We start from the raw sequence: 57,671 nt of genomic DNA, 5'->3' as shown, positions 1-57,671 counted from the left end.
CAGGTGAAGAAGTGAAAGACTTCAGTATCTATTATGAAGGCGACCAGCTGGGTTCAGTACCGACAACTTATCCGTCATCACAGGATGCTCCGACAGATGCCGGTGTATATACTGTAACGGTGAAGGCTACACTCGGTTCTGTCACTTATGCTTACACCGCTAAGAATAAAATGGTGATTGCTCCGAAAGCCGTGGTGGTAACAGCCCGTAGCTTCGACATCAAGTACGGCAATGAATTGCCTTCTTATGCGAATGCTTACGATTACAATAAGAATGACTTCCTGAATGGCGAAGACTTCAAGGTGGGACAGGCTCCGGTTGTACGTATTGAAGCATACAACGGCAAGGCCGGTTCTTATAAACTGACTCCGTATTCGGCACAGGACTTCGGTCACAATTATGTGGTTACTTATGTTTCCGGATTCCTGAAAGTCAGCAAAGCTGCTTTGACGATCCTGGCAGATAATAAGGAATCGGTTTACGGCAAGGAGCTGGAAGAACTGACTTATACAGCTACAGGTTTCGTGAAAAGTGAGACGTTGAAAGATCTTGGTTTCGCTCCGCGTATCAGCTCGACTGTTACAAGAACATCAGATGCAGGAGTTTATCCGATCACATTCTCTGATAACTATACTTCAGACAACTACGAAGTTTCTTACGTGGACGGTAAATATTCTGTTATCGCCGCTTCGCAGAAGATTACATGGAATCCGGAAAGCGTGATCGACGTAGAAGGTGGAGATGTTATTCTGACCGCTTCTGCTTCAAGTAAACTTCCTGTAACATTCAATTCGTCTAACGATGCAGTAGCCTATGTGAACCAGATTGGAGATGCATGGATTCTGACTCCGGTTACTTCCGGAACCGTAACGGTTACAGCTATGCAGCATGGTAACAAGAACTATAACGCAGCTGAACCTGTAGTGGTAACATTCCTTGTAGACGACGAATATCTGTCTGTCGATAACGAAAAGATCACAGTAACAGACTACATCGAAGTATATCCGAGACTGTTTACCCATTCTGTAACAGTGGCCGCTCCTTCTGAAATCAAGCAAGTTGAATTGCTGTTGATGAACGGTACGTTACAGAAAGTAATTCGCAAACCGGGATCTGTTATTGATCTGTCATCGTTTGGATCAGGTATCTATCTGCTCAATGTAACATTGGAAGACGGAACCTTCAAATCAGTGAAGATCATTAAGAAGTAACCTGTAAAACTAATTTAGTATGAAGAAATATATTAAATCAATATTAACATCGAGGAAGCAGCTTATGCTGCTTCCCCTGATGCTTGTTTCAGGCGGTATCATGCAGGCGCAAACGGCTGTTCCCGATACCATATATGTAAGTTTCAGTTCCGCAGATCCTGTAACGATGACTTATGGACAGGACATGAATACGGTTGTTTCCGATGCCGGCTTGACAGGTAGTAGTTTTAGTTATCTGTATGTGAAAGCAGAGGACGGTACGGCCAGCGGTTTGAATGGAACCGTATCTTTCAAGGACGGTGCTACCGTAGCCAGTGTATTGAAATTTTCTGCGACGCCGACAGTCGGGGGCGGACAGGCTCTTGGGTTTGTAGCCGATAATCTTTCGGATTATTTTAGCTATACGGCAAATGGTGAGAATGTAGTTTTCTTTACCAGTAATCGGAATGATGCTACTATAACTCGAACATTGACAGTGAATAAGGCTACATTGAGCATTGCAGCCAAAGACACCAGCCGTTTCTACGGAGACGAAAACCCGGCGACTCCCTGGTCTGCCAAAGACTTTGTGTTCAGCGGGTTCGTAAATGATGAAACGGAGGCTATTTTTACTAATTCACAAGTGAATGTATTGCCGAATGTATCTTTCCCGACTGCAACTAAAACGGCAGCAGCAAATACCTTGCATGTCATTCAGTTGGAAGGTGGACAAGCTCAGAATTATGAGTTGAATCTACAGATATCTACCGGTGGAGCTTCTCTCGGAGGTGTTCTGACGATAAAACAATCTCCGCTGACACTGGCTGTTCCCGACAGCGCACGTTTGTATGACGATGCGAATGTGAAGAACATCTTCGGAAAAGAACTCCTAATCACAGAAGGTACTTTGAAGAACGACCAGACGCTGGAGGCATTATTCGGTACAACCAAACTGCAGGTAGTTCATACGGCTACTTCGGCTGCATTAGGTCAATCAAAAAGTGATGTTGGAACATATAGTTATGAGTTAAATGCTGCAGCAACAACTACAGTGTCGACTACTCTTTCTAACTACGATATCCAGGCAATCGCTGCAGGAAAGTACGAAGTTAAGCAGGATACCATTACAATCACCGTATTCCCGGCTGATGCTGAAGTTATTATCAATGATAAACCGGTCAAGGTAATGCAAAAGATTTACGGTGAACCTAATCCTGACGGTTATTTCTATCTGGCTAAACGTCTGGAAACTGGTAGTGCTCCTTCTTATGCATTCTCGAAAACAGCTGAGGCTGTAAATTATATTTCTGCGACAGCTGAAGGCGACAAAGGCTTCAAAGTCGCTCCGCTTGCCGGATACTTCGATTATGAAGGCAAGAAAGCAACTGAAAAGACTGAAGTAAACCTGAAGCGTGAGAAACCGAATCAGAAAGAAGACAGCCTGTATGCTGCCAAAGTGGATAACATCGACAAAGTATCTTCATTGAACTACGCATTCAAAACCGTTGACGGTTCGTTCCTTATCAACCAGCGTCCGCTGGCTATATGGAAAGTAATTGTTGACCGTGTATATGGTGAAGCCGATAAGGATACGACCTGGACGTTCGAACCGAATGACGCTGACAAAAAGCGTGGCTTAGCCATCTTCGATGCGAAATATCAGACAACAACAACTCCTGACGATATCATCGACTTCATGCCGAAAGTTGTCGTTAAGCCAGTTGCTGCCGATAATACGTTGCATGCAGGTTCTTACAACGACACACTGCATATCAAGGTGGTTACTGAAGATAAGTCCATCCAGCCTCCGTTCCAGGCAAAGGACCGTAACTATAAGTTGATTATGAACACTCTGGTTCCCGGAACAATGACCAACGACAGTGTCCGCCTGGAAGTGATGAAAGCTCCGTTGATCATCCGTCTGGATACAATCAAGAGAGCATACGGTTCAGCCGATCCTGAATTTAATAAGGCGGAAGTTCAGAAAGAGTTTATCTCTTACGAAGGCTTCAAGCTCGACGAATCGGCTAACAGCCTGGATTCGACTGCTACCGTAGCTGTCGGAAACCGTATCAAGAATCTGGTTCTAAATAACCGTCCGGCGGGTATCTTACCGGTAGGCACCTATGAACTGACCGGTATCACTGATATCAACAAGGAAAATCCGAACTACGAAATTACAATTGTAGGAAAGGCGCGCTATCAGGTGTATCCGGATAACAGTTATGTCATGGTTTGGACTCCGATACAGAATGAACTGATCGTGGGTGACCTGGTTCGTCTGAATGCAGTTGTAAAACAAGGATCGACCGTGATTGCCGAAGGTTCACAGATTATTTACGAATCATCCGATCCGGCTTTGATCCAGGTAGAGAAGGTGGAAAGCATCTGGTATCTGCGTGCAAAAGCGCTGACAGAAAACGACGGTGTTACCATTACCGCCCGTTACAATGCAGAATCCGGACAGGAAGAAGCGTTGAAGTCGGAAGTATTTAAAGTAGTACGCCTGAAAAACGAAGCAGATTACAATGTTGTATTGGGTAATATGGTCTTTGATTACGATGGTAAAGGTAAAGCTGCCGATGTAAAACTGACCGATCTGAAGGGTATTACCGAATACACTCCGATTGTCACTTATAACGGTGATTACGATCTGCCGGTCGATGCGGGAACCTATAACATCTCCATTTTTGTGAAACATAACGGTTCCGAACTGCTTGTCCGCAAGGAAAAGATGCAGATCAATCCGCGTGAAGTATATGTGAAACCGAAGGATGCACTGATTGCTTATGGCGAGGCTTTGCCGTCTACATTCGAATATACTTATTCCGGCTTTATCGGTAGCGATGACTTCAAGGCGGCTTCTGCTCCTTCTGTAAAAGTTTCCGGCGACATAACCGGTGCCGGTAGTTATACATTGTATGTAGAAGGTGGCGATCCGGGTGCGAACTATACAATCGTAGGAGGTACGGGAACACTTTCTGTATCGAAGGCTTTATTGAAGATCAGTGCCGGAACCGTCAACATCGTTTACGGTGATGAAATACCGGAATTTAAACCCGTATATGAAGGCTTCGTCGGTAACGATAATCCGGATGCCCTGAATTTCCTTTACACGGTGAAGACGAATGTGAAACCGGTCAATGCCGGCACTTACGATCTGGTTATCGACTGTCTGAGTTCGGATGAAGATAACTATGCCGTGACACTGGTTCCTGGCAAGTTGAATATAGCGAAAGCAGCAGCCGGATTACAGTATTCAGTCGAATCGACAACGATTACAGTTGGTGATTCCGTTCTGCTATATGCGAACTGCGAATCTCCGGCGAAGATATCTTTCGCTGCTGAGCATATTGATGTTGCCGGCCTGCGTAACCATGTAGAAGGCGTACACGTTATCGGTAAATCCGAAGGTGTAACCAAGGTATATATCACTATACCGGAATCTACAAACCACTTGTCACATCGTGATTCTGTGACTTTCAATGTGAAGATGGGCGCAGTAGGCAATGAGTCGATCACTTTACAAGGTGTCGGTTTGTATCCTACAATCGTAGAATACAATGCGACAGTAGTTTCCGAAATGCCGGTAGAAGCAATCTACGTGATTGATGCATCCGGTAAACTTCAGAAATTGTTCAGGAAACCTGAGCAGGTTATCGACCTGAGCCAGTTGCGTAGCGGTTACTATCTGGTACGGATCGTCCTGACGAATGGTGAAGCGAAGACTGTGAAGATTGTTAAGAAGTAATATTTCCTGTTTCCCTTTCGGGAAGTGGATAAAAAATCGGAGCCCCTCGGATATTATTCCGGGGGGCTTTTGTATATTTGTCATGTAAACCACTATAAAGTAATGTATTATGAGTAAATTTCTACTAAGGATTTTGTGCTGTGTCCTGATTATTAACGGAACGGCTTTTTTTAGTTATGTGAGTGCCCAGTCTGTTCCCAATGGCGATTTCTCTGCTGAATGGGAGACCGGCTATAATGGAGTCGGCAAGCAACCGGCTTTCTGGAAGGCATCGAATGTCAGTCAGATGGGTGTGAAGAAAGAGTTGGTAACCCGCAATTCGGATGGCTCCGTGCAGTTGACCAACCAGTTTGTCGGTTTGTTTGGAATCGGGTCGAATGCTCCGGCTTATATCTCTTTGGGAACTCCCTGGGTATATGCCAATATTTCGGATATATCCAAGAGTGACGGAGGAACAACCGGAGGAATAGAATTTACCCATCGTCCGGATTCTATTGTCGGCGTATTCAAACGTAAAGTCGTTGCGGAAGAAACAGCCTGGATGGTCCTTTATCTCTGGAAAGGAACAGTCGTTTCCCAAAGTCCGGATGACAAAGAATTGATAGATAATGAGAAAGACGTGCTGGCGGAGAATGGTTCTGTTACCCTGATCGGTAAAGCTGAATTTGAAATAAAAGGCGAGTTATCCGACTGGACGCGTATCTCGGTACCTGTCGACTACCTGTCGGAAGAAGCCCCGGAGAAGATGAATATAACCATATCCAGTGCCGATTACCGTAATCGCAGCCTGATAAAGGAGAATAATACCTTATCGGTGCAAAGTGTGGAACTGATCTATAAAGACCCGGTTTCAACAGAAAAAGTACAATTGCCATCCGATTTGATTTCCGTCGTTGACAATATCCTGTATCTGAATGGTAATTACAAAAACCTGACAGTCTATGCAATGAGTGGAAAACAGGTCTACTATTCTGCCCGTCCGGGAGAAACCGTTTCCCTGTCCTCCCTTCCTGCTGGAATTTATTCCTTGAGAGTCGAAGGAGAACAAGGCGTACAGACGATGAAGTTCCGGGTTCGTTAAAAGATATTATTATTCGGAGGATGAAGGAGATTCTGACTAGAATGGCGTATATTTGCCCTATATCCAACAAACACTTTAATTTATCAATTTGAAATGAAAAGACTATGTATGGCTGTTATGGCAATGTGTTTATTGCTGTCATGCGGCGAAAAAAGAGAAGAGGCTACACTCTCCGGATTAATGAAGTCTGATTTTGTATCGGAAGTGGAAGGTAAGCCGACCGCCTTGTATGTGTTGAAGAATAAAAATGGGGCAGAGGCTTGTATTACAAACTATGGTGGACGCCTGGTTTCTGTAATGGTTCCGGATAAGAATGGCAAAATGACCGATGTCGTGCTGGGTTATGACAATATCGGGCAGTATGTGCAGTCGGACGGAAACTACGGTGCTTTGATCGGACGTTACGGAAACCGTATCAATCAGGGTAAGTTTACTTTGGATGATGTTGAATATACGCTTCCTCAAAATAACGGTGCGCATTGCCTGCATGGTGGTCCGCAGGGGTATCATGCCCGCATGTGGGATGCTAAGCAGCTGAACGACCAGGCGCTGGAGTTGACTTATCTTTCAAAAGACGGTGAAGCCGGTTTCCCCGGAAATCTGGATATCAAGGTTACTTATACGCTGACGGATGACAATGCTGTCGGTATCAAATATGAAGCAACAACCGACAAGAAGACGGTTGTGAACCTGACAAACCATAGTTACTTCAATCTCTCCGGTGTTCCCGGTTCCGATGTGTTGGACCAGTTGGTTATGATTAATGCGGACAACTATACTCCGGTAGACAGCACCCTGATTCCCGTAGGCATAAGTCCTGTTGATGGTACTCCGTTGGATTTGCGTACTCCGGTAGCTATCGGCAAACAGATTAACGACCCGTTCCAGCAATTGCAGTTCGGGCGTGGATATGACCTGAACTGGGTGCTGAATACAAACGGCGATAAGAATGTTTTGGCAGCCAAGGCGTATTCTCCGACCAGCGGTATCGCTCTGGAAGTATATACCAATGAACCGGGTATCCAGTTCTATACCGGAAACTTCATGGATGGAAAAGATACCGGAAAACATGGTGTCTTATATCCGCATCGTGGTGCTTTGTGTCTTGAAACACAGCATTATCCGGATTCACCCAACCATCCGGATTTCCCGAGTGTAGTGCTTAATCCGGGAGAAAAGTACCTCAGTGAATGTATCTATAAGTTTACGGTGGAGTAAGTCGTTCCAGTTTGTAGTAAGGAATGCGGACGACGCAGACGGAGCGCAGAATAACGCAGATAATATTTTAATTAATAAGTCTGCGTTATTCTGCGCTTTTTGCGTTGTCTGCGTCCGGTAATATCCTTTTGGTATATCTTTTTTTCTTGTTAATAATTCTTTGCAAAGAATATATATTCTTGCTTTTAGCTATCTTTGCTTCGTTCAATGGGGAAGCCGTCCTTTGAGTTTCGGTTGTTCTCCTTGGGAACGATATGTAAGCGTTTAAGATATTATCTTTGGAACTGAAAATCGCCAAGTTTCTAGTCGGACAAAGATGATAGACAACTGAACGCTCACGCTTGTTATATATACTCCTGTATGTAGAATAGAGCGTGGGCTGTTGTCTTATTATTTGTTCGATGGGTGTTTGGCGATACCTCAGTTCCGAATAATGGATTAACAGTTTCCACGCTTCTTTATGATATAAAAATGCCAAACGAGGGAAACGGGGCGGCTTGATTGACGTATGAACCCAAAAGAAAGAGAACGGATTGCTGTTTGCCGTGTTTTACTGGATATCGCCGAAGGAACGGATGGCTATGCCTCCGTATCTGATTGTCCCCATTATCAACAGTTGCAGAATAAAATCCTTTTGACGGAGCAGGATTTTGAGAAGGCACGGGATACTTCGGTCCTGGAAAGCCTGGTAGTCCTGAAAGGGGCGCATTACAACATCAAGATGATGCTGGCACTGACCGTATGTGACCTGTATTCAGAGTATATGGTTATTCCGCTTAATTACCGCCTGGTTTTCGAAACATTGATGAGCGCGATTGACTGGCCCATCTCTTTTTCCGAAGTGCTGGCGAAGAGTAAAACGGAATAACGACTTTTAGAACAGGTTATAGTTTGTTCTTAGTACTTTAAATTCTGTGCGGCGGTTTATCTGGTCTGCTATTTCCTGTTGTTCGGGAGTCAGCGTCAGGATAAACTCTTCCGTCAATACATCTCCTTCATTCAGGAAATCGTAGTTCTTTGCCATCTTCTTATTGATAACTTTCGGTACGCTTTCGCCATAGCCTTTGGCCTCCAGGCGTTCTTTTTCGATACCTCCTGCTATCAGGTAATCCACTACTGATTGGGCACGACGTTGTGCCAGGCGTTCGTTATACTGGTCGCTTCCTTTACGGTCGGTATGCGCTCCCAATTCGATTGTTACGTTCGGGTTGTCGTTCAGCATCTTAATCATTTCATCCAGTGCCTTCTGTGATTCGGGGCGCAGGGTTGCTTTGTCGAAGTCATAGAAGATGTTTTCGATAACTACCGGTTTGCTTATCGGGGAGAGGTAGAAGTCTACGATATACGTCTCGTTCTTTTCTTCCGGTCCGGTTTTCAGTTCGAAATTCTGGTTGAGGTAACCGCGGGCGCTTGCCATCATTACGTAACGGATATCACGTTCCAGTTCTACGCGGTAGGTACCGTCTTTTTTTGCCAGTACTTTTTCGTTCAGCCCGTCTTTTCCGACGATGCGGACTGTTGCGTCTTCAATCGGATTCTCGTCCACATCAGACACGATACCTTCGATAAAGATGGTTATGACAGGAAGCTCGAATGAGTACAGGTGGTCGTAGCCGCGGGCGTCATTGCGGTTGGAGCTGAAAAAGCCTTTCTCCTTATCTCCTTCGAAGGTGATGCCGAAATCGTCACCCATCGAGTTGATGGGTGCTTTCAGATTCTCGACATGCCATTTGCCGGTGCTGTCCTGGGTTGCTTTGAACAGGTCCAGTCCGCCCATGCCCGGATGGCCGTTGGAGGCGAAATAGAGTGTGACGGAGTCGCGTACGTACGGAAACATTTCGTCGCCGGGTGTATTGATGTCCGGCCCTAGGTTTTCCATGGGGCCGAAATCATTACCTACGAGCCGGGAGCGGAAAATATCTTTTCCTCCGAAACCGCCGACAGCGTCCGATACATAATACAGGTATTTTCCGTCGGGCGAGACTGCCGGGTGTCCCAGGGCGGTAACCGAGTCTTTCACGATGCTGGCACGTGTCCCTTTTCCCCATTTGGCGCTGCTGCGGGTGGATACATATATTTCTGACGTCCGCGGTCCTTCCGGGTCCTGTGCGCAATAGGTGTAATACATGGTGTTGCCGTCTTTCGAGAAAGAAGGGGTTCCTTCATCAAATTCGGTATTTACTTCATCTTCCAGTTCGACGGGGGCGAGCCAGTTGCCCTGTTCATCCTGTTTGACCAGGAAGAAATCGTTGTTTCGCTGGCCGGTGATGGCACTGATCGTTTCGTCTTTGTCCTTGTTGGCACCTTTCGGTGTACGGGAAGAGGTGAAGTAGAGCTGGTCGTATTTGTCGCCGTAAAGCATCGGGCTGAATTCGCCTCGGCGGGAGTTGAATTTCTCCATCCGCTTAACGATATAACGGCTCGGGTTTTGTTTCCATTGCGGGGCCAGTTCGCTTCCTTTGATACCGTTGAGGGCCAGTTGGCTTTCCGGGTTTAATAACAGGAAGTCGTTGTAATGGCGTATGGCGTCCATATATTTCCCGCTTTTCTGGTACATCTGTCCCAGGCGCAGGCTCACGATACTGTCGGGATAATCATAGCGCAGCGCATTCATATAGGCACTGGTCGCCCTCGGAGTGTTATTGATAAGTCGGTTACATTCAGCCATCCGGTAGGCGATATACCCGCGTAGATCCCGTTTCTGCGGAGACGTTTTCGTATACACTTTCCGATAAATAGCCGCCGCCTCAAAGTATTCACCAATCCGCTGCTTCTCTTCTGCATCGCTCAGCTTCGCCGATTTGCAGGAAAACAGCAGTAATGCGGTTAAAAACAGTAGTATATAGGGAGTAATCTTCTTATTCATCACCGGATAATCTTTATATTATGTAATAACGAACGGATTGATAGGATATTGCCCGGACCGGGATTCATTATTATAATAGCAACGAACTATCCCCATAACTCAAAAAGCGGAAATCATGTCCCAGGGCATAATCATAGATGTTCTTCCAATCGCCTTTTACGAATGCTGAGATTAACAGCAGCAAAGTGCTTTTCGGCTGGTGGAAGTTGGTGACGATTCCCTTTACAATCTTGAATTCATATCCCGGGGCAATGATAATCTGCGTGGCTGTAATCAGCGTATTCAGCTGGTGTTTGTCCAGATAATCGAGTATGTTTTGCAAAGCCTCGGTCGGTGTCAGGCGGTTATTGGCGTCTTCATACGGCATCCATTGTCTGACAACCAGCTCTTCGGAAGTCGCATCCGGATGGGTGGCAAGCGTGACGCCGATATAATACAGGCTTTCGAGCGTGCGGACGGAAGTTGTGCCGACTGCAATGATCTTGCCGAAATTCTGCATCACCCGTTCGATGGTGCTGCGGCGTACGGAGATATATTCGGTATGCATCTCGTGCCCTTCTATCGTTTCGCTCTTGACCGGTTTGAATGTCCCGGCCCCGACATGCAACGTCAGCTCTTCACGGCCGAAACCTTTGGCATCCAGGTCGGCCAGTACTTCCGGTGTGAAATGAAGTCCGGCTGTTGGTGCGGCAACCGAACCTTTTATTTTGGAGTAAACAGTCTGATAAGTCTTTAGATCACTTTCTTCCGTTTTCCGGTGAAGATACGGAGGTATTGGAAGTTCTCCCGCAGCATCCAGTACTTCGGCAAAGCTGAAACCGCCATCCCAACTGAAACGTACCTGGTGCGTCTCTCCGTAACTCTGTACTTTTTCGGCAGATAGTCTGACCGTCTGGCCAGCGACGGTAATTTCCCGGGAAAGAACCGGCTCTTTCCATTTTTTCGCATTCCCTATCAGGCAAATCCAGTTACATGCTTCTGTCTGCTGAAAGATAAGTTCATAATCGTGCGGGGCGGCTGGGTCGAGGCAGAACACTTCGATTTGTGCCCCTGTTGCACGTTGGAATAACAACCGTGCCTGGATTACGCGGGTATTGTTGAATACCATCAGTGAGCCTTCCGGCAGATAATCCGTAATATGCTTGAAGACGCTTTCGCTGACCTTTCCGTCACGGTAAAGTAACAATTTGGACTCGTCCCGCTTGGGTAGGGGAAACTTGGCGATTCGTTCATCAGGCAACGAATAATTATAATCTTCAATACTTATCTGTTGAGTTTTTGTAACCATTGCTATCTCTGTTTATCAGGCACATTCTTGTTGAACCCGGGTGCAAAAGTACAAATTTGTATGATATTATGGTATAATGAAGTATCTTTGTCGATACGAAATATAAACGACAAAAGCTATGAGTAATATAAAGGTAGGTGATAAAGTCCGCTTCCTGAATACAACGGGAGGCGGTATCGTGCGTGGTTTTAAAGGAAAAGACCAGGTACTGGTGGAAGATGAAGACGGATTCGACATTCCGGCGCTGATTCGTGAATGCGTTGTGGTTGGCGGAGAGAATGAGATGCAGGTGCATAGTTCGAACCGTCCGAAAGTACAGCCGCAACCGCAGGTGCAACAGTCGGCTCCTAAACCGCAGCCGAAACAGGAGGAAGTGAAAATTGAAGAAACAGCCGAGGGGGAACGGATGAATATCTATCTGGCTTATCTTCCGCTCGAACCGACAAAGGTCATGCAGCAAAGCGGTTATGAAGCCTATTTCATCAACGACAGTAACTACTATCTGTTCTTCAACTATATGAACCGCCATAACAACAGCTGGGTCAGCCGTTACAATGGCCTGATAGAACCGAATACAAAAATCTTCCTGGAAGAATTCGGCAAGGAAGACCTGAACGACCTCGAACGGATATGCGTGCAGCTGATTGCTTTCAAAAAGGACAAACCTTATTCCCTGAAGAACTCCATCTCCGTAGAGTTGCATCTCGATACGGTCAAGTTCTATAAGCAGCATTGTTTTATGGAAAACGATTTCTTTGAGGAAGACGCAATGGTATATCCCATCGTTCGTAACGACGTGCCGGAAAGGGAATTGCTTGTTTCTGCGGCTGACCTGAAAGAGGCGATGTATCAGAAAGTACAGGAAGACCGCCGTGCTCCCCAGACTATCGTGAAGAAGAAATCGGACAGCGCCGTATTGGAAGTCGACTTGCATATCACGGAACTGCTGGACAATACAAACGGATTGAGCAACGCGGATATGCTGACCTACCAGTTGGATAAATTTCATGAAATACTGGGTAAGTACGCAAATCATAAAGGACAAAAGATTGTCTTTATCCATGGCAAAGGGGATGGCGTTCTGCGTAAAGCGATAGAAAAGGAACTGAAAACAAGATACAAACAATACTATTATCAGGATGCATCTTTCCGTGAATACGGTTTTGGTGCCACTATGGTGACTATCAAATAAGAATTACCTCTTGATAAATAGGCTAAAACAACCGGGTAAATCTTATTTACCTTTGCAGGAAATCTGTTGCCGACAGTGTCGAAAGCTTTGCCGACAGCGTCGACAATTTTGCTGACAGTGTCGACAATATTGCCGACGTCGTCGGCAACAACTTCCCTGCTGAGGAAAAAGGTATTAGCTCCGGTTTATAACAGCAACAAGCTATGGCAACCGAAATAGAAAGGAAATTCATTGTAAAGGGAGACTTCTCTAAAGAAGTCTGCGATTCCCAGCGTATCGTGCAAGGCTACATTTGTTCGCAGCCCGGTCGTACGGTGCGTATCCGTATAAGAGGTGAGAAAGGTTTTCTTACCATTAAAGGCCCTTCCGATGATAAAGGCCTGAGCCGTTACGAGTTTGAGCAGGAGATTCCTTTGCCGGATGCCGAACAGCTTCTGACCCTCTGTGAACCGGGAGCTATCGACAAAGTGCGCCATCTGGTTCGCGTCGGCAAACATACCTGGGAGGTCGATGTCTTCCACGGAGCCAACGAAGGCCTGGTTATGGCCGAAATAGAACTGGCTTCCGAAGATGAACCGTTTGAGAAACCCGACTGGATAGGGGAAGAGGTCAGTGGAGACCGTAGATATTACAACTCGATGCTGACTAAGGAACCCTATTCCCAATGGACAAAGAAATAATAATAATTTAAACAATAAAACACCATGAAGAAAATCTTATTATCCGTTCTGGCCGCTGCCCTGTCATTGCCCGCTGTTGCGGACGAAGGCATGTGGTTGCTTCCGTTACTCCAGCAGCAGAAGTTTCCGGAAATGCAGGCGCTGGGACTTAAATTGCAGGATTACGATATCTACAGTCCTGATTCCGCATCCCTGAAAGATGCAGTCGTTATCTTTGGCGGAGGCTGTACAGGTGAAATCGTTTCGCCGGACGGCCTGTTGCTGACAAACCATCATTGCGGATACGGCCAGATACAACAACACAGTACGCTGGAGCATGATTATCTGACCGATGGCTTTTGGGCGACAACCCGTGAGCAGGAATTACCGAACCCCGGACTGACCGTCACCTTCATCGACAAGATAGAAGATGTAACCGATTATGTAAAGAAAGAACTGGAGAAAGATACAGACCCGCAAAGCATGAACTTCCTTTCCCCGAAATACCTGAACGGGTTGGCGAAAGCCAAAGTCGGAGAAAAGTTCCTGCAGGATAATCCCGGTACGGAAGTAGAGATTAAGGCTTTCTACGGAGGTAACGTATATTATATGTTCACGAAGAAAATCTATTCCGACATCCGCCTGGTCGGTGCTCCTCCTTCATCTGTCGGTAAGTTCGGTGCGGATACCGACAACTGGATGTGGCCGCGTCATACCGGCGACTTCTCCGTCTTCCGTGTCTATGCCGATGCGAACGGTAATCCGGCGGAATATTCCGAATCGAATGTCCCGCTGCGTCCGAAGCGTTGGTTTAAAATATCCGTCAAAGGTGTTGAAGAAGACGATTATGCCATGATGATGGGATTTCCCGGCCGCACAAACAAGTACTATACCTCCTGGGAGGTGGCCGAACGTCGCGACATAGACAATACAGTTCGTATCAATATCCGTAACCTTCGCCAGGAAGTCATGTTGGACGAGATGCTGAAAGACCCATCTGTCCGTATTCAGTACGCCAGCAAATATGCCGGTTCGACCAATGCCTATAAGAATGCTATCGGAAGCAACTGGGCAATAAAGAAACGTAACTTCGAGCAGGTAAAAAAAGAAGAACAAGACCGTCTGATTGCCTGGGCGCAAAAGAATAACGAATCAAGCTACCCGGAAGCCTTATCGACCCTCGAACAGATAGTTTCCGACCGGAAAGACCTCCGTTTCCGTAGCTGGATGCTGGATGAGGCCATCCTGCGTGGGATTGAATTTGCAAAAGTACCGACAGAGGTGCAGTCCGTCAGTGATGCCCTGAGAGGAAAAGACCGCAACGAGCAACAGAAACAAATCCGTCTGCTGGATATGGCTTACCATCGTTTCGCCGATAAGGATTATGCCCCGGAAGTAGACAAGAAGATTGCAAAGGTCATGCTGAAGGAATACCGCCGCCTGGTTCCTGCAAAGTCCCAGCCTGCTTATTTCTCTTTGATTGACAAGAAATTCAAGGGTGATGTAGACCGTTTTGTCGATTACCTGTTCGATAAATCTATCTACGGAAGCGAAGAGAACTTCGACAAGTTTAAAACGCGTCCTTCTGTGAAAGCTCTGGAGCAGGACCCGATGATCTTGTTTGCCAAATCCGTGCAGGAGGAAAAAGCGAATCTGAATGCCGCCCTGGCCGATTTCGACTCCGGATATGCGTTGGCTCATAAAGAATATGTAAAAGGATTGCTGGCAATGTATCAGGATAAAGCCAATTTCCCCGATGCCAATTTCTCTCTGCGCCTGACCTATGGACAGGTGAAAGGCTATCGTCCGAAGGATGCCGTTTATTATAACTGCCAGACCACTCTGGACGGTGTGATGGAAAAGGAAGATTCAACGAATTGGGAGTTTGTTGTACCGTCCCGCCTGAAAGCGCTTTATGAAGCCAAAGACTTCGGCCGCTATCAGATGCCCGACGGACGAATGCCGGTAGCCTTCAGTGCAACTACCCATACTACCGGAGGTAATTCCGGCAGTCCTGTCCTGAATGCGAACGGCGAACTGATCGGTATCAACTTCGACCGTAACTGGGAAGGTGTAGGCGGCGATATCCAGTACTTACCGGACTATCAGCGCAGTATCATCGTCGATATCCGTTATGTCTTATTCCTGATCGACAAATATGCCGGAGCCGGCTATCTGCTGGAGGAGATGGATTTGGTAGAATAATAGGAAAGAAATCTGAATTCCAGATAGCTGGATGTGAACGTCTGGCTATCCGGGATGGGATTAAAGCCATAAAAAAAGCGAATGATTGATACAATCACTCGCTTTTTTTATATTCTGATATAATTAAAACATGCCTTTTTCAAGTTCAGCTGCTTTTACGCGGAAAATATATCCGTTACGTGAGAATACTAGTTCTCCGTCTTCTTTCTTTTTCTGGTTAACTAAGCGTTGAAAAGCTATATTGGCTCCTTTAACTATATTCTCTTCAAATTCTCTTACTTCTTGTTCACTCATGATGTTCAAGTTTAGTGTAAATATCCGAATTATATATCTCTTTTTTTTCATTCTTGAATCCTTTGGCGATTACTTCCATCGGAGACATAGAATTGTCTGTTACCATCCAATAATCACTAATGGGGATATATAGTTCAAAAAGATTGTGAATACCCGCCTCGTATCTGCGACGGATAGTACTTTCCGGTATGTTATGACCACCGGCAGCCACTCTCATTTTTACCCGTTCCACTGCCAAATCCGGCGTATTCAACCAGAAATATAACAATGTCACATAATATCCTTCCCTTTGTGCTTCCCTGATCAGGTTTGCGACTGATCGGGTGGCGAGCGTAGTTTCCATTGCAAAAGTCTCACCGGCTGCGATGAGTTCTTTGATGCGCTTATACATAATACGGCTTGCTTCTACAGCTACGGCGATACTATCTGCATTAAAAGGGGAAAGCCCCTTGGCTATCTCGTCGGAATTCACGAACTCCTTACACTTCAACATTTCTGGAAGTATTGTAAAGGAAGCCGTTGTTTTCCCTGCTCCGTTGCAACCTGATATTATATATAAATATGGCACTATTTGCTGCTTTTGACAGGGCAAATATAGATAATAGTTTTATATGTTGTACAATTTATTTCTCAAAAATCGTGAAAATGTGCAGAATTTGTACGAATAACCCCGCATTTCGTTGTTTCGGAGGGCTGTTTTGTTAAAATTAGACCCATAAAAGGTCGCTCATGATACCATCGGAGATAAAAATCCCTTCCCTGGAAAGGAGTAAAGTTTCGCCCTTTTGAATAAGCAGGCCCTGTTTAAGGTAAGGGGCTGCCTGCTTTTGACAGTAGGCAAGTTTCTCTTTTCCGAACTGTCTTTGAATTTCAACTAAGCTAATGCCCCACATGGTGCGAAGTCCGGTGATAATGAAGTCGTTGTAGCGGGTGTTTAAATCCAGTTCCTCTACTTCTATGTCGGGTGAACCGCTATCGATTCCCCGGAGATAGGCCGGGAGTGAGGATATATTCCATTGTCGACTTATTCCGTTATAGGAATGGGCGGACGGACCTATCCCCAGGTATTTCCTGCCGGTCCAGTACGAACTGTTATGGCGGGAGAGCATTCCGGGACGTGCAAAGTTGGATATTTCATACTGCTGATATCCGTTTGCCGTCAGCCGTTCTATCAGTGAGGTGAAAAGGGTTACGCTGACCTCTTCTTCTACGGGAGAAATCTTTCCGGCTTCCTTTAGTTTATATAAAGCCGTACCTTCTTCATATATTAAATGGTAAGCGGAGATATGTGGAATGTCGAGCCGGATAGTGGTGTCGAGATTGGCTTCCCATTCTTTTACATTCTGTCCGGGCAGGCCGTATATCAGGTCGATGCTGATATTCGATAAACCATTCTCCTTGCATAACTCGACTGCTCGCAAGGCCTGTTCCCGGTTGTGGCGACGGTTCAGGAAGCGGAGGTCCTCTTCCTTGAAACTTTGTACTCCCATACTGACACGGTTAAAGGGGAGTGAGCGCAGGGAGGCCACATATTCGGGTGTCATATCGTCCGGATTGGCTTCCAGGGTGATTTCCTGACAATGGCTTACATCGAAAAGCCGGTGGATGGCATTGAATATACGGTCGAAATCTTTCGCCTCCAGTTGGGAGGGTGTCCCGCCACCGAAATAAATGGTTTCGACAGGTTCGTCATCCGTATACTCCTTGCGTAATTCCAACTCACGGATCACGGCGGCAAGGTACGGTTCTTTGTACTTCATCTCCGTATTGGAGAAAAAATCGCAGTACAAACAACGTTTTGCACAAAAGGGAATATGGATATAAAGGCCTGCCATTATTTGAGTATTGTCCATAGTTTTTGAGGGTCTTGACGGGTATTTTGTTGTTTTACAAGAGGATCCCAGATTATTTTCATTGTAAGGATTTTATGAAGTCACTCATTTCCTGCTCTTCGATATAGTTTCCGCTCTTTTTATTATTTTCGGCTCGGTTTAACAATGCATTCAGGAGTTCGGAAGGCATATCATACGTTTTGGTCGGAGAGTCGGATAGTAACTTTTTAATGTACTTCTCGGCTTTAGCCAGTTTCTCGTTATCCAGTTGCATCAGCGCTTCAACCAGATCCATTTTACGTGCTTTTAATTCCATAGTTGTCATAGTAATAATCTTAATTTATATCTATTATACAAAGGTACGAAAAAATATCCCAGAAGAGGCCTGTTACATAACATAGTTCTCAAACACGGGGCAGATAATTGTTTTTTTCCTGTACATTCTCTAATTTGCGGCCTCGTGAGTAATTCACGTAATGATATTTATTGTTAAACTCAAAATACCTGATATCATGAAAGTATACCAAACAAACGAAATTAAGAACATCTCTATCTTGGGAAGTTCGGGCTCTGGGAAAACCACTCTCGCTGAAGCAATGCTTTACGAGGGTGGAGTTATAAAACGTCGTGGCTCTGTAGACGGAGGAAATACAGTGAGCGACTATTTCCCGGTTGAGAAAGAGTATGGATACTCAGTGTTCTCAACCGTTTTCAGTGTTGAGTGGCAAGACAGGAAGCTGAACTTTATCGATTGTCCGGGTTCGGACGACTTTATCGGTGGAGCTGTTTCAGCCCTGAACGTTACCGATACGGCACTGATGGTGTTGAATGCCCAGTATGGTGTGGAAGTGGGAACAATGAACCAGTTCCGGTATACAGAACAATTTCATAAACCCGTTATCTTCGTTGTCAATCAGTTGGATAACGATAAAGCGGACTATGACGGAACAATTGCCCAGCTGAGAGATCAGTTCGGTAGCAAGATTGTTCCTATCCAGTATCCGGTTAGTACAGGAGCATCTTTCAATGCCGTTGTCGATGTATTGAAAATGAAGATGTATCGTTGGAAACCCGAAGGCGGTGTGCCTGACGTTCTGGAAATCCCGGCAGAAGAAATGGACAAAGCCATGGAACTTCACAAAGCGCTCGTTGAGGCAGCTGCCGAAAATGACGATATGCTGATGGAAAAGTTCTTCGAAGAAGGCACATTGAGCGAAGACGATATGCGTGCCGGTATCCGTGCCGGTTTGGTTATCCGCGGTATGTTCCCGGTATTCTGCGTTTGTGCTGGACGTGATATGTGCGTTCGCCGTACATTGGAATTCCTTGGAAATGTGGTTCCTTGCACCGACAAGATGCCTCGTCCGGTAACAACTGACGGCGTGGAGGTTACTCCTGTAGCCGATGGCCCGACAAGTCTGTTCTTCTTTAAGACTACTATAGAGCCGCATATCGGCCAGGTTTCCTATTTTAAAGTGATATCAGGAAAAGTAAAAGCAGGAGACGATTTACTGAATGCCGACCGTGGTTCGAAAGAACGTATCGCACAGTTATTCTCCGTAGCCGGACAGACTCGTAACGAAGTGTCTGAAATGGTGGCAGGTGATATCGGTGCAACAGTGAAGCTGAAAGATGTACGTCGCGGTAATACCCTGAATGGTAAGGGATGTGATTATAAATTCGACTTTATCAAATATCCGGACCCGAAATACCGCCGTGCCGTTAAGCCGGTTAACGAATCGGATGCGGAAAAGATGATGGAAATCCTGAACCGTATGCGTGAAGAAGACCCGACATGGGTTATCGAACAGTCCAAGGAATTGAAACAGACAATCGTTTCCGGACAGGGAGAATTCCACTTGCGTACGTTGAAATGGAGAATTGAAAATAATGATAAGCTGCCGATTGAGTATCTTGAACCGAAGATTCCGTATCGTGAAACCATTACAAAGGCTGCCCGTGCTGACTATCGTCATAAGAAACAGTCCGGTGGTGCAGGCCAGTTCGGTGAAGTTCACCTGATTGTGGAACCTTATTACGAAGGTATGCCGGCTCCGGATATGTATCGTTTCGGCGGACAGGAATATAAAATTAGCGTACGTGATACGCAAACTATTGATTTGGACTGGGGTGGTAAGCTGGTATTTATTAACAGTATCGTTGGTGGAGCCATCGATGCCCGTTTCTTACCGGCTATTCTGAAAGGTATTATGGCACGTATGGAACAGGGACCGTTAACCGGTTCGTACGCCCGTGATGTGCGCATCATTGTCTATGATGGCAAGATGCATCCGGTAGACAGTAATGAAATTTCTTTCATGTTGGCCGGTCGTAATGCCTTCAGTACTGCCTTTAAAGAAGCTGGTCCAAAGATTCTCGAACCTGTTTATGATGTAGAAGTTTCTGTTCCGGGTGATTATCTGGGTGATGTAATGAGCGACTTGCAAGGACGCCGTGCCATCATTATGGGTATGAACAGTGAAAAAGGCTTTGAAAAGTTGTTGGCTAAAGTTCCTTTGAAAGAAATGTCCAACTATTCAACTTCTTTGAGTTCTATTACCGGTGGCCGTGCTTCATTCACAATGAAGTTCTCTGCTTACGAACTTGTACCGTCAGATGTACAGGATAAGCTGTTGAAGGCTTACGAAGCTACTCAGTCAGAAGATTGATTAATAAATTAGTATCTAACTATAAGGCATCCTCTTTGGGGGATGCCTTTTTTGTTTCTTTAAGCTGGTATCGCAAGTCGCTTTTTTCTTAAAACTCTTGTTTTAGCTGCTCTAACGTATGGAATACTGCCGGGCAGGTTTCTGCATTCTTAATTGTCAGTGCATGTATCTGGTAGAACTTTTTCCGGTCCGTATGCGGATATTCCCGGCAGGCTTTCGGACGGTCCTCATAAATACTGCAATAATTGTCGCTTCCCAGGAAAGGACAAGGCATTGAACGGAATACATAATCTTTATCTTCGTCGATATGTAAATGGCGTTGAACAACTTCGTGTGGCTTGATGCGCAATGCCTGTGCGATTCGTTCGATATCACGGTCCGTGATGCGTGGTCCCAGTGTGCGGCAGCAATTTCCGCAGTCCAGGCAATTGATAGAATCGAATACCTCCTCATGGATGGCATGTATCGTGTCGTCCAGTTCCCGGTGACGGTTCTTCTTGATAGATTTGAAAAAAGTCTTTGTTTCCTTCTCTACTTTTTTAGCTCTCTCAGGGAGGGAGTTAATATCCATAAAATGATTATGTTTTAATTTGAAAGGGCAAATGTAAGCATTTACGGTGGAAAAAGAAAAAGTATCTTCATACGGTTGTTGCAATGCTGTAACAGCGGTTGCGTTTCTTTGTGTAGTGTAAATATCTTACGTATGAAACTAAGAAAATATTATCCGACCGTTGTGCTTTCTGACATTCACCTGGGTTCTGAACACTCCAGGACGAAAGAAGTAACCAATTTCCTTAAACATATTGACTGCGACCGTCTGATCTTGAACGGTGACATCATTGATGGCTGGCAACTTCAGAAATCCGGCAAGCGATGGAAACAGGCACAAACCGATTTCTTTAAAGTCCTGATGAAAATGATGGAGAAGAAAGGGACGCAAATCATTTATATCCGTGGTAATCACGATGATTTCCTCGATAAACTGGTTCCTTTCCGGTTCTCCAATATCTCTATCGTAAAAGACTATTTGCTGAACAGCCACGGGAAGCGTTACCTGGTGACCCATGGCGATATCTTTGATACGATAACAACGAATATGCGTTGGCTGGCGATGCTGGGCGATATCGGTTATACCTTCCTGTTGTGGCTGAACAAGATTTATAACAAGAATCGGGAAAAGCATGGTAAACCTTATTTTTCCCTCTCGCAGCATGTGAAACACCGGGTGAAGAGTGCCGTCTCTTACATCTCCGATTTTGAAAAGGAACTGGTAAAACTGGCACAAGTCAAACGGCTTGACGGAATTATCTGCGGTCATATTCATCAGGCGGCAAATGTCCGGTACGGCAATGTTCATTACCTGAATTCCGGCGATTGGGTAGAAAGTATGACCGCTTTGGTTGAAAATGAACAAGGAGAATGGAATATTCTGACTTACAATAAGGCAGAGTATGATATGGAGGAAGAATCTGTTTCAAAACCTGTATTATATGCTGAAGTGATATGAAAATGCTGTTTATCATACAAGGGGAGGGTAGAGGCCATCTGACACAAGCCTTGTCTCTCCGGCGGAAGCTGGCAGACGAAGGTCATCAGGTTGTCGGTGTGCTTGTCGGGAAAAGTCCGGCTCGTCGTATCCCTGATTTCTTTATGGAGAAAATCAATGCACCGGTCTATTCTTTTGAAAGTCCGAACTTTCTGCCTACGGCAAAGAATAAACAGGTTAATTTGCTGAAAAGTATAGGATATAATGTATTGAGACTGCATAAATATACGGCTAGTATACACTATATTAACCGGATGATAAAGGAAACAGGTGCAGATGTGGTAGTCAATTTTTATGAGTTGTTGACGGGGCTGACTTACTTGTTTTGCCGTCCGAAAGCGATGATGGTTTGCATTGCTCACCAGTATCTTTTTCTGCATCCTGATTTCTCTTTTCCCAAGCTGAATGCAGTCTCTTTATCTTTGTTGAAGTTTTTTACCCATGTAACGGCTATCGGTGCTACGAAAAAGCTCGCCCTGTCATTTCGGAAAATGCGCGAAGTTCCGGCAGATAAGATGGTGGTAGTACCTCCTTTATTACGTAAGGAAATAATAAATAAGACTCCCCGAAAAGGAGACTATCTGCATGGCTATTTGTTGAATAGTGGATTCAGCGAAGAGGTAAAAGAGTGGCATGCTGCTCATCCGGAGGTTCCGATGCATTTCTTTTGGGATAAGCGGGGAGCCAAAGAAACCACAAAGATTGACGATACACTTTCTTTTCATCAGTTGAACGATATTCGTTTTGTCAAATATATGGCAAATGCCAAAGCGTATGCAACGACAGCCGGTTTCGAATCTGTTTGCGAAGCAATGTATCTGGATAAGCCTGTCCTGATGGTTCCAACCCATATTGAACAGGCCTGTAATGCTCATGATGCATCTTTGTCGGGAGCGGGTACGGTGGCCGAGCACTTCGATTTGGATGTTTTGCTGCATTTATCGGAAACCCACCAGCCGAATCCAGTATTCCGTCATTGGGTACAGCAGGCGGATTGGTTAATCCTGCGTGAATTCCGTGAAGATTTGCTGATGGAGGAGATGCCGTCATCCGTTTGGCATCGCTTGTCTATGCATTGGGTGTATAGGGTGGCGAAGACATTTTCGATTTAACCGGTATCGCATTTTGTTATAAGTTTTTATTGCGTTAAAGCGGTAATGGCTCTTCGCCATTATTTATTCCGGTTAGTTTATATATAATATAATGTACGTGTACATTTTATAATGCTTGCTTATAGCTTTCCTTATCAGGGGTCCCTTTTCATGTTCCTGGTTATAATCCGGAAATGGGAAGGGAAAATAAGGTTTGTCATTTTTATCCCCGATTTTGTACAAACTATCGTATTCAATTGATAAGAAAGGATATGACCTGATAAAAAAATCAATAAAAATAATTGTGGATAAAAAACTATTGTTTACTTTTGCTGAAGTATTTGACGATCGTATGAAAAGCCGGTAGATAAGGCCGGTATTATTAGATAGAACTTTAAATTACTTAGTATTAATATTAAATTTTTGATTATGAACAAAAAGTTTTCTACGCTTTTAGCCAGCGTTTTGCTGGTTGGATCCGTTTCTGCTAATGCGCAGGTTAATGCGGATCAGGTATCAAAGCTTGAAAAGGGATTTTATGCCTTGAATGCTTCCGGAACAGCGGTTACAACGACAAATGGTTCTACTGTTGTAGGTAAAAATCTTCAGGTTGTAGATGGTAAATTAAAAGTTGCGAATGATCTGACTTCAGATTATAACAATGCTTTGTGGACAATCACTGCCAGTGCAACAAATTCAAATCACTTTACTTTGGTGAATAAAGCTACAGGCTTGGCTATTACATTTGATCCGAAGACTGCTGTTGTTGCGGATAAAGATGGTAAAGTGACAACTCCTGCTACAGGTCAGTTATTAACAGGTCAGAGTATGGCTTGGGGATGGGTTGCAAACTCTTACTCAGATGAGTTGGAAGCTCCTAAAGCATTAACTTATGCATTGTCTGTTGACTCAACAATGGCTTTGGCTACTGCTACAGACGGTACTGTTTTTGCTTATAAGTATGCTAATGCAAAACCGGCAACAGGTGTTACAGCCTTGACTATTCAAGCTACTAAACCGACAACAGTAGCAATGACAAAAGATGATCTGAATGTTTTGGACGGTGGTACTAATGGTCTGTATTTCACTTTAACTCCAAAGAAAAAGGATCTGAAAGTTGATATGATCAGTGGCGTTAAATTCCAGGCTGAAGATATCACTGGAGGTTATGTTGCTTTGAAAGAACTTGGTACTAAAAAGTATCTGCGTGTGGATACTGCTGTTCATGTTGCTACCGGCTTGAATAAAGATAATCTTTATCAATTAGCTCGTAAAGAACTAAAAACAGGCGAAACTACTGCAGCTTCTGTTCCTAACCATTTTAAGATTGTAAAAGATTTGTTTAAAGACAGCGTTTTTGTTTCAATCAAACAAGATGGTTCAAGATTTACGTATGATGAAGCAGGTAATGCAACTGGTTCACAGTGGGCTACAGCTATGGTTTTGACAGGAACTCCTCATGCAGCAGCTGATTATTGTACTTTGTCAAGTATCTTGTTGACTCCGACAACTGAAGTAATGACATTCTTTAAACCAGCAACTCCTACTTCTGCTACATTGGTAGAGGAAAACTTGCTTTTCGCAGTTTCTGATCCTGCAACAGCTAGCGACTATAAAACATCTGTTGCTGACGGTTTGTATTATATTAAGAACTCTAAAGGTCAGTACTTAGCATCTCCGATCTATAATAACGGTGATGATGCAAAATGGGTAACTGTTGATGCTAACGAACAGAGCGTTGCTAATATGCCTGCTTATCAGTGGGTTGTATTGAAAAATAATACTCTTTCTTATTTTGCAGACAAATCATCTGTAGAAATTATCAACCGTGAATTTGAAGGATTGAATGCAAATGCTATTCAATTGTATAAAAACGAAGGTGCTACCTACTATTATACAGCTGCTGCTTTTGATGATCTGGTAGCTACTGACTCTTTAGTATTCGAACAGATTACAGATAAAGCTGTGTTAGGTAATGAAAATCTTGGTTATAAAAAACTTACACCAAATGAGTTGAAGGTTAATCGTTATACATTCAATTACTTCAATCCGTATGTAAGCGACAAATATATTGGTAAGTCAACGGATTCTTTGTTAGTTGTAATGGATAATATTATTCCGTTTGAATTAACAGCTGGTGATGAAGAAGCTTATGGTTATACAGTTCCTGCTAAAGGAAACCGTATTGCGGATTTGAAACAATTGAAGAGACAGTCTTATACAATGGTTTCTCCTTCTGCAAAGGGTAACTTGAAGTTCGGTCAGAATGTAGAACATAAATATGTAATTTCTAAAGAAAACGATATTACAGCTACTCCTTTCTACTTCAAAGAAAATAACTATGCTAAGCGTGCAAGCGATGACGCAAAGAACAGTTTCTATGCTTTGGTTACATTTGATGTAAATGCTTCAACTGCAGATGATATCAATGGTAAAGCTGGTGTTGCAGACGAAACATTAGATGCAACATTGAAACAACAGGTTATCAGCGAAGTAAGAACTTCTTCTTTCTTGGTTGCTCCTTATGGCGCTCCTTTGTATCGTCGTTTCAACTCTAAGGTTTTGGAAGGCAATGAAGAAACTCCTGATGCTCCCGATACATTACGTTTTGTAGAAAAATACCGTAAAGAATATTTACAGGTAGAAGCAAACGAAAACTTCAAGGTTGATGGTATCAAGTTCTTAGGAATCTATACTCCTGACTTTACAAAAGATGGTAAATCATTTATCGTTGATACAGCATTCGTAAATCGTTGGAATGGTGCTATCAAACCGCAATATTTGATCTCTATTAACCGTATGGATCAAGCATTCGAACCGGGTGAAATGTGTCCTGTATGTAAAGAAATTGTAGCAAATGGTGGTACTCGTCCTGTAAACTGTCCTCACGATAAAGCAGGTAAGGCTCCGTTCCACATGGGTGAATATCTGGTTAACTTCGCAGACTCTGTAAATAATGCAGCTAACAAAGCTGATTATGCTTGGAAAGGTTACACTCGTGCTGGTTTCGTGAAAGCTGCTCATATGGGTGATAGCTTATTCATTTTGACAGGCCGTTTTGCAGATGTAACATTAGCTACATTCGATACTGCTGTTATCAAACAAGCAGTAAAAGATAAGAAATATGCAGAAAAGTATATCGTAAACTTACAGAAAGACAATCACAAAGCAGTAACATGGTCAATGCGTTTTGTAGATCCTGAAAAGGCTGCTAAGGAAAATGAAGAAGATCGTGCATTCTTGATGGAATCTCAGAAAGCTGAAGGCGATAAAGATATTGCTCCGACTAAGGGACAATGGTTGAAGATGCAGAACGGTTGTATCGTATTGTCAGGTTCTTTGGATGGTTCAGAATCTTCATTCGATCAGATTACTGGTGCTGATGATGCTTTGATCTTCAATGTTGAACAGGGTAATAAAGAAGATATAGCTACAGAAAACGAAGCAATTTCTACTTCTGCTGTAACTGTAATCGCTGGTAACGGTGACATCACAATCAAGGGTGCTGCTAATAAGACTGTTACTATCAGCAACGTTCTTGGTCAGACAATTGCTAGCACAGTTCTTTCTTCTGACGAAGCAACTATCTCTGCTCCTGCAGGTATCGTAGTTGTAGCTGTTGAAGGCGAAGCTGCTGTTAAAGCAATCGTAAAATAAGAATTAAAGAATAATTAAACAATATAAAGCTTCTCTGCCTTTCCCCTATGGGGAAGGGCAAGTAGCCTGTGAAGGCGAACAGATTGGAAGCGTAATTTTAGTAATAAAAATAAAATAAAGTTCATCCATGAGTATCCCTGTGAAGGGAGGAAATGGACAAAAAACAACCCCGGCGGTATTTAATACCATCGGGGTTTTGTTTTTAAGGAGCTCCTGGAAATGGAGTTCATTATGTTTAATAGGAAACCGTATTCCATACAATACGATTTCCTGTTGAATAACTATTGATTACTGATTTAAAGCTTGCTCGATATCCGCTATGATATCATCCGCACTTTCGATGCCGACAGAGAAACGGATCAGGTCCGGAGCGATACCGGCTTCCTTCAATTGTTCGTCGGTCAACTGGCGATGCGTATGGCTTGCCGGATGAAGCACACAAGTACGGGCATCGGCCACATGAGTAACGATAGCAGCCAGTTTCAGGCTGTCCATAAACTTGATAGCTACCTCGCGTCCGCCTTTCAGTCCGAATGACAGGACACCGCATGAACCGTTCGGAAGATATTTCTTTGTCAGTTCGTAATATTTATTTCCTTCCAGGTCCGGATAGTTTACCCAGGCTACCTTGTCGCAATTCTGAAGCCATTTAGCTACGGCCAGTGCATTTTTACAATGCTGCGGCATACGCAGATGCAATGTTTCCAGTCCGAGGTTCAGCAGGAAAGCATTTTGCGGAGACTGGATAGAACCCAGGTCACGCATCAACTGGCTGGTAGCCTTGGTGATATATGCCAGTTTCCCGAATGTCTTTGTGTAAGTCAGGCCATGATAGGAGTCATCCGGCTGGCAGAGGCCCGGGTATTTGTCTGCATGCGCTTCCCAGTCGAAGTTACCGCTGTCGACGATACAACCTCCTACGGCAGTCGCATGTCCGTCCATATATTTGGTCGTAGAATGCGTAACGATATCGGCACCCCATTCGAACGGGCGACAGTTGATCGGTGTGGCAAATGTATTGTCGACGATCAATGGTACGCCATGTTTGTGAGCGATACGGGCAAACTTTTCAATATCCAGTACCATCACTCCCGGATTGGAGATCGTTTCGCCGAACAATAATTTTGTATTCGGACGGAACGCCTTGCTGATTTCCTCTTCACTGGCATCCTGGTCGATGAATGTACATTCGATGCCCAGCTTTTTCAGGGTAACAGACAGCAGATTGTATGTCCCGCCATAAATACCGGTTGCGCTTACGATATGGTCGCCGGCTTCGCAGATATTGAAACAGGCAAAGAAGTTGGCAGCCTGTCCCGATGAAGTCAGCATTGCTGCCACACCACCTTCCAAAGCGGCGATCTTGGATGCTACGGCATCGTTGGTCGGGTTTTGCAGACGGGTATAGAAATAACCACTCTCTTCCAGATCGAACAGTTTCGCCATCTGTTCGCTGGTCTCATACTTGAAGGTAGTACTCTGATAGATAGGCAGAACGCGAGGTTCTCCTTTTTTAGGCTGCCAGCCACCCTGCACACACAAAGTTGCCGGCTTGAATGAATTGCTCATATTATTAAATGTTTGCTATGTAATTATATTCTGCTGACAAAAGTAAAGAATAGTTCGTTCCATTAATACAAATCTATGATCATTTATAAAAAATAGGGTACTGTTTAAAAATAATCTTTACCTTTGCCTCCGGTTTTGGTGTCACAAATCCAGTTCTACGGAAAAGTGATGAAAAGGGAATCAGGTGAAAATCCTGAACAGACCCGCTGCTGTAAGCTCCGCCAAAGTCGTTGAACACAACTCAATCCACTGTTCGCAATGAATGGGAAGGACGTTCAATGACGGAGTAAGTCAGAAGACCTGCCAGAATCAGTAGTTTTAAGCTTTCGAGGAATAAGGCTGAAAAACATGTAAGTAAGGACTTGACTGTATTTGGTAGGGAGTTCCGGCTGTTCATGTGGTCCATTCTGTTTTATCGAAAGCCTGTCGTTAATATATAATGTTTTTGATGGGATGAGAGGTTTCATACATGTATTTTTGTTGTTTATTTGTTTGTTTCCTGTAAGGCTGGCGGCGCAAGACAGGGCCACGTTGTCGGGAGAGGTGAGGGGAGAAGATGGTGCTCCGCTTCCTATGGTTACTGTTGCCATCGAAAATACGACGGCAGGGACATACACCGACGACCGGGGACGCTATTCACTAAGTCTGAAACCCGGAAAGCATACTCTTATAATTACCTTGTTGGGTTATAATACAATAAAAACAACTCTCGATATCCGTAGAAACAAAACGCTTGATTTCGTTATGGAAGAAAATTCCGTAACCCTGAATTCTGTAGAAGTGTACGGTAAATCGAAAACACAGAAGATCAAGGAAGGTGCTTTCTCGGTAAATGCCCTTGATGTAAAATCGCAGATCAACTCGTTGAAGAATCTTACTGATATAGTGAACCGGACGACCGGAATAAAGGTCCGGGAAGAAGGAGGAGTCGGTTCTGATTTTGATCTTTCCATCAACGGGTTATCGGGTAATTCTGTCCGTTATTTCATTGATGGTGTGCCATTAGACAGTAAAGGTAGCAATGTGACGCTTGCCAATCTACCTGTCAACCTGATCGACCGGGTGGAGATTTATAAAGGGGTGGTGCCTGCCTTGTTGGGAACGGATGCATTGGGCGGTGCCGTCAACATTATAACCAAGGCGGAGAAGGAGAACTTCCTGGATGCATCTTACAGTATTGGTTCCTTTCATACACACAGCGCCGACCTGAATGCGCAGTTTGTGGAACAGCGCACAGGTTTGATTGTGCGTCCTACCGTTGGCATCAACTATTCGAAAAACGATTACCGGATGAAAGATGTGCAGATGCGTAACGAGACAGGCGATCGGTTTATCAATGGCAATCCCAAACGTTTCCATGACGGTTATTTCTCGCTTTTAGCACAGATAGAAGCAGGAATAGTAGGTAAATTTTGGGTGGACGAATTATTTGTGTCGGCTTCCTACTCCAAAACAGACAAGGAATTGCAGACAGGCTCCGTACAGACCAAAGTGTATGGCATGGCGGAGCGTAATTCAGATGCGTGGAATGTGTCGGCGCGGTACAATAAACGCAACTTTCTCACAGAAAATATGACATTGAAGGCGACCTTATCACACACATGGGATCATTCCATCACCGTTGATACCGCCTACCGTAAATATTATTGGGACGGTGGCTATATCGTGAGCCAACGTAACGAAATCAGGGGCGGCGAACCTACCATGCGCCACTATAAGCGTCCGTTGACTATCGTGCGTGCCAATTTGGATTATCAGCTGAATGAGCATCACGGCTTTAACCTGAACTATAATCTGAGCCGGACAGGCAACGACCGCTACGACGATTTAGACCAGAGTTTCGAGCCGTCTAACGATGCGGTTACCAAGCATATCGTCGGACTGACTTACAGCCAATCGCTTTTCGACGGCAAGATGCAGAACGTATTCTTTGCCAAAGACTACGTGAACCATCCTAATATCCGGCAAACCGATCAATCCACCGTAACCGGCTCGGACAAGGTACAAGGTTCGACTACGAAAAACTATTTAGGATACGGAGCCGGACTGCGTTATACGTTCTTCAACCCGTTGGCGGTAAAGATTTCATACGAGCATAGTGTACGTTTGCCTATTGCCCGGGAACTGTTAGGCAACGGAACGACCGTCTATGCCAATGTGGCGTTAGAGCCGGAGAAGAGTAACAATGTCAATCTCGCCTTGTTCGGTACATGGCGTCCGGCCGCCCGTCATACCGTCTATTACGAGGCAAACGGTTTTCTGCGTTATGTGGACAACTATATACAAACTTCCGTCATCGAAAAAGAAGGTATGTTGCAGTATGTCAACGATCCCGCTGTCCATATCAAAGGTGTGGAAGGTGAAGTCAGCTACGACTGGGACGGACGGTTGCAACTCATGGCTAATGTCAGCTATCAGGATGCCCGCGACCAGCAAGAGTTCAAAGAGGACGGTAAACCCTCGGCCACATACAACAACCATGTACCTAACCGTCCCTGGCTGTTCGGCAGTGCGGAGGCGAGTTATACGTTCCGCAATCTTTGGCAACAAGGCGGCAAGTTACGGTTAGGTTGTACGTTCCAGTGGGTACATTGGTATTTTCTGACCTGGGAAGCCTATGGCAACCGCGATACAAAGGCGCGTATTCCCTCGCAACACATTTGCAATGCCAATGCTACTTACTCATGGAAGCATGATCGCTACAATATCGCATTGGAGTGTACCAACTTCCTCGATGAAACGGCCTACGACAATTATAAACTGCAAAAGCCCGGACGTGCTTTCTTTGCGAAATTCAGGGTATTCATTAATTAATCATATAAATAAAGTAGAAAAATGAAGAAGTTCAAATTTGTATTACTTGCCTTCATGACAACTATGATGGCGTTCTCATTCACCGCTTGTTCGGATGACGATGACGTTGAAAAACTGACCGTGACCGGAGTCACAGTCAATCCGACCTCCTTGGAACTAAAGGTGGGAACAACAGGTTCTTTAACCGCTACAGTCGCTCCCTCCAATGCCGCAGTTACATCCGTTACATGGAGCACTTCGGATGAAAATGTCGCTACTGTAGACAAAGGAGTTGTTACTGCCGTTGCAGAAGGTGCTGCCACAATCACCGTTAAAACAGACGACGGCGGATTTACAGCGACCTGTTCCGTTACGGTTACAAAAGATGCACCGGCTTTCGACGAAAGCAAGTACCATTTCGATTTGTTCCTGACCGTAGGTAAACATGGCGGTATGAGTAGCCAAAACAAAACTGTCGTTAATAGCATCGGCAAGCTGACCGCAGATATAGGCACCATCTCTATTAAAGGCGAAGGAACGGAACTGGGCGAATATTCTATGGAGAGTATCTCGAAAGGTAAATATTATTACCAGGTTCCTTCAAGCAACGACCGTTTCGTGAAATATCAGATCAAGAATAACCAGGTGGTGGAAGTAGCATCATGCCCGTTCAAGACGAATACTTATAAAGTACGCTCATATACGCATGCGTGGCTTGACGATAACACACTCGTTATCATGGCTGCCAGTGGTGATGCCAGTAAAGTCCTTTGGAGTAAGCTGAACGCCGATAATATGTCGATTATGGAGGAGGGTACATTGGATATTCCACTACCTGTATCTGAAGTGGAAGGCGAAGAGACAAAGAAGTTCTCAACATCGGGTATTCTTACCTATAATGAAAAGGCAGGAAAATTGTACTACTTCTATTATGGGAAAAACGGTGTGTCCGGCAGAGGAGGTAAGACTACAACAAAATTTTATACAGCAGTCCTTAACCCGGCCGATTTGACGAAGGTTGAAAAAATCACACGCAATTCGCTTGCCGATGAAATGGCCGGAAGTGCTTACGGTGAATTGATGCAGAACTGTGTAATGTATGATGAAGAAGGTAACCTCTATCTGGCTGCAACCGTAATTAAAGATGATATAGAAGAAGGCCATCTATTGCGTATCAAGAAAGGGGAGACAGATTTCGATCCTGACTACGATGGGTATCCGAATGCAGACGGTAAACTGCTAACCGTCCAGAATCTGGGTAACGGTAAGGCTTTGGCGTATGCACGCAACGATGCGGCAGGTACTGCGATCGACAGTTACAGCCATTATTATTCCATCATCGATCTGGCTACGGGCGAAAGAACACGCCTGGTTTTTGGCGGCAAAGAACTCTCTTACAGTGGCGGCCGTTTCTCTCAGCGTTCTGTCGTGTTCAATGAGAAAGCATACATTGGCGTGAATACCGAAGCTGATGCCAATGCCATCATCTACATCTACGACACCAAGACTGGTACTGTAGAAAAAGGTGCGGAAGTGGCTGGCGAATTCTACTTCGATATGATCCGTGTAGTAGAAAACGATTGATCTCTTTCAGGTTTCAGCCGGTGTGATCCACCATATTTCAAAACCTTTGGCTGAAGGGTGCGCATTGCTGATTTGTATTCCGACCGATAGGCATCCATGTCCCGGTGGATAGTTACCCGTCGGGTAACGAGTAGTTATCCGTTTACAAGGTATAGGTGTTTTGATTTGTAAATAAGGGACTTTTGATTACAAAACATATATGTTTTGAAGTCAAAGGTCCTATGTTTTGCAGGAGGTTGTCCTGGTCCGGATTTTCGTATACATCTTTTATCATTTCATCCCTTCAGGGCGGCAGTTTGATTAGTAACCTGTTGAAGCGTCTGAAGGCTGAAACCTATAGATTGAAGTTGTATTTGTTGCTTCGATTCGGCATATTACAGATTCAAATGTAGGACAGTAGTGTCATAACAGATAGCACACCGTGTTAGCCGTAGTAACACTATAGTGTTGGTATAGCCAGGTCTATAGTTCTGTAAAGGCATACGGCAGTTTGCGGGATCCTCCCCATCTTGATGTCGCAAATTGCGATTTCAAGATTATCCACTTATCGGCATTGGGTTGAAGCATAAAATCCCAGGGAATCGTTTTATGTTTCATAATCTTCCGGAGGTTTTGCTCTTTATCAATACCGGTTTCCCTAACGGAGGATATGATTTCTGAGGTTTTGTTTTCGTAGCAGACCAGGGGGTAACATGATCGGATTGCATAAAGTCGTCAAACGTACATGGTTCTCCTGCAAGCCTTCTGATTCTGTCAACAATCGCCCAACGACTGGGGGCATTATAATAAGGAATATTAATATCCATGCAACTGATTTCTTCGGGGCGCCAAACCCCTGATTGATAAAGATAAGCACCTTCGTAGGCTCCTACATAAGCATACTTTTCTTTTCCAGTGAAAACACTCCATGGGACCTGGGACAAATCATTTGTCGAAGAGACATTTCGATAGCAACCGAATTTTTGCCAGAGGCGTATTTCTGCCTTTACGCCTTCTGAAGCCTTTTCTTCATAAATAATATATTCATCTGCTAAAAGCCCGAAAGCATGTCCTCCTGCTTCGTGATGTACCAATCCTTTGAAATCAAAAGGAGGTGCTTCTTTGCTGATAGGGCAGGCTGCAATACAAAATCCGTTTGAATAGAGATGGGCCGTTCCGGCATATTTACTGCTGTTCAGGAAGAGGATCGTGGTCATTTCTACGACACCTTTTAATTCCGGGACCAAATTCAGATAGACATCGCAAATGCTATCGTTCCAATTAATATTAGTGCCTTCTCCGTATATCGATCCGAAGCGGTTATCGATCGTAATACCCGGTATCTCCCCGTTTACGCCCGCTTCTTCCGATTGAGCAAATATCATATAAACATTAAAATATTTCCGGTTTGACTTATAAGGTTCTATACTGAAAAAATGCTCCATCGCTTGGTTTGCCAGATTCTCATATCGTCCGTCTTTCACCAGATCTGCTTTGGTGAACCCATCTCCCATAATAGCAATATTTACACCTTTGCCAGCTGATGCCGTCTGCAAACGTACATATTCACCATCTGCGTAATAAGTTAGTCCGTCTTCTTGTTGTATGACACGGACTGTTTTGGTTAGAGCGGAGGATTTGATATTGATATTTGCTTCACGCCTGACTTTTGCTTCATTAGTGGAGACTGAGACAAACAAGAGTTTTGAATCTTCACTTTTTTTTATCTGGCACCAGGACGCCGTTTCCGGTTCAATGACGTACGTATATTCGGGATTGTAATTGTGATCGGTATGCGTTGAATTGATGGAAATTACCCCACTGCCGCCCTCTGAGGCAAAATCTAGTTGTTCAGTGGATACGGTGATCTGGAGAGCTTCCTGTGAAACAAAAATCGTATCGGCAGCAGAAACATCTGTTGCCTTAATATAGATAGCTCCTTCTCGCATTTCAGGTTCAAGATTCTCTCTGACCGTTAAGTATAATGTGTCTGTCGTTATTGCTTTCGTTTCGGAAAGTTGGAGCCAACTCCGGGCTTCCGGAGATATGCTGACTGTATAGTCTACATTCCGGTCTATCGGAAAGGGCCATCTACCACCTGGTTGCCCTATATACCACCCTCTGTCGGACACAACAAGTGTTGTCTTTTCCTTTTGAGTGATCTTTAAACTCTGAGCGGTCTTACCTGCACGAAACAGGATTTCGGCTGTACGTTCTTGATCCGTATTATTTTCGGCAAACATAATATGTACCGAAGAGGTGTTTGCATCTCCCGACATTGTATTTAAGGTTACCCATGAGGAATTGCCGGCCGGCATTACTTCCGCAATCCATACTGAGTTTGTATGGATGTCAATGGATTTTTCTTCTCCTTTAGCCGGTATGTTCAATTCAGAAACAGAGATTGTCAGAAACTCTTCTTCTTCCTTACAACTAGCTAAACATAGTAATAAACAGAAAAGGAAAAAGAAAATATTTGTGCAATAGTAAGACTTTTTGATATTCATATGGATGGTACTTCTATTTGTTTACAAAGGTAAATCATTTATTTGATTGTGCAAGGACGGGTTGGAATTCAATCTTACCCATCGAGTTTGTCTGTAACAATCAAGACACTTTGATAACAGGATAGTTCACAGATAAATAATAGAACTTCTCACTTCAATATCTTCTTTTGTAAAGCCCTGAACCAGATAAAGGAAACGATTCCTTTCAGCATGCTGGAGATACTGATTGCCCACCATACACCGACGATTCCCAATCCCATGGCGGATAATACAATAGCCATCGGTATACGCAGCGAGTTGAAAGTAATGCTGATGATTGCAGGAGGAACCGTCCGTCCTGTTCCGTAGAACAAGCCCTGCATAGTGATCTCCAGCATCATGAACAACATCGAGTACCCATCTATTCGCAGGAAAATACCTCCGGCCTCGAAGGCTTCCTTCTGGGGGACGATCAGTGAGAAGACTTCGCTGCCGTAAAAGACGAATAATAAGGTACAAAGGATACCGAATACGGTGGTCATCTTCAATGTCGTGTGATAGGCTTCCAGCACCCTGTTCTTTTCGGAAGCCGCGTAGTTCTGGGCGACGAAAGCACTCAGTGCCGTGCTGAATCCCTGGGAGGTGTTCCAGGCTATCGCTTCAATCTGTCCTCCGGCGGTGAGTGTCATCAGGCCGATATGTCCACCGTAAGTGGAGGCTGTTCGTGCCATGAAAATGTTGATGATGGCAAACAGCGTGTTCAGCATGGCTACCGGTAGGCCCAGTTGCAGAATCCTTTGTGAATAGTTTTTCTTTAGTCTGACGAAGAAGGAGAATCCTCCCAGTAACCTGCTTCTCCATTTTAACTGATATACAAAAATGGCACATACCGTGGCTTGCGATAACCAGGTTGCCCAGGCGGCTCCGGCTGTTCCCATATCGAATACAAAAATGAATACCGGGTCGAGTATCATATTAATGATAAGTCCCGTTCCGCTGATGTAAAAGGGTATTTTACTTAGCCCTGCCGCATTATGGATGCCGGTGAAGGCTGCCGAGAGGAATATAAAAGGAAAGGCGGTCGATACGATCCGTAAATATTCGACAGCACTATCTGCAATAGGAGCTTCCAGTTTATAGACACCGATGATCGGATGGGCAAAGACAAAAAGAAGCAATCCCCAGCAAATGGAGATGATCAGGGCAATGGTAAGGTTGTGGGATGAATAATTCCGTGCATCCTCTTCATTTCGTGCACCTATACTTTGCCCCACACTTACTTCCGAACCGACTTTATTCAACAGAGAGATCGAATTGGTCATCCAGGTCAGGATGCCGACAGCTCCGATGGCGGCAACGGCTTCACTGCCCAGCCGTCCTACCCAGGCCATATCGGTGATGCTGTAAGCCATTTGAATAAAAGAAGTACCCATGATCGGCAATGCCAGATTGAATAGCTGCCGTTTGATAGGGCCTTGTGTCAGGTTTTTTGTTCCTTGCATGTTCTGTCTTATTTGGGTGCAAAAGTAGGAATAAAAAAGGAGAACCCGATATTGGATTCTCCTTCTGATCTATGTTTCTTTATCTGATTAGAAATTGATGTTCACTCCGATCATCGCACTGAACTTCTGCAACGGATAACCGTAGTAAAGTTCGTATTTCTGGAACAGTACGTTGTTCAGTTTCAGATACAGGCCGAAGGTATCGTTGATGTTGTATGCTCCGGTGAGGTTCAGTTCGTTGATGTTGTCCATCTTTACGTTCTTTTCTCCTAATCTGGCTTCACGTCCGGTGGCCAGGTAATAGTCCAGGGAAGCAGACAGGTTATTGATCGGGCGGACTGTCACGCCGGCTATGATCTCCATTTCGGGCATACCCCAGGCTGTAGCATCTTTACCGGCTAAATCAGTCTCTGAATATTTATCACTGTATTCGGCTGTCCAATTATTATAAACACCTTTCAGGGAGATTTCAAATAATTGCTGGTAACTATATTTCAGGTTGGCACCGACCAGTAACTGTTTGGTGTCTATTTCATTCATCATACCGCAAGCGGAACCGAAGTAATCTTTGTCACCGTAAGCAAGTGTCGGTACAAAGAAATAGTTATTGCTGACGATTTTATATCCTCCGAAAACGTCGAACCAGAAACCGGGAGCAACGCCGCTCTTGATACCCAGGATACCATCCAGCCAGTTGCGGGAAGGCGTCAATCTTTCCAACGGATTGGCATAACGGTTGATCCGGTTCACATCATACATACTGTTGGATTGTAATTTACCATCGGCATTCAGGTATAGTACGGTTTTGTCGGCAACTTCGACGTCGGCAGAGATGTTGGGGGAAGCCATAAACTTCTTCTGCTCGCCGCTGAAGAACATTGCATTTACCCCTAATTTTACATGCCAGTTGTCTCCTTCTATCTTGTAGTAAGGATTCAGGGTGGCAGCAGCAAAGTTGTCGAAGTAGGTTGACGGATCTTTTGTTTCAGGTGATTTTAGTTCTGAGGGCAGGCTGTAATTGAAATATTGGAAATTACCGTTCAAGCCAACACGCTGATTGCCTCCGAAACCGGAACTTAACCCGAAGTCAAGATTGAATGTCCCTTCCGACGGTGCATCGTGCTCTTTTGAATATCCGTATTTGTAAGAAAAATTGGTGTAGCTGAGATCGAGCAGGTACCCGACAGGAGCATCAGCTTTGGACTCTACGCCTACGTTCGCCTTAATGGTTTGGGCAACTTGGTTGGTTTCCATGTCAGCTGCGGGGAGAGTAGGGTTTGAGGAGGTGATAGGAGTAAGGCTTTCTATTGGCAATCCGTAATAATTAAATCCGGAATAACCATATTTAACTCCCATCTTCAATGCCAGCTTATCGAAGTTATGTTTGAAGTTTAATCCACCCATATTATCGTTCAGCTTCGCCTTAACCTTTTCATCCACTTGCAGGTATTTTACTTTTCCATTCGTTGAACGGTGCGAGAACCAGATATTCAATTGATCCTTGTCCGTGCTGAGGATATGATATCCCAGGTCACCGTTCAGATTCAGATAGGTACCGCCGCCGAAGTTGAAATAACCGCGACGCTTGTTGTACTGAATATCTGTCATGATATTACCTGAAGGAAGCAGGCTGATCTCTTTTGCCGGGTCGGCTGCAATTGTGAAATTGGCATAGTCGATCGGCATCTTTTTTACTTCCGGTTCCTTGATGACCGGAAGGGTGTTTACTTTGCTTGCATCCTGTACCGTCGGGTCGTACTCGCGTTCGAGCGTCATCTCCCGTTCCAGATTCTGTTTCTTCGAAGTATCTTCCTGTGCACTCATTGTGGCGGTAGTCCCAAGCAAGGCTACGACACACAGCGCTTTTACATTATATATAGTCTTCATTGTATTCTATTATTGCTTTAGTTTACCTAATCTGTCCTCAATCATAGCGGCGATTTCGTCATCACCCTTATAGTTGTTCTTCAGGTTGTTCAGATAAGCACGTGCCTGAAGGTCGTCTCCCTGGCGGATATAAATATCGGCCCAAAGGATGAAACCGCGTGCCAGCCAGTACTGGTGAGGCGTGCCGTTCTTGGCGAAGTCTTCCAGGATCTTTTCCGCATTCTTATCGTCGTTGGTATCGTAGAAGTACTGGGCCAGCAGGTATTTAGCTTCGGCACCGTGTACCGTACGGGTGTCTTTGCTGAGAATTGTCAGGTCTTCGACGGCTTTAGCCGGCTGTTTGTGGTCGATGTAGGCTTTAGCACGGATATAACGGGCTTCGGCTTCCACTTCGGGTGACAGTTTCGGATCTTTCAGCAATTCGTTGGCTGCCAGTTGAGCTTCCTCCTGTTGTCCGGTCTGTAAAGCACAACGCATGATGCCTAAACGGGCAGCTTGCTTGTTCTCCGGATTTTCGGCTATGATCTGTAAGCGCTTGAAGCTTTCCAGCGCAGCAGGGAAGTCCTGAGTGAGGTATTGCATTTCTGCCGTGCGGGCCACCGATTCTTCAAGGAATTTGGTATCTCCGCTCTCGATAACCGATTTGAAACGCTGAAGTGCTTCGTCGTATTCTTTCTTGCTAAAGGCGATGCTTCCCAGATAATAGTTCGCATTCGAGCTGAAAGCGCCTTCGGGGAAGGTCTGCAAATAGTTGATCAGGCTGCGGCGTGCTTCTTCGTTGTTGCCACGGTTGAAGAGTTTCTCGGCGGCAATATAGGTAAGCGAATCCTGTTCGCCGACTTCCAGACGGATATTTCCACCCAGTGAGTTGACGTAGTTGGCATACGAATTGATGTCGTTCAGGTCGATGTAAACCGACTTTAAGTCTTGTAAAGCCACTCTGGCTTCTTCGCTACCCGGATAATTGCTGATCACTTGCTTATAGGCTGTAGCCGCTTTTTCGGGTTGGTTGTCGTTGAAGTAAAGCAATCCTAACTGGATGCCGGCTTTACGGGCAAGGCTGCTTTGCGGGAACTGCTGTATCAATGTCTCGAATGCCTGTGCAGCTTGTGAACTGTTTTCAAGCAATACATAGGTACGTCCTTTTTCGAACAATGCATCGTCCACATATTGTGATTCCGGATAATCGCGGAGCAGGCGGTCCATTGCGCTGATCTTCCCTCGGTAATCTTTCTGCAAGCCCAGCAGGAAGCCTTTCTGGTAAACGGAATAGTCGCCGGCAGACGGTTGCAATTGGGCGGCATGTGTATAGTTTTCTTCAGCCTGTGCGAACTGGCGGTTCTGGTACAGGCAGTCGCCGATACGGTTGTAAGCATCTGCCAATGCCGGTGCCTGCTGGTTGTTTTCCAGATTGATATACTGGCGGAAACGGTTTTGTGCCTCTCCGTATTCTTTGAGTTTGAAATAACAATATCCCAGGTTATAATGGGCCAGTGCGTACATATCTGTATTCCGCTGGCGGGTGTTGTTCAGATAAGTACGGTAGTCTGAAATAGCCTGGCGGTAATCTCCTTTGCGATAATAGGATTCGCCGCGCCAGAAATAAGCGTCATTGCGCGATTCCATATTATAAGAACCCAGGTTGATAGCTTTCGAGAACAGGTCGACTGCTTCATCCAGCTTCATGTTGGTGAAAGCCTGCGTTCCCAGCTGGAACAGAATGTCCTGTTTGGCTTCCAGTATCTTGGTGCTCGGATGATTGATCTTATTGATAGAGTTGAGAGCTGCCTGGTAGTTCTTGGTTGTCAGGTAGACTTCCACCAGGTAGTCGTTTACTTTGTCGGCATATTGAGAGTTCGGGAAATCATTCAGGAAATCTTCGAAGATCGTAACAGATTCGCCGAATCCGGTAAAGGCAGTTTCATGGATCAGCAGCGCATAATTGAACATGGCTACTTCCTGAATCTGTTTGTCGAATGAAGAGGTTGCCGCAGCCTCGAAAGCCATACGGGCATTGTTCTTGTCTTTCAGTTTCAGGTAAGACTGTCCGAGATAGAGGTAGGCATTCTGCGAGAGTGCGTCGTTTTCGCGTACTGTCTGCGACAAGGCGTTTACGGCACTGCTGTAATTCCCTTTATTGAAATAGCAAACACCCAGAATGTACAAATCTCCTCTTAACGGGCTGTCGGTCGACGATACATATTTGCTCAACATGTTGGTCGCCTTATCCTGGTTGCCCAAATGGTAATAAGAATTACCCAGGATACGGTATACTTCGCTGTTATTCTTGCTGTTCGGATAGGAGGAGAGAAGTTCTTCCCCTTCGCTCACTACCTTTTCATATTTATTCTGTATGAAATAGATCTGTGTAATATAGTACAAGGATTGCTCGCGGTAATCCGGCATCTCTTTCAGGCGGCTGAACTCTACCAACGCGTTATTGTATTTGCCGGTTGCATAATCGATATAGGCCACATAATAGGTCGACGCTTCACGGTACTTGGTACCGATTTGCTGTATCCGCGAAAAATATCCGCGTGCCTTATCCATCTCGCCGGTCTGCAATAATGAATAGGCCAGCCGGAAGCTGTAAGCCTCCTGTTGCTCCGGACTGAGCATGTCTATATCCGATTCGTTGAACCAGAAAATAGCTTTTTGGTATTCCCCGCGTTCGAAATGAATGGAACCGATCAGGAAATTCACTTCATCGCTATGGCGTGAAGCCGGATAATCTTCCAGATAATCTTTCAATAGTTCGTCGGCATTGGGACGTCCCTGTTCATAAGCTGCATATACGATCATATAGTCAGCTTCCTGGATCAGGTCGGCATCTTTTGCATGCTGTTTATAAGCTTCCAGCTTATCGATACAACCCGGATAGTTCTTTAAACTAAACAATTCTTTACCTTCTATGAACAAACGGTCCGGTGCCTCAAACTGGTACGACCGTTGCCCGCTAGCCACATGACTTCCTACCACCAGGCACAGTGGAATAAGTATTCTTTTCATCGCTCCTTCGCTTTAATATACAGATAATAAACAGTCTCTGTTAGTTCTAAGTTGCAAACTTACATAAAAAACACCGATTTATATGCTTGCTTGCTAAAAAAGGGGAATATTCCTACACTCCTTATAACAGCACCTGAAAAAAACGTGTTAAAATCGCGTTAACATAAACCGTCCTTGAAGGCCCCTTTTGTTAAAGTTTTACCTCCATTTTAACACCAATCCTAGGGAGTGGAGTTTAAGTGGAGGTTAAGTGGAGCTTCACTGGAGCTAATACGGAGGTAAAACGGCGATTTTTGTGTTAAAATCGATAAGGATATTTGTGTATATTTAACTGGTTTTCCGTGAACACATTTTTGGCTGGAGGGGGCGTTTTGCGCTTGGTGGGTGGGAGGGATCATAAAAATAAAACCGCCGCGAATCACTTCGGGGCGGTTTCAGATTCCACATTTACCATCAATTATGTTTTATATAATTATGTGGAGTATTTTTTGTTCTTGTTTTATTTAATCATCTTATAATAAGTCTTCTTAGCCCAGAAGAGGTTGGTGTAATAACCACTTGGCTCTTCGTAGTTTTTGGCGATAGCAGCCTGGCAGTTTTCGCTGTTGTAAGTCAACTCATCGTTTGGATAAGGCAAACGGTTAGGAGGAGTCGGATAATTTGTTACCTGGTCGTCAGTAGCAAATGAAATAGTCGGATAACCTGTACGACGTACCACATTCCATGCTCCTAATTTATCCAAATAGCCGAAGTTTAACCAAAGCTGTGTGCAAATAACTTCCTGTGTCGGTTTCCAGATCTTTTCAGCATAAGCTGTAATATCTGTTGTGCTTGGACGGACCAACTCGCGGTAACCATAATAACTGTCGTTGCCTTCCTTAGCCAATGATGAACTTTCTTTTTGATCCCAGTAATATTCGCAAGATTGTTCCACACCAGTGATGAAGTTACTTTTTGCCAAATCTGCGTTTGCAGCAACACCATATCCCATCAGATAAGCTTCCGCTTTGCTGAAACTTACTTCTGCGGCACTCAGCCACAAACCGAAGAGGTTTTCATTGCCTTGATATTCAGCCCAACCTGCTACAGCTAATGAGTCTATTTTATTAAAATAGTTTGAAGTCATAAGACCTTTTTGGGCATATTCTTGTTTTTTCTGATCATTCAAATTGGTAATTTCGGCATTTGTCATACGAATATCGTAAGCAATATATTCACCGTCAGGATTGCAATCATACATGGCTGCAATACGCGGGTCGGTATTTGCATCTGGAATTCCGTTTGCCGGAAGATTCATGACATTTAAAACATTCTGAGTGGCACCGCCATTACCATGAAGTGCTTGTGACAGACTTTTACCAAAGTTGAATTTATCTGTTTGAGTATCGGCTGTAACACCCATGTTTTCTTGATTATTGTCGATAAGCGGATATTTAGTCGGATTGTTTAGGATCTCAGCAATAGCAGCATGTGCCTCGGATACACAATCACCGCCGGTAGACAAATGAAGTGCAATACGCAAACGAAGGGAGTTGACATATTTTTGCCATTGTGTTGCATTGCCGGCTGCTACTGTATAGTCTTGACGAGATAATGCTGTAAGACCTGTTGCATCCACATTACCATTAGCAAAATAGTCGCCTACTTCTTTTAAGTCTGCAAGGATTTGTTTGTAAAGCGTTACGTCATCATCATAAACACATTTTTTCTTGGCTGCATTATAATCGCCATCTCTCCACAGTGTACCTGCACCATTGAAAGGGACATCCCCGAATACTGACAGCATTTCATGAAGCTGCGCTTCAACAAGTGTACGGCTCAAATAATAGAATACAATGTTAGAAGACTTCACACTTTCTTCTAAATTGTTGTATGTATGTTCCAATACACGGTGTTGGGTCAACATGGTGTAAAATTCTTTCCAGCGGTCGTCATAACGGCCTTCGCCTGCTCCCATGAAACGTCCACGTGAGTTGTCATTACCGATGATGCCGGAGAAAAGGCCGGAGGTAGTTGTTTGTATGTAATGACGATAATAGATCGGGTTCATCCATGTATTCCCAGCTTGCATGACTCCTGTGAATACCTGAGGTACAGCCACTGTGGACGTTTTAGATGGATCTGTGTACTTATCGTCGTAGTCAGCATTTGAACATGACGTGACCGACATAAGTGTAAGCCCGGTTAATGCTAATGAAATTATCTTTTTCATAAAATTGATTCTTTGTTTTAATATGATTTCAATGAATTATAATATTAGAAGCTGGCACGGACAGAGAAACCGAATGTACGGGCACTTGCCGTAGAGCCACCAATTTGTGACTGGCTGATCCAGTCTGTACCATCGGTGGTTTCAGAATCGAACAACTTCAATGTGCGGTAAACATAGAATGGGTTGCGAACGAAGCCGGAAACAGTCAATCTGCTGCAAGCAAATTTGTTAGTTAAATTTACCGGTAAAGTATAACCTAAACTGATTTCACGACATTTGATATAGCTATTTTTCTGGATAGCTTCCTGATATGTCATTGTAGCGCTTGTTCCCCAGCCATAGCTACCGTCATTAGCTTCAAATTGAGTCACTATGATGTCATTTGGAGTACCGTCTTCTTTTACACCCGGAAGGATCAAACCGTTGTCCCATACATAATGACCGTTGATCATGGTTTCACCGCGTTTGTAGTTGGCCATTTCACCAGCATTGACTACGCGAATAGAACCCTTGTCGGCTAAATTGTCTGTTTCGCTATAATAGAATATACCACCTGTTTCATGATCACGAACGCCAATAGCATCTGTAATATTACCTACGGACTTCATATATTGCCAAGGCTGGTTGATCAAGCAACCGCCAAAACGGAAGTCGAATGCCATGTCAAGAGTGAAGTTCTTATAGCTCAGGCTGGTACCAAAACCTCCGGTTACCTTAGGCATGGCATTGCCTACTTTGTGTCTTTTAGATGTATCTGTGATATACAAACCGTTTTCGCCTACGATTCTGTTGCCGTTTTCGTCAGTTTTCCAAGTATAAGTGTACCAGTCACCCATTGCTTCTCCTACATGAGATTCAAGTGTGGCTGCACCACCGTCGATGCTAACATGGCTTAGGACGTCAAGACCGTCAACTAGCTTCTTCACTGTATTTTTGTTCCAAGCCACGTTGGCACGTAAATCCCATTTCCAATCTTTGTTTTCGATCGGAGTACCGTATACATTCAATTCAATACCCTTATTGGCAAGTTCACCTACGTTCATCAACATACTGTTTGCTCCCATAGATGTAGCAGCAGTAGCCGGAAGAATCTGGTCTTTGATTGTATTTGTATAGAAGTTGAATTCCATACCCAAACGGTTGTTCAGGAATTTGTTTTCAATACCAACTTCAATCTCATGTTTTGTTTCCGGTTTAATACTTTCGTTACCGATAGAACTTGGAATTGTATTATAAGTATATACATTGTTGCGTGTCAAAGATCCTTGTTCGAAGGCTAAGTTAGCACGGTAAATTTCAGGAGCGTTACCAACGATACCGTATGATAAACGTATTTTACCATAATTCCACCATGACGGATTCTTGTCACCCAACAGTTCTGTATACAATAAACTTGCACTGACTGACGGATACCAGAATGAATTGTTGCCATGTCTTAAAGTAGAAGTCTTTTCTTGGCGGATAGATCCTTCCAAAAATCCCCAGTTGTTATATCCGTAACTAGCAGTTAAGAATGCACCGGTCTTTAGAAGATCTCTTTTTGTCATAGATGCATTCTTGGTACCTACTGATGCATTCAGATGGAACCAGTTTTCTTGTGTTAAACCTTGTGAAGTACTTACGGATGATTCGTAGAAAGATTCCTGACGGGCATTCCATCCTAAGTTGGCTGTAATGTTATGAACATCGGCAAATGTTTTGTCGAACATCAACATGATATCACTATACACGATTGAATAGCGGTTGTTTTTCAAACCATAAGAATCGCTATATTGACCGTTGGTAGAAAAGACATGGGCATTCTCCGTATTGTTCTTATTCTCGATTTTGTCAATTGTGAGGTCGGTAGCCAAACGTCCACTTAATGTTAAGCCCGGAATAATTTCCCAAGTAGGGTTCACTGAACCGATAAAACGTTGGTGTTCTTCTTCCTGAACCTTACCTAAAATATTCCAGAAATATTCAGACATCAAGGAGGTAGACCCCATTGGAGTATAAAGGAACTGCTCGTCTGGAGTTAGTGTATTAGGTGTACCACCGTTGCCAGCATAAATACTATTCTGGTAGCCTAAGCTAGTTACTGTATGGTCGCGGATGTAAGCCACATCAGTGAAGCCACTGAACATACCTGAATAGTTTGTCACTAAACGACTGATACGATATGCACGGTTCTTGATGAACTGGTTCTGATAAGTAGCTGAATAATTTAATTTAAGATTCTTTGTAATGTCATAAGCTCCACTCAAATTGAAGTTATGCTTGTGGTTATTGGAATTCAACTGCATGGATTTTGCATCGTTGAACGTATAAGATAAACGGACATTGTTACGCTCAGAGCTGTTAGTCATAGACAAGTTGTATGTCTGATTAACACCTGTGCGGAAGATGTCGTTCCATTGATTATGGTCAATTGGTGTAAATGCACGCTCGTTGCCATCAAAATAAGTAACAGACTTGTTTGCGTCATATTTTGCACCCCAAGAGTAATAAGTTTCACGGTTTGTTGTTGTAATCGGATTACCATTGCGGTCTACACGAAGATTACGAAAACCGGTCAAAGCCGATTGGTCATTCATTCCGAGTACATAGTTATCATACCCGGGGCCATATTCTTTTTGAATTTCGGGCATATAAGCAACTTTATCGAAACTTACGTTTGCACTGAAGTCGACGTGAGTGCCTGTACCGTTCTTTGCTTTTTTCGTAGTGATCATCACAACACCGTTGGCTGCTTCCGAACCATACAAAGCAGAAGCGGCTGCACCTTTTAAGATAGAGATGTTTTCGATATCTTCAGGGTTGATATCAACCATACCGTTTGATTCAATACGTTGGTTCGTCCAATAACCGTCTTTGTTAGCATTACCGTTACGGATGGGAACACCGTCCATGATGATTAAAGGTTGTGTGTTACCCGTAATTGAAGAAAGACCACGTACTGAGATAGAAACAGCTGATGTACCGCCACCGGGAGCAGACTGGATACTAACACCGGCAGCTTTACCATATAGACCGGTTGCTAAAGTTGTACCTCCGGTTCTTGTCAATTCTTCTGAAGAAACAGTACTTACGGCATAACCTAATTTCTTGGCATCTTTCTTGATACCCAAAGCTGTTACGACTACTTCGTCCAGCTTCTGAGTGTCTTCTGCTAGTTTAATGTTTAATGAAGGCTGGCCTGTGTAGGTGACTTCCTGAGTAGCATATCCGATAAAAGAAATCTGGATAATGTCTCCGTTTTTTACTCCTTCTAAATTGAATTTACCATCCATATCGGTAATACTACCGTGGGTGGTTCCTTTGATCACTACTGACGCTCCGGCAACAGGTCCGAAATCATCTTCTACAACACCGTTTACTTTACCACTTTGTTGGGTAATAGCGGTTTCTTGCTTTTCTGGCGCTAAATTGGCATATACACTTGTAGGAAGTGTTATTGCTCCTGCGACAAGAATTAAGCTGACAGGTTTGAAGTGTTTCAACATAATTAATGAGTTTATTTATAATAATACTAGTGTTAGTGGAGTTACTTTAGATTTGACGTTTATTGATGTTTTTGATCTTAGTTCTAAAAGAACTATGTTGAAACAAGAATAAAAAGACTATAATTATCAATAGTATCACCATGGTTAAGTAGAGTTAAAAAACTTTTTTTATAAGATTGTTTTTTCAAGTGTTCTATTTGTTACTTTTCGTCCTATTAATAAATATTGCTTAAATAATCTAGGGGGATATTACACTAAACCAACTAGTTTATGATTCTATTAAAATATACAATATGAGTGTAATCAAAGGGTGAAGTTTACGTTAAAGTATAGAGTGGTGTTTATATATACCTTGTTATTGTAAATGTTAAAAATAAAGCATAATCCTTCTTTTGTTGACGTAAAATAACAGTATGTAATAAATTATTAATATATTTGTGCCGAATATTTAGTATGGAGTTCTTTTAGAACTATGATGTTTTTTATGATTATATATCCTCTTTTTTTGAAAAAAATCTAATAAACAGGATGTAGTATAAAAATTGTAACACAGAAAATAAGAAGGACGGAATATTCCGTCCTCTAATTGTCAATTGATAGATGAATCGATGGAAGTTAACAGTTGTTTTCTTTGTAAAGTCTAATGGCCTTCTTTATCGACATCAACCCGAACTCTTCCGCTTTCAACTCTTCCTTTTTCACGATAACGATTTCGGCGGCATCATCTTCCGCATGGACACCTATGAAATCCTTTACATGGCATTCAAAGAACATATCTACCGTGTGCACTTCGAAACCGCAATACATATATAAATTAGGAATGGAAAAAAGATAACGGCATTCGGTAATATCCAGTCCTGTTTCTTCTTTTACTTCGCGGTGTGCCGCATCTTCCGCTGATTCGAACATATCGACGAATCCGCCCGGCAGGTCGAGCGTCCCTTTGGCAGGTTCTTTAGCCCGGCGCACCAGTAGAATCTCTCCGGCGGTATTTCGGATGAAACAGGCTACTGCCGAAGAAGGATTGAAATAGTATACGAAACCGCATGTCGTACACTGTTTCGCTTTTTCATTACGTTCGATGAAAGTGTTGGCTCCACATTTGGGGCAATAGATAAATTGATGCAAAGGATGGTTCATGTCTCTGATAATTAAGTGATATATAAAAAAGAAGGGCGACCTCAGGCCGCCCTTGATCCGGGGCAGAACCCCAGTGAATACGATTACTCTTTCACTTCCCAACCCAAAGCGCTGGCTCCCAATACGGCAGCATCGCTTTCTTTCAATTGAGAGAAAAGAAGTTTTGTTTTACCTTCGTAAACCTTCAGCATGTTCTTGTCCATAGAACGTTTGATCGGATTCATGATCAGATCGCCTGCCTTGGTAAGACCACCGAACAGAATAATGGCTTCCGGGCTGGAGAATGCAACAGCATCAGCAAAAGCTTCACCCAGGATATTTCCTGTAAATTCGAAGATTTCAAGTGCCAGTTTATCATTCTTCATGGCTGCATCGAATACATCTTTTGAAGTGATTTCATCCGGATCCAGATCGCGCAACAGACTTTCGTCTTTGCGGATTTCGAGGTATTCACGGGCTGTACGTGCTACACCGGTAGCGGATGCATATGTTTCAAGGCATCCCTGACGACCGCAACCGCAAGGACGGCCATTGTTACGACGCATAATCACGTGTCCCAACTCACCGGCAAAACCGTCATGTCCGTAAACCAGATTACCTCCGATAACGATACCGCTACCTACACCTGTTCCCAAAGTGATAACGATAAAGTCTTTCATACCACGTGCTGCACCGTAAGTCATTTCACCGATTGCAGCAGCGTTGGCGTCGTTAGTCAATGCAACGGGAATACCGCCGATTTGTTCGCTGATCAACTGTGCCAAAGGTATTTTACCTTTCCATGGAAGGTTCGGGGCAAATTCGATACAACCGTTGAAGAAGTTACCGTTAGGAGCTCCTACGCCGACACCTTTGATTTTGTCCGGACCTCCGGCCTGGTCGATTACTGATAAAAGACCTTGTCCCAGTTCCGCAACATATTCTTCTATATCAGTATATTTACCAGTTTTGATTGATCCACTGTACAAGATTGTTCCTCTTGCATCTACTACGCCGAAAACAGTATTGGTACCACCTATATCAATACCTACTACATAAGGCTTCTCCATGATTTTATATTTATGATTAATAATGAGTCTTTCTGGATAGCAAATATAAGAGGAATATGCTTAGCTGCAATGATTTTATTAAAAAAAATGCTGAATAGTATCAGTTTTCAAATGTGACAATAAATGTAACTTTACTTAATAACCGGATCAAAATACGTCATTTTCAACTTTTTTCTTTCCGGTGACAACCGTTCTTTAGGTGTTTTTTTTATATTTGGTAGATTCTTAACCCATTAATGAATAACACTATGCCACAGGTTTCAGACATACGGCTTATGGTCCGGGCGGAACAACCTGTTTTATCGACCCGTACGAAAGTCAGTTACAAGGATTTAGAGTGGACGCTTGCCCGAAAACGTCAGGATGCACTGGCCCTTCTCCGGAAAACAGGGGAATATATGACGGATGTGCCTTTTATCATTTACTACGATTATCTGAATATGGATATATATGACCTGGATGTGGAAATTTGTTTCCCTGTGTCCTGCCTGATGGAAGGAGACGAAAACGTCCGGTCACGCGTAATACCGCAATCCAAAGTCGTGCATTGTTTATTTAAAGGCGATTACGAAGAAATTAATTATTTATATGGCGAGATGACTTTCTGGATGATGCAGAAAGGATACGAGCCGGAAGGTACGGCCTATGAATTTTATTACCGGCGGAAAGAGGAACCTTTCGATGACGGGTTAACCAAAATTGTATTGCCGGTGAAGAGCTGATACAATTTTGGTTAAGGTATTGCCTTTTTTATTTAGCCGGTAGTATTTCGATCCAGTAATCGTCCGGGTCGTTAATGAAATACAATCCCATGGCGGTATTTTCGTAACATACGCAATCCATTTCCTTATGGAATTTGCGTACTTCGTCGTAATCGCCGGCTACACGAAAACAGAGATGGCTTTCGTTATCTCCCAGTTCGTACGGCTCGTTACGGTCTTTCAGCCAGGTCAGTTCCAGCAGGAAACCTGTCTGGTCGTCTGTCAGGTAAACGAGAACGAAAGAGCCGTCGGCTGCTTCCTTGCGGTGATGTTCCTTCAGACCCAGCGCTTTGTTATAGAAAGCAATGCTTCTTTCGAGGTCGAGGACGTTGATGTTGAAATGATCAAATCTACTTTTGATTTCCATACTTGTTTTCTTTATAAATTAAAAATCAGTGCTTTCTCCGGGATAGGACAACAGGATATAACGGCATCCCTTCGATTCGGCATAAGGGCCGAATGCTACTACTTCGGCGGGACGCTCCCAAAAGTGCATAGGGACTAAAACGTCAGTCTTTATCCGGTCGACAAACTGTTCCGCTCCCCGCATAAAATCAGTTCCGATACGCGGATCGACCGGAAACATGGCGAGATGCAGATGTCTGGTTGCCTGAGCCAGTATATCCAGTTCCCGCAAATAATCGCCTTCGGCTTTAGCCACTTCCTGTGGTGTCGATTCGTCTTTCCAGTGCCAGTTATTCAGGTCGCCGGCATGAAACAGCAGTTTGCCTTCCGCTTCTATCAGGAAAGAAATGCCTACATCAGTCGAGCCGAATGCCCGGATACGGATATTTTCATCTTCAAAAACGTCCCCTTTCTTAAGGTAAACAGCATCTTCGGCTGTCGCCCGGTGGCGTTTCAGAATATCTTTGGAGAAAATATATTTGATATCCGACTTAATCTTTTTCCATTTCAGGACGTCCGGGTTGAAATGATCCGGATGGAAATGGGAGGATAATATATATAATGTACCCGCGCGTCGGAGCAGTTCATCGTGGACAAATCCCGTATCCGGTGTTTTCCCCGTATCTTTAAAATAATCGATCAGGATAGTATATCCTTCTGTTTCGATCGCAAAGCCACTGTGATAAATATATGTAAGTCTCATACTGTATTCTTTTATTTTCATGTAAATAAAACATGATACGGTGTGATTAAGTTGTTTTTGGCGATACAAATATACAAAAGGATGAATGAAACAGATAATAGTTACCGTACGAATGTAAATAATATAGGATACTGGTTTTGGTTTTCTGCCGAACAAACTGATTGTCGATAGCTGTCAGTAATGTTGTTGATAGCTATCGGTAATTTTGTTAATAACTATAAGTAATATTGCTGATAGCTGTCGACAATAACTTACATAACTGTATAAAATTGATAACATCTTGTGGGTTAGTCTTGTAGGTAGTGTAAGTATAGTTTGCAAATGTAATATTGTTTTTGGTTATTCCCTGCTATTTTATTTGATGAATTTATAAATAAAATGAATGGGGCAATGCAGTATATTTCGTAGTTGTCGGTTTATTTAGTAAGCATTCCTTGATTATTTGTGTTTATCTGATAACAAAACGATAGTTAATATCTTGTAAAAATTAGTACCTTGTGATACAAGGTATCTTATATAAATATATATTTGTTGCGTCAGAGGGTAAAAAAGTTTCTTAAATGTGTAACATTTTTTACAAAGTGTACGTCTAATAAAGAAAAGTAATGACAAATATGATGATTCAGCTGAAAGGAATTAACAAAACGTATTTCAATGGTGCTCCGCTGCATGTCTTGAAAGGCATAGACCTGGAGATCGAAAAAGGAGAGATGGTTTCCATTATGGGGGCATCCGGTTCGGGGAAATCGACGCTATTGAACATACTGGGGATTTTGGATACTTACGATACTGGTACCTATCATTTAAACGGACAATTGATTCAGAACCTCAGCGAAAGCCGTGCAGCTGAACTTCGTAACCAGATGATCGGTTTCATTTTCCAGTCATTTAATCTGATCTCTTTCAAGAATGCGGTGGAGAATGTCGCCTTGCCACTCTATTATCAGGGTATAAACCGCAAGAAACGGAATGCGATGGCAATGGAATATCTGGATATGGTCGGACTGAAAGACTGGGCGGAACATATGCCTAACGAAATGTCGGGTGGACAGAAACAGCGTGTAGCCATTGCCCGTGCCTTGATTGCTAAACCGCAGGTGATCCTGGCCGATGAACCGACCGGTGCACTCGACAGTAAAACGACGGTCGAAGTAATGGAACTTCTGCGTAATGTAAATAAAGAAGGTATGACTATGATTATCGTGACTCACGAGCAATCCGTAGCCAATGTGACCGAAAAGATTATCCGTGTAAAGGATGGTTTGATAGAAAACATCGAAAAAGGAGAAGGATATGTTCGACTTTGATAATTTCCGGGAAATATGGAGTACGATTCAAAAGAATAAGCTCCGTACGTTCCTTACCGGCTTTTCCGTAGCATGGGGGATCTTCATGCTGATCGTTTTGCTGGGAGCTGGCAACGGACTGAAGAATGGTATCATGCACAACTTTGACCGTTGGGCGGGGAACCGTGTGGAGACATGGCCTCGTTATGCCAGCAAACCCTATAAAGGGATGCAGACCAACCGACGGATCGAATATAAAGATGATGACTTGGTGGCCTTGAGACAGCAGAATCCCGAAGTGAACCTGGTATCAGGTGTCCTTTACCAAAGCGATACGCTTTCGTATAAAGAAGAATATAACTCTTATTCTTTACAGGGGGTACATCCGGATAAAGCTATCATCGACAAGATTAAAATGACGGTTGGTAACGGACGTTTTATTAATGAAGTAGATATACTTCAGAAAAGAAAAGTGATAGTTATAAGTCCCCGTATAAAAGAAGTGCTTTTCCGTTCGGAGGATCCGTTAGGAAAATATGTGAATGCTGGCGATGTTCCTTATCAGGTGGTCGGAGTTTATACGGATGAGGACAACAATAATAATGCTCCGGCTTATATTCCTTTCTCTACGGCACAGCAACTTTACCGCTCCGGTTATGGGTTGGATAATATTATTTTCTCCCTGGATGGTATTAATACCAAAGAGGAATACGAAGCATTTGAGAAACGTTTCCGTCAGCAGATGGGGAAACGGCATATGTTTGATCCGGAAGATCTGCGGGCAATCGGTATGTGGAGCACGATTGAAGATTTTGCCATGTTTAACGGGATGTTGAATGGTATAGCTCTGTTTATCTGGATAATCGGTATCGGAACTTTGGCCGCAGGTATTGTGGGAGTCAGTAATATCATGTTGATTACTGTTCGGGAACGAACCCGTGAGTTTGGTATCCGTAAGGCGATTGGAGCAACTCCTTTTTCCATACTGAAACTGATCATCGTAGAGTCTATCCTGATAACGGCCGTTTTCGGTTATGTCGGCATGATTGCCGGAGTTGGACTGACAGAAGGCATTAACTTCATTATGGAAAATGCCAAGATGGGACAAGCCTCTTCCAGCGATGATATGAGTACCTTTTTGAATCCTACGGTCGACCTGACCGTTGCTTTGATGTCAACGTTGCTTATTGTTGGTGCAGGAGTGCTGGCTGGTTATTTTCCGGCTCGTAAAGCAGTGAAAATTACGGCTATCGAAGCCATGAGAAACGAATAAATACAGATAGATATGTTCGATATAGACCGTTGGGTAGAGATATGGGTGACTATCACCCGCAACAAGACCAGAAGCCTCTTGACCGGGTTCGGGGTGTTTTGGGGAATCCTGATGCTTGTTATCCTGTTAGGGTCGGGTACCGGCTTCAAGAACGGAGTATGGAAGAATGTGAATGGTTTCGCTACTAATTCAGCTTTTTTCTTTTCCGAACGTACCGGCGAGCCTTATAAAGGCTACAAGAAAGGACGTTACTGGCAGATGCGTAACCGTGACCTGGAAACAATCCGTAACCGTGTGAAAGGTGTGCGTTATTTGTCGCCGATGGCTATGTCATGGGGCGGACAAAATAATGTGGTGAGAGGACAGAAAGCCGGCACTTATAATGTGCGCGGTGTACATTCCGAATATTTTAATATAGAAACGCAGCACGTACTGGAAGGGCGTTTACTGAATGAGGTAGACGTAAAAGAAAAACGTAAGGTTTGCCTGATCGGTAGTATTGTGCGCGAAGTGTTGTTCACTCCCGGTGAAGATCCGATCGGAGAGTATATCCGTGTAAATGGCATTTACTATCAGGTCGTGGGCGTTGTGAAACCTAAGCCACGTGTACAGATCGGAGGACGTACGGAGGAAAGTATCATGTTGCCTTTTACTACCTTACAGCAGGTGGCCAACCAGGGGGATAAGTTCTGGTTCCTGTGTGCAACCGCCGATGACGGTTATTCATGCGACAGGATGGTGGAAGATATAACGGATGTTTTGAAATCACAAAATGAAATATCGCCTACCGACCCGCAAGCCGTCAGCAGTTTTACGATTGCCAAGCAATTCGATAGTTTTGAAACACTATTTACCGGGATCAATATTCTGGTATGGTTGGTTGGAATGGGTACTTTGCTGGCTGGGATCATTGGGGTCAGTAACATTATGATGGTGACGGTAAAAGAACGTACCCGCGAGATTGGTGTACGCCGTGCAATCGGGGCTAAGCCGTTCGATATTATATCCCAGATCATGAGTGAGAGTTTGTTGCTTACGGCTTTGGCCGGACTGATGGGGTTAAGTTGCGGAGTTTTTCTGTTGGATGTAGCTAATAATTTATTGGCAAGCAGCGGATCGGCAGATTCTCAGGGCACTTTCTTCAGTAATCCGGAAATACATATCGGAGCCGCCGTAGCCGCAACCGTTGTTTTACTTATCAGCGGACTTATGGCTGGATTGATTCCGGCCTGGCGAGCCATGCAGATTAAGGCTATTGATGCTATCAGAGAAGAATAAGGGGAATTGAATATTATAAATTGGAAATTGAAAATTAAGATAGTTATGAAGAATCGTATCGTTAAGAAAATCCTGCGAATCATCTTTTTAGTATTGGTGGGAGCCGCCGTGGTCGGCACTTTCTACTTCTTGTGGAAAAAAGCACAACCTGTCATCACCATGTATGAAGTGGTAACTCCCAAACGCGACTCGGTAGAGACAAAGACTGTGGCGACAGGAAAGGTGGAACCGCGTGATGAGGTACTTATCAAACCGCAGATGTCCGGTATCATCTCCGAATTGCTGAAGGAAGCCGGTCAGATGGTGAAGGAAGGCGAGATTATTGCAAAGATCAAGGTAATCCCTGAAATGGTTCAGCTGAACAGTGCTGAATCGCGTGTCCGTGTGGCGAAGATCAGTCTGGAGCAGATAGAAGCTACCTACAAACGGGATGAAGATCTGCACAAGCAAGGAGTCATATCTAAAGAGGACTATGAAACCTCACTGGCTAATTATAAGAAAGCACAGGAAGAAGCAGAAAATGCACAGGATGCATTGGAGATTATCCGTGAAGGTATTTCACGTAAATCGGCATCGTCCAGTACGACACAGGTTCGTTCTACCATTACCGGTATGATTCTGGATGTTCCTATTAAAGTCGGAAACTCGGTGATCCAGTCGAATACATTCAATGACGGTACGACAATTGCTTCCGTAGCCGATATGAACAATATGATCTTCAGGGGAAAAGTGGATGAAACAGAAGTTGGACGTATCCATGAAGGTATGCCTATCAAACTGACAGTCGGTGCTTTGGATAGCCGTACGTTTGATGCCACCCTGGAATATGTAGCTCCGAAAGGAGTGGAAGAAAACGGTGCCGTCCTGTTCGAGATCAAAGCGGCCGTTCAGATGCCGGAAGATGCCTTTATCCGTGCCGGTTACAGTGCCAATGCCGAGATCGTGCTGAAACGTGCGACCGATGTCCTGACCGTTCCTGAAAGTTGTGTTGAATTCAGCGGAGACTCTACTTTCGTACAGATTGTAAAACAGGAAAAGCCGGAACAATTATTTGAGAAACGTGCTGTTACAGTCGGTTTGTCTGACGGTATCAAGATCGAAGTGAAAGAAGGTTTGTCTGAAGGTGACAAGATTCGTGGTGGTATTGTAGCTGCTAATAAGTAATAGAAATAAAAACGAATAAGCGATGAAACAAATCATATCATCCGTAGCGCTGGCCTCATTCCTTTTCTGTCTGCCCGTCAGGGCACAGGAAGTGGCAAAGCAATGGTCGCTGGAGGAATGTATCCGGTATGCTATCGAGAACAATATAGATCTGAAACAAAAGGAATTGGAACAGAAAAGCCGCGAAGTGGACTTACACACCAGTAAATATAGTTGGTTGCCCAGTGTGAATGCCAGTGTGGGGGAAAACTTTGGTTTCGGCCGCTCCGAATCGAAAGATGGTTTGATCGTAGACCGTAACTCGGCCAATACGACAGCCGGTATTCAATTGAGCATGCCTATCTTCGACGGGTTGAAAATACCGAACGATATTGCTGCACGCAAGCTGGACCTGAAAGCATCTATCGAGACTTTGAATAAGGCAAAGGAGGACTTGTCTATTAATGTGGCTTCTTACTATCTGCAAGTTCTTTATAATAAGGAAATGTTGAAGATTGCCCAATTGCAGGTAGATCTGAGCTCTGAGCAGGTGACAAAAACCGAGGCACTCTATAATGCCGGTAAAATCCCTGTTTCCCAGTTATACGATATGAAAGCCCAATTGGCAAAAGATGAAGTCACATTGACAGAATCGCAGAACAATGTGAAACTGGCTTTACTGGATCTGGCACAAAGTCTGGAATTGGAACGTGCCGGTGAAAACTTCGATGTGCTGGAACCGGAAAACGGTGATGCCATTGAACGTTACATGAGCAGTATCATTCCTCCTGACCAGGTCTATGATCATGCCGTGACATTCAAACCGCAGATCAAGGAACAGCAGTATCTGCTGGAGAGCCAGAAGAAAGCGCTCCGTATAGCCCAGGCGGGATATTATCCGAAACTGAATTTAAGTGCCGGTTACAGTACCGGTTACTATCATAACTTCGGTGACGGCGATTATAATAACGCTCCGTTCAGTGATCAGTTGAAGAATAACGGACAGAAATCAATCGGTTTAAGTCTGAGTATTCCGATCTTCAACCGTTTCCAGGTACGTAACAGCGTCCGTACCGCCCGTCTTTCCATAACTAATCGTGAGTTAATGATGGAAAACAGCAAAAAATCACTTTATAAGGAGATTCAACAGGCTTATTATAATGCAACGGCAGCACAGGAGAAATACATCTCTTCCGATAAATCAGTCGATGCAAGCAAGGTCGCTTTCTCATATGCTGAAGAACGGTATGGTGCAGGAAAAAGTACCGTATTTGAATACAGCGAAGCAAAGACGAAGTATGCGCAGAGTCTGGCTGAACAGACACAGGCAAAGTACAACTTTATCTTCCGTACCAAGATCCTTGATTTCTATAATGGAACACCAATCACTTTATAATATTATTTGCAATAAGATTAAATCCTATTTTTTAACATAATTGATTAGACACACCAAGTAGGAAGGAAGTTTCCGTGAGGAAACTTCCTTCCGTTTTTGTAAATACACATCAAAGTGAGTGAATAAATATTATATTTGTCGCAGAAAAGGGATATGAAACCTCTAAAAATACATAGTTCATGAAGAACTATG

38 protein-coding genes and 1 riboswitch (1 of these 39 only partly in view) are annotated in these 57,671 nt (G+C 44.0%); of the genes, 20 read left to right on the top strand and 18 right to left on the bottom strand.

What is annotated here, in order from left to right; translation table 11 throughout:
• From HMPREF1535_RS03785 to HMPREF1535_RS03765, 5 genes are all read left to right on the top strand, one after another.
• Positions 1-1,211, top strand: the final stretch of a protein-coding gene (locus HMPREF1535_RS03785; RefSeq protein WP_046145349.1) for an MBG domain-containing protein. Its footprint begins 5,476 nt before the window's first position; the window shows 1,211 of its 6,687 coding nt (coding positions 5,477-6,687); its start codon lies beyond the left edge, outside the window; the stop codon is at positions 1,209-1,211.
• Positions 1,212-1,230: 19 nt separating this feature from the next.
• Positions 1,231-4,941, top strand: coding sequence for an MBG domain-containing protein (locus tag HMPREF1535_RS03780; RefSeq protein WP_046145348.1), 3,711 nt, complete (start codon positions 1,231-1,233; stop codon positions 4,939-4,941).
• 109 nt (positions 4,942-5,050) lie between these two features.
• On the top strand, positions 5,051-6,022 hold the full coding sequence (locus HMPREF1535_RS03775; RefSeq protein ID WP_046145347.1) for a T9SS type A sorting domain-containing protein: 972 nt from the start codon (positions 5,051-5,053) through the stop codon (positions 6,020-6,022).
• A 93-nt stretch (positions 6,023-6,115) separates the two neighbouring features.
• A complete protein-coding gene (locus HMPREF1535_RS03770; RefSeq protein WP_046145346.1) occupies positions 6,116-7,240 on the top strand; it encodes an aldose epimerase family protein in 1,125 nt (374 codons plus the stop codon).
• 508 nt (positions 7,241-7,748) lie between these two features.
• Positions 7,749-8,108: a hypothetical protein gene (locus tag HMPREF1535_RS03765; RefSeq protein WP_007654854.1), complete on the top strand. Its 360-nt coding sequence runs from the start codon at positions 7,749-7,751 to the stop codon at positions 8,106-8,108.
• A gap of 6 nt (positions 8,109-8,114) precedes the next feature.
• On the opposite strand, the gene porE is transcribed toward HMPREF1535_RS03765, so the two are convergent.
• Positions 8,115-10,106 (bottom strand): PorE family type IX secretion system protein, encoded by a 1,992-nt coding sequence (porE, locus tag HMPREF1535_RS03760; RefSeq protein ID WP_046145345.1) that lies wholly within the window; start codon positions 10,104-10,106, stop codon positions 8,115-8,117.
• 70 nt (positions 10,107-10,176) lie between these two features.
• The gene (locus tag HMPREF1535_RS03755) at positions 10,177-11,394 is read right to left on the bottom strand and encodes an S-adenosylmethionine:tRNA ribosyltransferase-isomerase (protein WP_046145344.1); all 1,218 of its coding nucleotides are present in this window, start codon (positions 11,392-11,394) and stop codon (positions 10,177-10,179) included.
• 118 nt (positions 11,395-11,512) lie between these two features.
• Between HMPREF1535_RS03755 and HMPREF1535_RS03750 the strand changes: the two genes are divergently transcribed.
• The 3 genes from HMPREF1535_RS03750 (at position 11,513) to HMPREF1535_RS03740 (ending at position 15,450) form a co-directional block, all read left to right on the top strand.
• Entirely contained in the window at positions 11,513-12,586 is a 1,074-nt protein-coding gene (locus HMPREF1535_RS03750; protein ID WP_010802000.1) for a DUF2027 domain-containing protein, read from the top strand.
• Between the two features lie 203 nt (positions 12,587-12,789).
• A complete protein-coding gene (locus HMPREF1535_RS03745) occupies positions 12,790-13,266 on the top strand; it encodes a CYTH domain-containing protein (protein ID WP_010802001.1) in 477 nt (158 codons plus the stop codon).
• Between the two features lie 24 nt (positions 13,267-13,290).
• Positions 13,291-15,450: a S46 family peptidase gene (locus HMPREF1535_RS03740; RefSeq protein ID WP_046145343.1), complete on the top strand. Its 2,160-nt coding sequence runs from the start codon at positions 13,291-13,293 to the stop codon at positions 15,448-15,450.
• Positions 15,451-15,573: 123 nt separating this feature from the next.
• On the opposite strand, the gene HMPREF1535_RS25940 is transcribed toward HMPREF1535_RS03740, so the two are convergent.
• From HMPREF1535_RS25940 to HMPREF1535_RS03720, 4 genes are all read right to left on the bottom strand, one after another.
• Positions 15,574-15,744: a hypothetical protein gene (locus tag HMPREF1535_RS25940; protein ID WP_007654848.1), complete on the bottom strand. Its 171-nt coding sequence runs from the start codon at positions 15,742-15,744 to the stop codon at positions 15,574-15,576.
• On the bottom strand, positions 15,737-16,336 hold the full coding sequence (locus HMPREF1535_RS03730) for an ATPase (protein ID WP_007654847.1): 600 nt from the start codon (positions 16,334-16,336) through the stop codon (positions 15,737-15,739). Before HMPREF1535_RS03730 ends, HMPREF1535_RS25940 begins: the two co-directional genes overlap by 8 nt.
• 115 nt (positions 16,337-16,451) lie before the next feature.
• Positions 16,452-17,579 carry a radical SAM family heme chaperone HemW gene (hemW, locus tag HMPREF1535_RS03725; RefSeq protein ID WP_046146393.1) on the bottom strand — a complete coding sequence of 376 codons (1,128 nt, stop codon included), beginning with the start codon at positions 17,577-17,579 and terminating at the stop codon, positions 16,452-16,454.
• A 76-nt stretch (positions 17,580-17,655) separates the two neighbouring features.
• Positions 17,656-17,892, bottom strand: coding sequence for a hypothetical protein (locus HMPREF1535_RS03720; protein WP_052329213.1), 237 nt, complete (start codon positions 17,890-17,892; stop codon positions 17,656-17,658).
• A 196-nt stretch (positions 17,893-18,088) separates the two neighbouring features.
• On the opposite strand from HMPREF1535_RS03720, the gene HMPREF1535_RS03715 reads away from it, so the two are divergent.
• Positions 18,089-20,245, top strand: a complete 2,157-nt coding sequence (locus HMPREF1535_RS03715; protein WP_007654843.1) for an elongation factor G — start codon at positions 18,089-18,091, stop codon at positions 20,243-20,245.
• Positions 20,246-20,333: 88 nt separating this feature from the next.
• Here HMPREF1535_RS03715 and HMPREF1535_RS03710 read toward each other — a convergent pair whose 3' ends face one another.
• Positions 20,334-20,816, bottom strand: a complete 483-nt coding sequence (locus HMPREF1535_RS03710; RefSeq protein WP_046146392.1) for a YkgJ family cysteine cluster protein — start codon at positions 20,814-20,816, stop codon at positions 20,334-20,336.
• A 132-nt stretch (positions 20,817-20,948) separates the two neighbouring features.
• Here HMPREF1535_RS03710 and HMPREF1535_RS03705 point away from each other — a divergent pair, with 132 nt between their 5' ends.
• The 3 genes from HMPREF1535_RS03705 (at position 20,949) to HMPREF1535_RS03695 (ending at position 26,539) form a co-directional block, all read left to right on the top strand.
• Positions 20,949-21,752, top strand: coding sequence for a UDP-2,3-diacylglucosamine diphosphatase (locus HMPREF1535_RS03705; protein WP_046145342.1), 804 nt, complete (start codon positions 20,949-20,951; stop codon positions 21,750-21,752).
• Complete coding sequence (locus HMPREF1535_RS03700; RefSeq protein ID WP_046145341.1) at positions 21,749-22,903, top strand: glycosyltransferase family protein; 1,155 nt, start codon at positions 21,749-21,751, stop codon at positions 22,901-22,903. Before HMPREF1535_RS03705 ends, HMPREF1535_RS03700 begins: the two co-directional genes overlap by 4 nt.
• 408 nt (positions 22,904-23,311) lie before the next feature.
• Positions 23,312-26,539 carry a DUF6383 domain-containing protein gene (locus HMPREF1535_RS03695; RefSeq protein WP_148499098.1) on the top strand — a complete coding sequence of 1,076 codons (3,228 nt, stop codon included), beginning with the start codon at positions 23,312-23,314 and terminating at the stop codon, positions 26,537-26,539.
• A gap of 288 nt (positions 26,540-26,827) precedes the next feature.
• Here the strand turns inward: HMPREF1535_RS03695 and HMPREF1535_RS03690 are convergent, their stop codons facing one another.
• On the bottom strand, positions 26,828-28,108 hold the full coding sequence (locus HMPREF1535_RS03690) for an O-acetylhomoserine aminocarboxypropyltransferase/cysteine synthase family protein (RefSeq protein ID WP_007654833.1): 1,281 nt from the start codon (positions 28,106-28,108) through the stop codon (positions 26,828-26,830).
• Positions 28,109-28,227: 119 nt separating this feature from the next.
• Positions 28,228-28,430, top strand: a riboswitch (cobalamin riboswitch).
• Positions 28,431-28,561: 131 nt separating this feature from the next.
• On the opposite strand from HMPREF1535_RS03690, the gene HMPREF1535_RS03685 reads away from it, so the two are divergent.
• Both HMPREF1535_RS03685 and HMPREF1535_RS03680 read left to right on the top strand, forming a co-directional pair.
• Positions 28,562-30,922: a TonB-dependent receptor gene (locus tag HMPREF1535_RS03685; RefSeq protein ID WP_046145340.1), complete on the top strand. Its 2,361-nt coding sequence runs from the start codon at positions 28,562-28,564 to the stop codon at positions 30,920-30,922.
• 21 nt (positions 30,923-30,943) lie between these two features.
• Positions 30,944-32,485: an Ig-like domain-containing protein gene (locus HMPREF1535_RS03680; protein WP_046145339.1), complete on the top strand. Its 1,542-nt coding sequence runs from the start codon at positions 30,944-30,946 to the stop codon at positions 32,483-32,485.
• Positions 32,486-33,078: 593 nt separating this feature from the next.
• Here the strand turns inward: HMPREF1535_RS03680 and HMPREF1535_RS03675 are convergent.
• The 8 genes from HMPREF1535_RS03675 to HMPREF1535_RS03640 form a co-directional block, all read right to left on the bottom strand.
• The gene (locus tag HMPREF1535_RS03675; RefSeq protein WP_046145338.1) at positions 33,079-34,971 is read right to left on the bottom strand and encodes a M64 family metallopeptidase; all 1,893 of its coding nucleotides are present in this window, start codon (positions 34,969-34,971) and stop codon (positions 33,079-33,081) included.
• Positions 34,972-35,120: 149 nt separating this feature from the next.
• Positions 35,121-36,452: an MATE family efflux transporter gene (locus HMPREF1535_RS03670; protein ID WP_046145337.1), complete on the bottom strand. Its 1,332-nt coding sequence runs from the start codon at positions 36,450-36,452 to the stop codon at positions 35,121-35,123.
• A gap of 87 nt (positions 36,453-36,539) precedes the next feature.
• Positions 36,540-38,339, bottom strand: coding sequence for a TonB-dependent receptor (locus HMPREF1535_RS03665; RefSeq protein ID WP_046145336.1), 1,800 nt, complete (start codon positions 38,337-38,339; stop codon positions 36,540-36,542).
• Positions 38,340-38,348: 9 nt separating this feature from the next.
• On the bottom strand, positions 38,349-41,348 hold the full coding sequence (locus HMPREF1535_RS03660) for a tetratricopeptide repeat protein (protein WP_046145335.1): 3,000 nt from the start codon (positions 41,346-41,348) through the stop codon (positions 38,349-38,351).
• A gap of 499 nt (positions 41,349-41,847) precedes the next feature.
• Positions 41,848-43,560, bottom strand: a complete 1,713-nt coding sequence (locus tag HMPREF1535_RS03655; RefSeq protein WP_046145334.1) for a SusD/RagB family nutrient-binding outer membrane lipoprotein — start codon at positions 43,558-43,560, stop codon at positions 41,848-41,850.
• A 44-nt stretch (positions 43,561-43,604) separates the two neighbouring features.
• On the bottom strand, positions 43,605-47,045 hold the full coding sequence (locus tag HMPREF1535_RS03650; RefSeq protein ID WP_046145333.1) for a SusC/RagA family TonB-linked outer membrane protein: 3,441 nt from the start codon (positions 47,043-47,045) through the stop codon (positions 43,605-43,607).
• 615 nt (positions 47,046-47,660) lie between these two features.
• Positions 47,661-48,185 (bottom strand): NUDIX domain-containing protein, encoded by a 525-nt coding sequence (locus HMPREF1535_RS03645; protein ID WP_046145332.1) that lies wholly within the window; start codon positions 48,183-48,185, stop codon positions 47,661-47,663.
• Positions 48,186-48,268: 83 nt separating this feature from the next.
• The gene (locus HMPREF1535_RS03640) at positions 48,269-49,234 is read right to left on the bottom strand and encodes an ROK family protein (RefSeq protein WP_007654811.1); all 966 of its coding nucleotides are present in this window, start codon (positions 49,232-49,234) and stop codon (positions 48,269-48,271) included.
• A 248-nt stretch (positions 49,235-49,482) separates the two neighbouring features.
• On the opposite strand from HMPREF1535_RS03640, the gene HMPREF1535_RS03635 reads away from it, so the two are divergent.
• The gene (locus HMPREF1535_RS03635) at positions 49,483-49,956 is read left to right on the top strand and encodes a GyrI-like domain-containing protein (RefSeq protein ID WP_007654809.1); all 474 of its coding nucleotides are present in this window, start codon (positions 49,483-49,485) and stop codon (positions 49,954-49,956) included.
• A 28-nt stretch (positions 49,957-49,984) separates the two neighbouring features.
• On the opposite strand, the gene HMPREF1535_RS03630 is transcribed toward HMPREF1535_RS03635, so the two are convergent.
• Positions 49,985-50,362, bottom strand: coding sequence for a VOC family protein (locus tag HMPREF1535_RS03630; protein ID WP_007654808.1), 378 nt, complete (start codon positions 50,360-50,362; stop codon positions 49,985-49,987).
• A gap of 18 nt (positions 50,363-50,380) precedes the next feature.
• A complete protein-coding gene (locus HMPREF1535_RS03625) occupies positions 50,381-51,103 on the bottom strand; it encodes an MBL fold metallo-hydrolase (protein ID WP_046146390.1) in 723 nt (240 codons plus the stop codon).
• A gap of 617 nt (positions 51,104-51,720) precedes the next feature.
• Here HMPREF1535_RS03625 and HMPREF1535_RS03620 point away from each other — a divergent pair.
• Genes HMPREF1535_RS03620 through HMPREF1535_RS03600 form a run of 5 tightly spaced genes read left to right on the top strand, consistent with a single transcriptional unit; the run spans position 51,721 to position 57,479 of the window.
• Complete coding sequence (locus HMPREF1535_RS03620) at positions 51,721-52,410, top strand: ABC transporter ATP-binding protein (protein WP_044214882.1); 690 nt, start codon at positions 51,721-51,723, stop codon at positions 52,408-52,410.
• Complete coding sequence (locus HMPREF1535_RS03615; protein ID WP_007654797.1) at positions 52,397-53,662, top strand: ABC transporter permease; 1,266 nt, start codon at positions 52,397-52,399, stop codon at positions 53,660-53,662. Before HMPREF1535_RS03620 ends, HMPREF1535_RS03615 begins: the two co-directional genes overlap by 14 nt.
• A gap of 12 nt (positions 53,663-53,674) precedes the next feature.
• Complete coding sequence (locus HMPREF1535_RS03610; protein ID WP_007654795.1) at positions 53,675-54,940, top strand: ABC transporter permease; 1,266 nt, start codon at positions 53,675-53,677, stop codon at positions 54,938-54,940.
• A 45-nt stretch (positions 54,941-54,985) separates the two neighbouring features.
• Entirely contained in the window at positions 54,986-56,104 is a 1,119-nt protein-coding gene (locus HMPREF1535_RS03605; protein WP_007654793.1) for an efflux RND transporter periplasmic adaptor subunit, read from the top strand.
• A 22-nt stretch (positions 56,105-56,126) separates the two neighbouring features.
• Positions 56,127-57,479 (top strand): TolC family protein, encoded by a 1,353-nt coding sequence (locus tag HMPREF1535_RS03600; protein ID WP_046145331.1) that lies wholly within the window; start codon positions 56,127-56,129, stop codon positions 57,477-57,479.
• The last annotated feature ends 192 nt before the right edge of the window (positions 57,480-57,671 follow it).

The sequence above is a fragment of the Parabacteroides goldsteinii DSM 19448 = WAL 12034 genome, assembly GCF_000969835.1.
GTDB lineage: Bacteria > Bacteroidota > Bacteroidia > Bacteroidales > Tannerellaceae > Parabacteroides > Parabacteroides goldsteinii.
The sequence above is the reverse complement of the archived record's forward strand: the minus strand, read 5'-3'. Positions and strand labels throughout refer to the sequence as shown.

Bases quoted from the DNA above. Each gene is read 5' to 3' on its own strand.
- HMPREF1535_RS03780 (WP_046145348.1), top strand. From the start codon at position 1,231: ATGAAGAAATATATTAAATCAATATTAACATCGAGGAAGCAGCTTATG.
- HMPREF1535_RS03775 (WP_046145347.1), top strand. From the start codon at position 5,051: ATGAGTAAATTTCTACTAAGGATTTTGTGCTGTGTCCTGATTATTAAC.
- HMPREF1535_RS03770 (WP_046145346.1), top strand. From the start codon at position 6,116: ATGAAAAGACTATGTATGGCTGTTATGGCAATGTGTTTATTGCTGTCA.
- HMPREF1535_RS03765 (WP_007654854.1), top strand. From the start codon at position 7,749: ATGAACCCAAAAGAAAGAGAACGGATTGCTGTTTGCCGTGTTTTACTG.
- porE (WP_046145345.1), bottom strand. From the start codon at position 10,106: ATGAATAAGAAGATTACTCCCTATATACTACTGTTTTTAACCGCATTA.
- HMPREF1535_RS03755 (WP_046145344.1), bottom strand. From the start codon at position 11,394: ATGGTTACAAAAACTCAACAGATAAGTATTGAAGATTATAATTATTCG.
- HMPREF1535_RS03750 (WP_010802000.1), top strand. From the start codon at position 11,513: ATGAGTAATATAAAGGTAGGTGATAAAGTCCGCTTCCTGAATACAACG.
- HMPREF1535_RS03745 (WP_010802001.1), top strand. From the start codon at position 12,790: ATGGCAACCGAAATAGAAAGGAAATTCATTGTAAAGGGAGACTTCTCT.
- HMPREF1535_RS03740 (WP_046145343.1), top strand. From the start codon at position 13,291: ATGAAGAAAATCTTATTATCCGTTCTGGCCGCTGCCCTGTCATTGCCC.
- HMPREF1535_RS25940 (WP_007654848.1), bottom strand. From the start codon at position 15,744: ATGAGTGAACAAGAAGTAAGAGAATTTGAAGAGAATATAGTTAAAGGA.
- hemW (WP_046146393.1), bottom strand. From the start codon at position 17,579: ATGGCAGGCCTTTATATCCATATTCCCTTTTGTGCAAAACGTTGTTTG.
- HMPREF1535_RS03720 (WP_052329213.1), bottom strand. From the start codon at position 17,892: ATGGAATTAAAAGCACGTAAAATGGATCTGGTTGAAGCGCTGATGCAA.
- HMPREF1535_RS03715 (WP_007654843.1), top strand. From the start codon at position 18,089: ATGAAAGTATACCAAACAAACGAAATTAAGAACATCTCTATCTTGGGA.
- HMPREF1535_RS03710 (WP_046146392.1), bottom strand. From the start codon at position 20,816: ATGGATATTAACTCCCTCCCTGAGAGAGCTAAAAAAGTAGAGAAGGAA.
- HMPREF1535_RS03705 (WP_046145342.1), top strand. From the start codon at position 20,949: ATGAAACTAAGAAAATATTATCCGACCGTTGTGCTTTCTGACATTCAC.
- HMPREF1535_RS03700 (WP_046145341.1), top strand. From the start codon at position 21,749: ATGAAAATGCTGTTTATCATACAAGGGGAGGGTAGAGGCCATCTGACA.
- HMPREF1535_RS03695 (WP_148499098.1), top strand. From the start codon at position 23,312: ATGAACAAAAAGTTTTCTACGCTTTTAGCCAGCGTTTTGCTGGTTGGA.
- HMPREF1535_RS03690 (WP_007654833.1), bottom strand. From the start codon at position 28,108: ATGAGCAATTCATTCAAGCCGGCAACTTTGTGTGTGCAGGGTGGCTGG.
- HMPREF1535_RS03685 (WP_046145340.1), top strand. From the start codon at position 28,562: ATGAGAGGTTTCATACATGTATTTTTGTTGTTTATTTGTTTGTTTCCT.
- HMPREF1535_RS03680 (WP_046145339.1), top strand. From the start codon at position 30,944: ATGAAGAAGTTCAAATTTGTATTACTTGCCTTCATGACAACTATGATG.
- HMPREF1535_RS03675 (WP_046145338.1), bottom strand. From the start codon at position 34,971: ATGAATATCAAAAAGTCTTACTATTGCACAAATATTTTCTTTTTCCTT.
- HMPREF1535_RS03670 (WP_046145337.1), bottom strand. From the start codon at position 36,452: ATGCAAGGAACAAAAAACCTGACACAAGGCCCTATCAAACGGCAGCTA.
- HMPREF1535_RS03665 (WP_046145336.1), bottom strand. From the start codon at position 38,339: ATGAAGACTATATATAATGTAAAAGCGCTGTGTGTCGTAGCCTTGCTT.
- HMPREF1535_RS03660 (WP_046145335.1), bottom strand. From the start codon at position 41,348: ATGAAAAGAATACTTATTCCACTGTGCCTGGTGGTAGGAAGTCATGTG.
- HMPREF1535_RS03655 (WP_046145334.1), bottom strand. From the start codon at position 43,560: ATGAAAAAGATAATTTCATTAGCATTAACCGGGCTTACACTTATGTCG.
- HMPREF1535_RS03650 (WP_046145333.1), bottom strand. From the start codon at position 47,045: ATGTTGAAACACTTCAAACCTGTCAGCTTAATTCTTGTCGCAGGAGCA.
- HMPREF1535_RS03645 (WP_046145332.1), bottom strand. From the start codon at position 48,185: ATGAACCATCCTTTGCATCAATTTATCTATTGCCCCAAATGTGGAGCC.
- HMPREF1535_RS03640 (WP_007654811.1), bottom strand. From the start codon at position 49,234: ATGGAGAAGCCTTATGTAGTAGGTATTGATATAGGTGGTACCAATACT.
- HMPREF1535_RS03635 (WP_007654809.1), top strand. From the start codon at position 49,483: ATGCCACAGGTTTCAGACATACGGCTTATGGTCCGGGCGGAACAACCT.
- HMPREF1535_RS03630 (WP_007654808.1), bottom strand. From the start codon at position 50,362: ATGGAAATCAAAAGTAGATTTGATCATTTCAACATCAACGTCCTCGAC.
- HMPREF1535_RS03625 (WP_046146390.1), bottom strand. From the start codon at position 51,103: ATGAGACTTACATATATTTATCACAGTGGCTTTGCGATCGAAACAGAA.
- HMPREF1535_RS03620 (WP_044214882.1), top strand. From the start codon at position 51,721: ATGATTCAGCTGAAAGGAATTAACAAAACGTATTTCAATGGTGCTCCG.
- HMPREF1535_RS03615 (WP_007654797.1), top strand. From the start codon at position 52,397: ATGTTCGACTTTGATAATTTCCGGGAAATATGGAGTACGATTCAAAAG.
- HMPREF1535_RS03610 (WP_007654795.1), top strand. From the start codon at position 53,675: ATGTTCGATATAGACCGTTGGGTAGAGATATGGGTGACTATCACCCGC.
- HMPREF1535_RS03605 (WP_007654793.1), top strand. From the start codon at position 54,986: ATGAAGAATCGTATCGTTAAGAAAATCCTGCGAATCATCTTTTTAGTA.
- HMPREF1535_RS03600 (WP_046145331.1), top strand. From the start codon at position 56,127: ATGAAACAAATCATATCATCCGTAGCGCTGGCCTCATTCCTTTTCTGT.